We start from the raw sequence: 56,277 nt of genomic DNA, 5'->3' as shown, positions 1-56,277 counted from the left end.
CAGGCCCGTGAGCAGGTTGCGCACGATGTCCCAGAAGGTGAAATCGCTCATTGGCTGCTCCTTGCGATGTAGCGGCGACCGATCCAGTTCAGCAATTGGCGGATCAGCAGCGCCATGCACAGGTAGATCAGCGTGGTCAGGGCGTAGGTTTCAAAGGCGCGGAAGTTGCGCGATTGAATGAAGTTGGCGGCGAAGCTCAGCTCTTCGGTGGCGATTTGCGAACAGACCGCCGAACCGAGCATGACGATGATGATCTGGCTGCTCAGCGCTGGCCAGACTTTGCCCAGAGCGGGCAGCAGGATCACATGGCGGAAGGCTTCGAAGCGCGTCATCGCCAGGGCGGCTGCGGCTTCCAGCTGTCCTCGGGGAATCGCTTGAATGCCGGCGCGGATGATCTCGGTCGAATAGGCGCCGAGGTTGATCACCATTGCCAGCACGGCGGCCTGCCATTCGGAAATCTGCAGACCCAGCGACGGCAAACCGAAGAAGATGAAAAACAACTGCACCAGAAACGGCGTGTTGCGGATCAACTCGACGTAGACCCCGAAAATCGCCGAGAACGGGCGAATGTTCCACGCCCGTACCAGCGCCCCGACAATGCCCAGGCCCACGCCGAGCACTGCGCCGATGGCCGTCAACTCAAGGGTGAACAGCGCGCCGCGCAGCAGCAGGTCGGTGTTTTGCACCACTGGCATAAAGTCGAATTGATAGGCCATCCCAGTCTCCCTCGCGGCGATCAGAGATCGGCCGGCAGCGGCTCTTTCAGCCAGGTCTGGGCGTTCTTCTCCAGCGCGCCGTCAGTCTTGGCGGTGGCGAGGATCTGGTTGACCTTGTCCAGCAACGCCGGCTCGTTCTTGTTCACGCCGACGTAGACCGGCGAATCCTTGAGCTTCACTTTCAGCGCCGGGATGCGTTTCGGGTTGCGTTCGCTGATCGTCACCATCACCACGTTGCCGCTGGCGATCAGGTCGACCTGACCGGCGAGGTAGGCGGCGATGGTCGAGTTGTTGTCTTCGAAGCGCTTGATGGTCACGCCTTCGGGGGCGACTTTGGTCAGTTCGATGTCTTCGATGGCGCCACGGGTGACGCTGATGGTTTTGCCCTTGAGGTCGCCCAGGCCTTTGATGTCGGCGTCTGGCGGACCGAACACGGCGAGGTAGAACGGCGCGTAGGCATGGGAGAAGTCGATGACCTTCTCACGCTCCGGGTTCTTGCCCAGGCTGGAGATCACCAGGTCAACCTTGCCGGTGGTGAGGAACGGGATGCGGTTGGTGCTGTTGACCGGGGTCAGTTCGAGTTTGACCTTGAGCTGGTCGGCGAGCAGTTTGGCGGTGTCGATATCGAGGCCGCGGGGTTTCATGTCAGGACCGACCGAGCCGAATGGCGGGAAGTCCTGAGGCACGGCAACCTTGAGGACGCCGCGCTTGACCACATCCTCCAGACCGTCGGCGTGGGCGGGTGCCTGGCTCAGCATCAGGCTGGCAAACAGGGCGGCGAGGAGGGCGCTGTAACGCTGGGTCATGGCAAATCTCCGAATCGGCGAGGAATGATTTCTGCGGTTCGACAGAGCACGGGGCATGCCAATATCGAGATTTGTGGGCGCCAGACCACGGGTTTGCTGGGGTTGTTCGGTCTTACTGGTCTGAACAGTTGAAGGGTATTTCGCACCCCGATCGCGCATTGCCGGATTTCGCCGAACCCCCATGGGGCACGACTTGCCGGGCGCCGCGAATAGCTTTACAACTAGCCGCTCATTGGCCTGGTTCGTCTGAAAAACCATGAACTCGATCTCCCGCGCCGTGCCTGAAGTGGCGCTGCAAGCCATCCGTAAATTGATCACCGAGCAAGGGTTCGGGCCGGGGGATGCCTTGCCCTCACAACGGGACCTTGCCGTGCAATTGGGCGTCAGTCGGGCGTCGCTGCGCGAGGCGTTGTCATCGTTGAGTGCGCTGGGTGTGATCAGCATTCAGCCGGGCAGGGGCGTGTTCGTGCAGTCGCCGGTGGATTTGCCCAAGGGTGATGCGGCGCTGAATTGGCCGTTCGCGGCGCAGGCATCCCCGCTGGACATCTTTCAACTGCGTTATGCCCTGGAAGGCTTTGCCGCCGGTCTGGCGGCCGTCACCCTGGGCACACATGACCTTGATGCGCTGGAGGACAACGTCGCCGCCATGCGCAATGAATTGAAGGCTGGCGACTTTGAGGCGGCGGCGCGACTGGACTTCGAATTTCATCGGCGCATCCTGCTGGCCAGCGGCAATCGGGCGATGCTGAGCATCCTGACCGCCAGCGCAGACATCTTTCTTGAGAGCCAGAAGCTACCGTTCATCCGGGCCGAGCGGGCCATGGAAACCTGGCAGGAGCACCGCAAAATCCTCCGTGCGCTGTCCCGGCGGGCGTCCGGCGCGGCGCAGAAAGCGATGCACGAGCATGTGCGTAACGCCGCGTTGCGCACCGCAATTGCGTTCGTCGCTCCCGCCACGTCTTGACTTGAGCTATACCCAAACTCATGCACCACCATAGCGAGACTCAATCATCTGCACCTTCCTGAACGAGGGAAGGGCGGCTATGATGGGCCACGTTTTTTTGCTTACAACCTGGAGACTTCCATGAGCAGCGATCTTATCAAACACGTTAGCGACGCTAGCTTCGAGGCCGATGTACTCAAGGCCGAAGGCGCTGTACTGGTCGACTACTGGGCTGAGTGGTGCGGCCCTTGCAAAATGATCGCTCCTGTCCTGGACGAGATTGCCGAGACCTACAAAGGCAAGCTGACCATTGCCAAACTGAACATCGACGAAAACCAGGAAACCCCGGCCAAGCATGGCGTGCGTGGTATCCCTACGCTGATGCTGTTCAAGAACGGCAACGTTGAAGCAACCAAGGTCGGCGCACTGTCGAAGTCGCAACTGGCTGCCTTCCTCGACGCCAACATCTAAGCGTCGTTGTAAAGTGTCCGAAAAAAGGCCCCGCATATTGCGGGGCTTTTTCGTTATTCAGGGCTAGACGCTCCGAAACTCAGGTGGTACATTCGGCCCCGCACTGGTTTCTCCATTGCCCCCTGCTAGCCGTCGCCGACGCACTCCTTTTCGAATAAGTACGCGATCCTGTCGCCTTCTCTGCGGCGCGGCCTCATTAAGCCAAAAGCTTAATTTCCCCCCCTCCATAAATGATTACGTCATTCCTATATGAATCTGACTGAACTCAAGCAAAAGCCGATTACCGAACTGCTCGAATTGGCCGAACAGATGGGCATAGAAAATATGGCCCGTTCGCGCAAGCAGGACGTGATTTTCTCCCTGCTCAAAAAGCACGCGAAAAGCGGCGAGGAAATCTCCGGTGATGGCGTGCTGGAGATTCTCCAGGACGGCTTCGGCTTCCTGCGCTCCGCTGACGCTTCCTATCTCGCCGGCCCGGACGATATCTACGTCTCGCCGAGCCAGATCCGCCGTTTCAACTTGCGCACCGGTGACACCATCGTTGGCAAGATCCGCCCTCCGAAGGAAGGCGAGCGTTATTTCGCGCTGCTCAAGGTCGACACGATCAACTACGACCGTCCCGAGAACGCGAAAAACAAGATTCTCTTCGAGAACCTGACCCCGCTGTTCCCGACCGTGCGCATGAAGATGGAAGCCGGCAACGGTTCCACCGAAGACTTGACCGGTCGAGTCATCGACCTGTGCGCCCCGATCGGCAAAGGCCAGCGTGGTCTGATCGTTGCACCGCCGAAAGCCGGTAAAACCATCATGCTGCAGAACATCGCAGCGAACATCGCACGTAACAACCCTGAAGTTCACCTGATCGTATTGCTGATCGATGAACGTCCGGAAGAAGTCACCGAAATGCAGCGCACCGTGCGCGGCGAAGTGGTTGCCTCGACGTTCGACGAGCCGCCGACCCGCCACGTGCAGGTTGCCGAAATGGTGATCGAGAAGGCCAAGCGCCTGGTCGAACACAAGAAGGACGTGGTGATCCTGCTCGACTCCATCACCCGTCTGGCTCGTGCCTACAACACCGTGATCCCGAGCTCCGGCAAAGTGCTCACCGGTGGTGTCGATGCCCACGCCCTGGAGAAACCGAAGCGTTTCTTCGGTGCCGCGCGGAACATCGAAGAAGGCGGTTCGCTGACCATCATCGCCACCGCGCTGGTTGAAACCGGCTCGAAGATGGACGAAGTGATCTACGAAGAGTTCAAAGGCACGGGCAACATGGAACTGCCGCTGGATCGCCGTATCGCTGAAAAACGCGTGTTCCCGGCCATCAACATCAACCGCTCCGGTACCCGCCGCGAAGAGCTGCTGACGGCCGACGACGAGTTGCAGCGCATGTGGATCCTGCGCAAGCTGCTGCACCCGATGGACGAAATTGCTGCCATCGAGTTCCTGGTCGACAAGCTGAAAACGACCAAGACCAACGATGAGTTCTTCTTGTCGATGAAGCGTAAGTAAGTCGAAACACGCTTAAAAAGAGCGCCCCCCAGAAAGGGCGCTTTTTTTTGCGCGCTATATCGCAACATTTGTATCTGGATACATACACCGCGTCCTGTAAACTGGCGCCCGTTCCAAGGGCGTCACCGCCCGCTCACAGCTGATTCGCCGGTGTTCCCTGCGTTAATCCTGCTGGCGATTGATCGCGTGTTCTGACAGGTACGTCCTCGGTTGACCTCCTTCGAATAACCCCCATTCGCGCTATCGGTGAGCCTTTTTTTTAATCGGTTTGTATCTGAAGCGACAAGGGGCGTCATGCACACGTTTGGCAATCGCCGTGATATCGATGGTTTGCGGGCTCTGGCCGTTATACCGGTCGTGCTGTTCCATTTCGGGTTCAGCGCATTTAGCGGTGGCTTTGTTGGCGTTGATGTCTTCTTCGTCATTTCCGGCTACCTGATTACCACCATCCTGTTCCGCGAGATCAGCGCACAGCGTTTCAGCTTCGTCGATTTCTGGGCGCGGCGTGCCCGGCGTATTATTCCGGCCTTGAGCGTGGTCATGCTGGTGACGCTGGCGTTCGGCTGGCTGTTGCTGACACCCAAGGACTTTGCGGAGCTGGGACGGACGGTCCGTTATCAGGCGCTTTTTGCATCGAACATTCTGTTCATGCGAGAGGACGGCTACTTCCAGCCCGCGTCAGACTTGAAGCCGCTGCTTCATACGTGGTCTTTGGCCGTTGAAGAGCAGTACTACATTTTCTTCCCGCTGTTGATGGCGCTGTTGATGCGTCATGTTCGTCATTGGCGCTGGATGCTGTTTGCCGTGCTTGTGCTGTCGTTCGGGCTGAACGTCGCCTATATCGATCGCAAGCCTGATATGGCTTTCTTCTCGTTGCCGACTCGCGCCTGGGAACTGCTGTGCGGTGCCATGCTGGCGGTTTTGCCGGCGTCGAAGCAATCCGTGCGGCCCTGGCTTTATCAGTCTGTCGGGCTTGCCGGGCTGGTCGCGGTCCTTGCGGCTGTTTTCACGTTCAACAAATCCACCGCATTCCCTGGCTGGGCGGCGTTGCTGCCAGTGCTTGGGGCAACCGCGATGATCTGGTCGGGTGGCCAGGGCTCAACGTGGGTCGGCAAACTGTTGAGTGCCCGCGCGCTGATCTGGATCGGCCTGATTTCCTACTCCCTGTATTTGTGGCACTGGCCGGTATACGTCTTCGCAAATGCCGTATCGATTGACGGTATTCATCCCGTTGAGGCAACCGGCTGGATCGGGCTGGCGTTGGGTCTTGCGTGGGTGAGCTGGCGCTTCGTCGAGCTGCCGTTCCGCGAAAAACGCGTGCTTGCGGGGCGCAGACCCGTATTGGTGGGCGGTTTGGTGGCCATGGCGGCTCTGGCGATCATTGGTTCGGCCGTGCGGTCAGCGGATGGCCTTCCGCAGCGCCTTACCGGCAAAGCCCGGGAATACGCAGAGTCTCGGGAATGGAAGTCCGGGCAGATGAAGTGCATGTTGGTGACCTCGGACAAAAACCTGGACAAGGCGTGCCTGCTCGGTGGCAGCACGGATGTTCCGGCCACGATGATGTTCTGGGGCGACAGTCATGCCGCGGCGCTGTTACCGGCCATCGAACACAGCGCACAACTTGAAGGTCATCCGGTGTGGTTGTACAGCATGAGTGCCTGTTCGCCGGTTCTCAGCAACGATCAACGCCAACGCTGCAATGACTTCAACGAGCGCACCATGGAGCGCGTTCGCAGCCTGAAGATCAAGGATGTGGTGCTGGCCTCCAACTGGAGCCTTAACGTATACGGCCGTGAAGACGGCGATAAAAAAGTGCTGCTCAACGAGCACGACAATACGGCTCAAGCCGAGCAGCGCATGGCCGCGGCACTCAAGGCGCGGGTGACGGCGTTAAGGGAGGCGGGTGTGCAGGTCTGGCTGTTCAAGGAAGTGCCGCTGCAGCGTAAGGGCAGTGTTTCTCGCCTGACGAGCCTGGCCCGTATTGGCGGTTCGGTCGAAGGGCTGGGGCGCCCGCTTGAGGAACACCTGGCAAGGCAGCATTTTCTCAGTGCCTTGTTCGACTCGATGGCCGCCGCGGACCCGGGCGTGCATGTCATCGACCCGACGCCGTTGATGTGCGCGCAAGGCATCTGCAATATCGAAGTCAACGGCCATTCGCAGTACAGGGATGAAGATCATCTGTCAGACAGTGGCAGCGCCAGATTGAGCCCTTTATTCACCCCTGTGCTGTCGGGCGCCAATCAAATTTGATCGGCGCAGAGCACTGACAGGCTGCTGTTTGAGCGCCAGAGCAGGTAGGATGTACGCCTATTTTACGGGTGCCATCATCAATGAAATTCAAGGATCTTCGGGATTTCGTGCAGCAGCTTGAGCAGCGCGGAGAGTTGAAACGCATCCAGATCCCCGTTTCTCCAGTGCTGGAGATGACCGAAGTCTGTGATCGCACGCTGCGGGCAAAAGGCCCGGCGCTGTTGTTCGAAAACCCTACCGGGTACGACATCCCGGTACTCGGCAACCTGTTCGGCACCCCCGAGCGGGTCGCCATGGGCATGGGCGCCGAGGCGGTCAGCGAGCTGCGTGAGATCGGCAAGTTGCTGGCGTTCCTCAAGGAGCCCGAGCCACCGAAGGGCTTGAAAGATGCCTGGTCGAAGTTGCCGATCTTCCGCAAGATCATCGCCATGGCGCCGAAAGTCGTCAAAGACGCGGTCTGCCAGGAAGTGGTCATCGAAGGCGACGACGTCGACCTCGCGATGCTGCCGGTGCAGACCTGCTGGCCTGGCGACGTCGGCCCGCTGATCACCTGGGGCCTGACCGTCACCAAAGGTCCGAACAAAGACCGGCAGAACCTCGGCATCTACCGCCAGCAAGTGATTGGCCGCAACAAGGTCATCATGCGTTGGCTAAGCCACCGGGGCGGTGCGCTGGATTACCGTGAGTGGTGCGAGAAGCATCCGGGGCAGCCGTTCCCGGTGTCCGTGGCGCTGGGTGCGGACCCGGCGACGATTCTTGGTGCCGTGACGCCCGTGCCGGACAGCCTCTCCGAATACGCATTCGCCGGACTGCTGCGTGGTAACCGTACGGAGTTGGTGAAGTGCCGTGGCAATGACCTGCAAGTGCCGGCTACTGCCGAGATCATCCTCGAAGGCGTCATTCACCCGGGCGAGATGGCCGATGAAGGCCCGTATGGCGACCACACCGGGTATTACAACGAAGTCGACAGCTTTCCGGTGTTCACCGTCGAGCGCATCACCCATCGGATCAAGCCGATCTACCACAGCACCTATACCGGCCGTCCGCCGGATGAGCCGGCGATTCTCGGCGTGGCGCTGAACGAAGTGTTCGTGCCGATCCTGCAGAAGCAATTTCCGGAGATCACCGACTTCTACCTGCCGCCCGAAGGTTGCTCGTACCGCATGGCCATCGTGACCATGAAGAAGTCGTATCCCGGCCATGCCAAGCGGGTAATGCTTGGTGTGTGGTCGTTTTTGCGACAGTTCATGTACACCAAGTTCGTTATCGTCACCGACGACGATATCAACGCACGCGACTGGAACGACGTGATCTGGGCCATCACCACGCGCATGGACCCCAAGCGCGACACGGTGATGATCGACAACACGCCGATCGACTACCTGGACTTCGCCTCGCCGGTTTCCGGCCTGGGGTCGAAAATGGGGCTCGATGCCACGCATAAATGGCCGGGCGAAACCACGCGCGAGTGGGGCCGGGTCATCGTCAAGGACGAAGCCGTTACCCAGCGGATCGATGCCATCTGGAATCAGTTAGGAATAGATTGATGCGTGTAACTTTGCAGCCCTCCGGAGCCGTGCTGGATATTCTGCCCGGCGAGCGGATTCTCGATGGAGCGCGGCGTCTGGGCTATGAATGCCCGCAAAGCTGCCGCAACGGCAATTGCCATGTGTGCGCCGCGCTGCTGGTGGAAGGGCGCGTCGAGCAGGAAGGCGGTGTGCGCGACCATGGCGAGTTCTACACTTGCATAGCAGAGCCGCTGGAAGACTGCATCGTGCTGTGGGATGGCGTGCTCGCACTGGGAGAGTTGCCGTTGCGCAGCCTGTCGTGTCAGGTCATTGAATGCAGGGACGTCGGCGGGGATACCTGGCGCGTGCGTCTGCGAGCGCCGGCCGGCAAACCGCCGCGTTATCACGCCGGTCAGTATTTGATGATCGAGCGTGAGAACGGCGAGAAATCCGCTTTCTCCCTGGCCTCGGCCCCGCATGGCGGACGTGACCTGGAAATACACGTGCTGGCGCGCGAAAGCAGTGCGCAAAGCCTGATCGAACAACTGCAGCGCAATACCCTGGTGCGCATTGAGCTGCCGTTTGGCGACACCCATCTGGCGGAACTGCCGGAAGGCCCGCTGGTGCTGATCGCCGCAGGCACTGGCATGGGGCAGATTCACAGTTTGATCGAACATTGCCGTGCCTCAGGCTTCAAACACCCGGTGCATCTGTATTGGGGCGTACGTCGTCCTGAAGACTTTTATGAAATCGAGCATTGGGCTGAATGGCTGAAACTGCCCAATCTGTTCCTGCATAAGGTCGTCAGTGATCAATGCGGCTGGCAGGGGCGCTGCGGCATGTTGCATGAGGCGGTGTGTGAAGATTTTCCGGACCTGAAAACGCTGCATGTCTACGCCAGTGGCTCGCCGGCGATGGTCTACGGCACGCTGGACGCGCTGGTGGAAGCGGGGATGGATGCTCATCAAATGCGTGCCGACGTATTCGCTTACGCACCTAGATCCTGATGCTACCTCCCCTGTAGGAGCGAGCTTGCTCGCGACGGAGGTCAACGATGACGCTTGCAGTCTGGATGAGCGCGTTGACCCTGCCTCCATCGCGAGCAAGCTCGCTCCTACAGGTATATAACTTCCCATATAGCTGATCGGTATTTATAGATTTATATAAATGCCGGTAGGTTATATCTAAACAAGGCGATAATTTAAGAACTGTGCCATGGCACTTAAATTGCCTTAAAACTTATGTGCCTTATTGTTACAGCGGTGCGTTCTATTACGTAATTCTTTATCCGCGGGGAGCTGAACGCTATTCGCCATGAGCGCCATTGAATCTGCTTTTCTGAATCTGCCTTACCCGCCGCGACTCGATCTGGGGCCGCAGCTTACGCACGAACAATTGCTCAGCTCGATGCAGTCGACCATGGCGCGCCACAAGGGTGGGCCGGTCTGGCTGTTCGCGTACGGCTCGCTGATCTGGCGTCCTGAATGCGCGGCGGTGGAGCGGATGCGCGGTCGTGTGCACGGCTACCATCGCGGTTTGTACCTGTGGTCCCACGAGCATCGCGGCACGCCGGAAGTACCGGGGCTGGTGTTTGGCCTGGATCGCGGCGGCTCTTGCAGCGGTTTCGCTTATCGTTTGCCCGAAGAACAACTCGACGCTTCCCTCTATGCCTTGTGGCAGCGTGAAATGCCATTCCCTTCCTATCGCCCGCACTGGCTCAACTGCCGTCTTGAGGATGGTAGCCAGGTTCAGGCGTTGGGGTTTGTATTGGAGCGGCACCTGCCCAGCTATGCCGGCAACTTGCCGGATCATGTGCTGAGCCACGTGTTCGAAAACGCTTGCGGGCGTTACGGCACTACTCGCGACTACGTCGAGCAGACCGCCAACGCCCTGCGCAGCCACGCCATGCCAGACCGGAATCTGGAGGCGCGACTCAAGCGTTGCAAATCAAAGCCTGATCAGGCGAGCGCTTCGCGGGTCTGACTGGCGACTTGCTTGTGCAACAGGGTCGGTGCCAGGCAAACCATCGCCAGGATGCACGCGCCGATCAGCAGCACAAAACCGCCGTCCCAGCCGAAATGGTCCACGGTGTAGCCCATGGCTGCACTGGCCGCGACCGAACCGCCCAGGTAACCGAACAGGCCCGTAAAGCCCGCCGCCGTACCGGCCGCTTTCTTCGGTGCCAGTTCCAGCGCTTGCAGGCCGATCAGCATCACCGGGCCATAGATCAAGAAGCCGATGGAGAACAGCGCGATCATGTCCACTGTCGGGTTGCCGGCCGGGTTGAGCCAGTACACCAGCGTCGCGACGGTCACCAGCGCCATGAACACCATGCCGGTCAGGCCACGGTTGCCACGGAAAATCTTGTCTGACATCCAGCCGCACAGCAGCGTGCCCGGGATACCCGCCCATTCATAGAAGAAGTAAGCCCACGACGTCGTATCGACGGTGAAGTGCTTGGCTTCCTTGAGGTAGGTCGGCGCCCAGTCCAGCACGCCATAGCGCAGCAGATAGACGAAGACGTTGGCCATGGCGATGTACCACAGCATTTTGTTGCGCAGCACGTACTTGACGAAGATTTCCTTGGCGCTGAATTCGTCTTCGTGGCTCGCGTCATAACCTTCCGGGTAATCGTTCTTGTACTGTTCGATGGGCGGCAGGCCCACCGATTGCGGGGTGTCACGCATGACGATGAACGCAAATGCCGCCACCAGCAGCGCGACCGCCGCCGGTACGTAGAATGCCGCGTGCCAGTCATTGAACAGGCCCATGCCCAACAGGAACAGCGGGCCGATCAAGCCGCCGCCGACGTTGTGCGCCACGTTCCACACAGACACCACGCCACCGCGCTCCTTCTGCGACCACCAGTGCACCATCGTCCGGCCACTTGGCGGCCAACCCATGCCCTGAGCCCAGCCGTTGATGAAGAGCAAGATGAACATCATGGTCACGCTGGACGTCGCCCAAGGTGCGAAACCGAAAATGAACATCACCCCCGCCGACACCAACAGCCCGAATGGCAGGAAGTAGCGCGGGTTGGAGCGGTCGGATACCAGGCCCATCAAGAACTTCGACAGACCGTAGGCAATCGCGATTGCCGACATCGCCAAGCCCAGCTGGCCACGGGTGTAACCCTCGTCGATCAGGTAAGGCATGGCCAGGGAGAAGTTTTTACGCAGCAGGTAATAACCCGCGTAGCCAAAGAAGATCCCGGCGAAAATCTGCCAGCGCAGGCGGCGATACGTACTGTCTATTTTTTCTTCAGGCAGGGCAGCCTGATGTGCGGCAGGGCGAAAGAAAGCAAACATTCAAGAGCTCCAGATTTCTTGTTTTGACTGCGGATGCGAATGTTACAGTTTCGTTACCGAAAATAGCACCGGTTCGCATTGGCAAAACAGCGGAAATGTTGGAGGGCGCATGTTCTTTTACGAACATGTCGCTCAGGTGTAAGTGAAGGACGGTGTGGGAAACTTTACCTTCGTGCCTCCAGGAAGTTTTTTTGTCCGCAGTAGGACGAAGCTTTGGGAAATGTCCTGCGTTTGAATGGGAAGTCATGACGTTATGTTTCAGGTCGCTGGGCTTTAACCTTTGTGCAGGTGCCAGGTTTGGCATATCGGCAATGAAAGGGAGAGGTTATGCGGTGGTTTGCATTTGCGCTGTTGTTGGTTGGGTCTGTCAGTGCTCGGTCCGGGGAAGTTTTTCTGATACCCGAGCTAAACCCCAAGCCGATTTATCCACCTGCGCTATCGAGGGCCGGGATAGTGGGTAATGTACGTGTAAGGTTCGCTGTTAATGCCGATGGTTCGGTCAGCAAAGTGAGCATCCTGCAAAGCGATCACCCTGATCTGGCCCAAGCGACCAGGGTCGCGATCGAGCAGTGGCGGTTCAAGCCGTGGAAGGTGGAGGGCGACAAGCCCGCTGAACAGGAAGTTGTCGCGCCGATGGTTTTTGGCCTTGATGCTCCTGACGGTGTCAACCAGTGGCTCAAAGAACTGAAGTGCCGCGAGGTCAACGAGGGCCTTGTTAAAACAACGAATGCCCACTGGGTCGATTTGCCGGCGTTTCATTACACACGTGCTTATCTTTCGAGTGGATTCTTCCAAAAACAGATGTCGCCTCAGCAACGGCTGGCGATGATTGCCAAATTGAACAGGCGTGTGCCGACCATTGCCCGGCACTGCCTGAACAGCCCTGTTTCCAGGTACATGAGCTTCCTGCCGGAAGATATTCGGAAGTTGCTTTAACTCCCGGCCAAAAAAAAGCGATCTGAACAGCGTCCAGACCGCTTCCTTCGGCTCAGCGAACCTGAACCACCACCTTGCCAACAGCCTTGCGCTGCCCAAGATCATTGATCGCCTGCGCTGCATTACCCAGCGGATACACCTGCGACACCAACGGTTTCAACTTGCCCTCGGCGAACCAGCCAAACAGTTGCTGGAAGTTCGCCGCATTGTCCTGTGGCTGGCGCTGGGCAAACGAGCCCCAGAACACGCCGACCACTGCCGCACCTTTGAGCAGTGCGAGGTTCACCGGCAGTTCCGCGATGCGTCCGCTGGCAAAACCGACTACCAGCAGTCGACCGTTCCAGGCAATGGCGCGGATGGCCTGGTCGAACAGGTCGCCGCCGACCGGGTCGTAGATCACGTCGGCGCCCTGGCCATCGGTCAGGCGTTTGATTTCGTCCTTAAGGCTGGTTTCGCTGTAGTTGATCAGCTCGTCGGCGCCGGCAGCCTTGGCCACCGCGAGTTTTTCGGCGCTGCTGGCGGCGGCGATCACGCGGGCGCCCATCGCTTTGCCGATTTCCACGGCGGCCAGGCCGACACCGCCGGAAGCGCCGAGGACCAGCAGCGTTTCACCCGGTTGCAGATTGCCCCGTTGCTTGAGCGCGTGCATCGAGGTGCCGTAGGTCATGCTGAATGCAGCGGCGGTGTTGAAGTCCATGGACGGCGGAATCGGCAGCACGTTGTAGCCCGGCACCGCGACCTGTTCGGCGAAGCTGCCCCAGCCGGTCAGGGCCATGACCCGGTCACCGACTTTCAGGTGGCCGACCTTTTCGCCCACCGCGCTGACCACGCCCGCCGCTTCGCCTCCCGGGGAAAACGGGAAGGGTGGTTTGAACTGGTACTTGCCCTCGATGATCAGCGTGTCCGGGAAATTCACCCCGGCAGCGTGCACGTCCAGCAGGATTTCATTCTTCTTCGCGACAGGACTGGCGACGTCTTCCAGCACCAGCGATTCGGCAGGGCCGAAGGCTTTGCACAGCACGGCTTTCATCAGGGCTATTCCTTTGGGAGTGATGGCCGATAAGTGTAGGTGTGTGAGTCGATGGGTCAACGAGCATGCCCGGCCCTGATAGTCAGCCATAAGCTTGTGCTTGAGCGGCGGGTCGTTATGCTAGGCCGCAAACCGGATAAGGAGCGAATTGTGAAAGCGTGGATCATGTTGTTGCTGGCCCTGTCTCTGCCTGTGGCAGCGATGGCCGAAGAAGCCAAAGAAGGTGCAGCCCCGAAGGTTAACTACATCACCCTGAGCCCGCCGTTCGTGGGCAACTATGGGCTGGACGGCACGCCGAAGCTCAAGGTCTACAAGGCTGATGTGGCGCTGCGGGTGACTGGCGATGAGGCGACCCTGCTGGTCAAGGCCAACGAACCGTTGATTCGTAATCAGCTGGTGGCGTTATTTGCCCAGCAGACTACCGAGACGATGAACAATGTCGAGGCCAAGGAAAAGCTGCGTCAGGAAGCGTTGAAGCAAACCCAGCAAATCATGAACGACGAAACCGGCAAGCCGGTGGTTGAGGATCTGTTGTTCAACAACCTGATCATTCAGTGAGTTTTGTGTTGTCTGCCTGATTGCCAAGATCGCAGCCTTCGGCAGCTCCTACATGGGATCGCAAACACCTGTAGGAGCTGCCGAAGGCTACGATCTTTAGCGATGTTCAGTGCAAGGCAATCACTGCCGCCCACTGCTCCGGCGTCACCGGCATCACTGATAGTCGCGAACCTTTCTGCACCAGCGGCATCTCCGCCAGCGCCGTTTGCTGCTTCAAATATTCCAGCTTCAACACCTTGGAAAACGTATCGACGTGAGCGACATCAATCGCGCTCCAGGCATTTTTCTCGGTCGTGGCCTTTGGATCGAAGTAATGACTCTCCGGTTCCAGCGCCGTCGGGTCGGGGTACGCCGCTTCGATAATTTTCCCAATCCCGGCAATGCCCGGTTCAGGGCAGCTGGAGTGATAGAAGAAAAACTCGTCGCCCACCGCCATGGCCCGCAAAAAATTACGCGCCTGATAGTTGCGAACCCCGTCCCAGCGCGCTTTGCCAAGCTTCTCCAGGCCTTTGATCGAGAGTTCGTCGGGCTCGGATTTCATCAGCCAATAGGCCATGGTTTTTGCTCCTTGCGAGGTGAGTGGGCAAGTTGTCCGGCAATTTTATGACAAACCGACAGTCGGTTGACGCCATCGTTTGCGTGTCGGTTCACGTTGTCGCAAAATGCCGGCCTTCTAAGCTTGACGCTGCTGCACGGCCTACAACGGAAACCGCTGCTGTCATCGTGTTGATGTGCCTTTGGGGGGCAATCGATGAAACGCAAACCGGATTTACTATGGATTTTGGTTATTTTGTTCGGCCTCGGCGTCGTGACCACTGGCTATGCCCAAAGCCTGTGGAACAACAAGACTGACGCGCCAATCGAAATCGCTCAGCAACAACAGCCGTCGGCCTTCAAGCGCTGAACCTGTCTTTTCGACGCCGCTGATTGCAGTGGCGTCTAGCCCGCGAAATACCACGCCTTGTCTGTCACCGTTCCTTGCAATGGCACATCCCAGCTCGCTTGAGCCAATCGTTCGACCTTCTGACATTCATGGGCCAGCCCCAGCAGCGTTGGCTTGCGCCAGTTTTTGCGTCGGGCCAGGTACGCCAGGCTTCTGTCATAAAAACCGCCGCCCATCCCCAGTCGTCCGCCGACATCGTCAAACCCCACCAATGGCAACAACACCAGATCCAGCGTCCAGACAGGACGCTGTCGGGCGATATTGGCCAGTGGTTCGAGAATGCGGAAACGGTTGAGTTTCAGTTTTTCGCCGGGGCGAATCCGCTGGAACACCATTTTGGTGCGGGGCCAGGCACTGAGCACCGGCAGATAGGTGGCTTTGCCCCGGCGTTGCGCGGCACGCAGCAGTAGGCGCGGATCGATTTCACCGTCTGTGGGTAAATAGAGCGAGATATGTTTTGCGCGGCGAAACAGCGGTTGCTGGGCCAATTGCTTGTACAGCCCACGAGCAGCCTGGCGCTGCTGACTGGGTGTCAGTGTGCGGCGGGCCTTGCGCAGCATGCGTCGAAGTTGCGGGCGGGGTAGCAGCGCAGGTTCGGTCATGAATTCGGGCTTCGGCAGCGTGGGTACATAAAGCGTACCCGTAAAAAAGCCGATGCCGGTATTTAAACCGGCATCGGACTGGAATCAGGCTCCCCGGATGTACCGCTGTCGACTTAGCCCTTGAACCCGAAAGTTCAAGGTGGAAGATGCAGTAGGCTTTAAGGCTTTCCGTCTAGCGGACATGCACACCAGCCCAACGTGCAACCTCCAGGGTATAGCAAATCGGCTCAGGGACATCGCCAACTGGCAAGCACCCCAGGGAGTGATGCGAGTATACCCCAAGCGGTTTCGCGTTTCAGCCCTTGGTGACGTCCGGATCGGTGGCGAGCACCAGATCGACGCGGTCCAGCAGGTCGCGAACCTGCTCGCGAGTCGAGCCGCTGGCCTGTACATCCGGGCGTTCTTCCTTGTGCAGAAGGTCGTGCGTGATGTTCAACGCAGCCATCACGGCGATACGGTCGGCGCCGATGACTTTGCCGCTGCTGCGGATTTCGCGCATCTTGCCGTCCAGGTAACGGGCGGCGCTCACAAGATTGCTGCGCTCTTCCTGGGGGCAGATGATCGAATACTCTTTGTCGAGGATCTGCACGGTAACGCTATTGCTTGAACTCATGAGTCTTGCTCCAGGGCCTTGAGGCGCGAAATCATCGATTCGACCTTACGCCGGGCGATTTCGTTCTTTTCAATGAGGTGCGCGCGTTCCTCGCGCCAGGTCTTTTCCTGAGCTAGTAGGAGTCCATTTTGACTCTTAAGTTGCTCGACTCGGCTAATTAGCAGCTCGAGTCTGGCCATCAGCGCTTGCAGGTCGGTGTCTTCCATTGTCTTCACTGTCTGATGGGTGTTGGACTGTAGGAGCGAGCTTGCTCGCGATGGACGTCAACGATAACACTGGGAGCCTGTTACCCCGTTGCGTTCTCGGGTCCATCGCGAGCAAGCTCGCTCCTACAGAGGAGTCGATGTAGGATACAAGGCCTTCATTCTAGACATAGCGCCGTCTGGCGCCTAGCTGCCCATGCCCATTCAGAATTCCCCGTACCAAGCTTTCGCCACCCTGCTGACTTCCAGCGGTCATAACGTCTCGCCTGCCGAACTGCATGGCCTGCTGCTCGGTCGCAGTTGCGCCGGTGCCGGCTTCGATGCCGAAGGCTGGCTGATCGATGCCGCCGAGCTGCTCGAAGGCGAGCCTCAAGACAACGTTCGCAATGCCTTGATCGGCCTGCAAGAGATGGTCAAGGGCGAGCTTACCGGCGACGACGTGACCGTCGTTCTGCTGCTGCCGACCGATGACGAGCCGCTGGCTGACCGTGCCGCTGCACTGGGCCAATGGTGCCAGGGCTTCCTCAGCGGTTTTGGCCTGAACTGCCGTGACAGCAGCATGCTCAGCACCGAAGCCACCGAGGTGCTGCAGGATCTGGCGGCCATCGCCCAGGTGCAGGACGCGCTGGAGGAGTCCGACGACGGCGAAAGCGACTACATGGAGGTGATGGAGTACCTGCGCGTCGCGCCGCTGCTGTTGTTCAGCGAAACCAAGAAGCCGGACGCGCCGGCTGCCGCCAAACCGTCGTTGCATTAATCGCAAGCCAGGGAAAACCATCTGCCCATGATTCATATCCCGAAATCGGAATACAGCCGTCGCCGCAAGGCCCTGATGGCGCAGATGGAACCCAACAGCATCGCCATTCTTCCCGCCGCCGCGGTTGCCATTCGCAACCGTGACGTCGAGCACGTCTACCGCCAGGACAGCGACTTCCAGTACCTCAGCGGATTCCCTGAGCCCCAGGCGGTTCTGGTGTTGATGCCCGGGCGTTTGCATGGCGAATACCTACTGTTCTGTCGTGAACGCAACGCCGAGCGCGAATTGTGGGACGGCCTGCGGGCTGGCCAGGAAGGCGCGATCCGCGATTTTGGCGCCGACGATGCCTTCCCGATCACCGATATCGACGACATCCTGCCGGGCCTGATCGAAGGGCGCGACCGGGTCTATTCGGCCATGGGCAGCAACCCGGAATTCGACCGCCACCTGATGGAGTGGATCAACGTGATCCGCTCCAAAGCGCACCTCGGCGCCCAGCCACCGAACGAATACGTTGCCCTGGATCATCTGCTCCACGACATGCGCCTGTATAAATCGTCGGCGGAAGTGAAGGTGATGCGCGAGGCCGCGCGGATCTCCGCCCAGGCTCATATCCGGGCGATGCAGGCCAGCCGGGCTGGACTGTATGAGTTCAGTCTGGAAGCGGAGCTCGATTACGAGTTCCGCAAGGGCGGCGCGAAAATGCCGGCTTACGGTTCGATTGTCGCGGCCGGGCGCAATAGCTGCATCCTGCACTATCAGCAGAATGACGCGGTGCTCAAGGATGGCGATCTGGTGTTGATCGACGCGGGTTGCGAGATCGACTGCTACGCCAGCGACATCACGCGCACGTGGCCGGTCAATGGCAAGTATTCGCCGGAACAGAAGGCGATCTACGAGTTAGTGCTGGCTTCCCAAGAAGCAGCATTTGCCGAAATTGCCCCGAACAAACACTGGAATCAGGCGCACGAAGCCACGGTCCGGGTGATTACCACTGGTCTGGTGAAGTTGGGGCTGTTGCAGGGCGACGTCGACGAGTTGATCGCCAGCGAAGCCTATAAAGCGTTTTACATGCACCGCGCCGGCCACTGGCTGGGCATGGATGTGCATGACGTCGGCGAGTACAAGGTCGGCGGCGAATGGCGCGTGCTGGAGGTCGGCATGGCGCTGACGGTCGAACCGGGCATCTACATCGCCCCGGACAACCAGAACGTAGCAAAGAAATGGCGCGGCATTGGCGTGCGCATCGAGGATGACGTGGTAGTGACCAAGACCGGTTGTGAAATCCTGACCCAAGGCGTGCCGAAAACGGTCGCCGAGATCGAGGCCTTGATGGCGCAAGCACGGACACACGCGGCATGAGTCGAGTCAATCTGGCAATCATCGGTGGTGGCCTGGTCGGCGCCAGCCTGGCGTTGGCATTGCAGGCCGGGGCGAAGGCCCGTGGCTGGAAAATCGTGCTGATCGAGCCGTTCGCTCCCGGCGACACCTATCAACCGAGCTACGACGCGCGTTCTTCGGCACTGTCCTACGGCGCCAAGCAGATTTATCAACGGCTGGGTGTGTGGCAGGAAATCTCCCGCCGCGCCGAGCCGATCAAGCAGATTCACGTTTCCGACCGTGGCCGTTTTTCCACCGCGCGCTTGTCGGCGATGGAAGAGGGCGTTCCGGCGCTGGGTTATGTGGTGGAAAACGCCTGGCTAGGCCAATGCCTGTGGCAAGGTCTGGACAAAGACGTGGTGGCTTGGCGTTGCCCGGCGGAAGTCACGCGCATGGAGCCGCTGACGGATGGCTATCGCCTGACCCTCAACGATGAAACCACCCTGGAATGCGACCTTGCGGTGCTCGCCGATGGCGGCCGTTCCGGTTTGCGCGAGCAGTTGGGCATCGGCATCAAAAAGCGCCCGTATAACCAGAGCGCGCTAATCGCCAACATCACCCCGAGTGAAGCGCACAACGGCATGGCCTTCGAGCGTTTCACCGACGACGGCCCGATGGCGTTGTTGCCGCTGCCGGAAAACCGCTGCGCCCTGGTCTGGACCCGTTTGGGCATGGACGCGCAACGGCTGGCGGCGCTCGATGAGCGCAGCTTTCTCAGCGAATTGCAGGGTGTATTCGGTTACCGCCTTGGCACCCTGAAACAGGTGGGCGCGCGGCATCTGTATCCGCTGACATTGATCGAAGCCGAAGAACAAGTGCGGGCGCACCTGGCGATTCTCGGCAACGCCGCGCACAGCTTGCATCCGATTGCGGGGCAAGGTTTCAACTTGTCCTTGCGTGATGCCCAGGCCTTGGCCGATGCGTTGCTGACGAGCGAGGCATCGCCCGGCGATTTCTCGACGTTACAGGCTTACCGCGAACGCCAGCGGCTGGATCAGAACCTGACGGTGGGCTTCTCCGACCAGGTCACCCGCCTGTTCGGCAGCACGCAGCCACTGGTTTCACTGGGGCGTAACCTCGGCCTGCTCGGCCTGGATCTATTGCCGCCGGCCAAACGCTGGTTCGCTCGGCAGGCCATGGGCCTGGGTACTCGCCCCGATGCTTAAGTGGCTGACGAATACCTTCGGTAAAGCGCGGCTTATGCGTGGGTTCATGTCCTTTTACCCGCCCTACCTCGGCGCCGGCGTTCGGGTGCAGCACATCAGCGATGACTTTCGGGACATCAAGGTGTCCATGGGACTGAGCTGGTACAACCGCAATTACGTCGGCACCCAGTTCGGTGGCAGCCTCTATTCGATGGTCGACCCGTTCTACATGCTGATGCTGATGGAAAACCTCGGGCGCCAGTACATCGTCTGGGACAAAGCGGCAGACATCGACTTCATCGCGCCGGGCAAAGGCCCGGTGTTCGCCCGCTTCACCATTGACGACACCTTGCTCGACGAGATCCGTCGGCAGACGGCAAACGGCGAAAAATACCTGCCGCAGCTGCAGGTCGATATTCATGACGGCGCCGGCCATCTGGTGGCGCGGGTCGGGAAAACCCTTTACGTGCGGCTCAAGCCGCAAGCGAGACAGGCTTAAAGCATGGAAATGCGTGCAGATCTGCTGATTGTCGGGGCCGGAATGGTCGGCAGCGCCCTGGCGCTGGCGTTGCAGGACAGCGGGCTGGAAGTCCTGCTGCTGGACGGCAGCCCCATGAGCGTCAAGCCCTTCGATACTCAGGCGACCTTCGAACCGCGGGTGAGTGCCTTGTCGGCTGCCAGCCAACGGATTCTCGAGCGCCTGGGCGTCTGGGATGGCATCGCCAGTCGGCGCAGCAGCCCGTACACCGACATGCACGTCTGGGACGGCAGCGGCACTGGGCAGATCCACTTCTCGGCGGGCAGTGTGCATGCCGAGGTGCTCGGGCATATTGTCGAGAACCGCGTGGTTCAGGACGCCTTGCTCGACCGCTTGCACGACTGCGATCTGGGGATGCTGGCCAATGCGCGACTGGAGCAGATGCGTCGCTCCGGCGATGACTGGCTGCTGACCCTGGCCGATGGCCGAACCTTGCGTGCGCCGCTGGTGATTGCGGCGGATGGTGCCAATTCGGCCGTGCGGCGCCTGACGGGCGTGGCGACTCGGGAGTGGGATTATCTGCACCATGCAATCGTCACCAGTGTGCGCAGTTCAAAACCTCATCAAATGACCGCGTGGCAGCGCTTCACCGATAACGGTCCGCTGGCGTTTCTGCCGCTTACGCGCGACGGTCAGCAGGATTGGTGTTCGATCGTCTGGTCGACCACGCCGAGCGAAGCCGAACGGCTGATGGCGCTGGACGACGCGAATTTTTGTGTTGAATTGGAGCGCGCCTTTGAAGGCCGGCTCGGTGCGGTGCTCAGCGCCGACCCGCGCGTGTGCGTGCCGCTGCGTCAGCGCCACGCGAAACGTTATGTGGCAGAAGGACTGGCGTTGATCGGCGATGCGGCCCACACCATCCACCCGCTGGCCGGGCAGGGTGTGAACCTGGGCTTCCTCGATGCCGCCGTGCTCGCCGAAGTGCTGCTGCAAGCGGTTGAACGGGGCGAGCGTCTGGCGGATGTGAAAGTCCTCAGTCGTTACGAGCGTCGGCGCATGCCACATAACCTTGCGTTGATGGCGGCAATGGAGGGCTTCGAGCGCTTGTTCCAGGCGGATCCGCTGCCGGTGCGCTGGCTGCGTAATGCCGGGTTGAAGATGGTCGAGCAGATGCCTGAGGCCAAGGCGTTGTTCGTGCGTGAAGCGCTGGGGTTGACCGGCGATTTGCCGACACTGGCCAAAGCCTAAGCTAATACCGAGCTGTAGGAGCTGCCGAAGGCTGCGATCTTTTGATCTTGATTTTAGAGCAACATCAAAAGATCGCAGCCTGCGGCAGCTCCTACAGGGCGCGGCAATTTAACCCGTTGTGCAACATCCGGTAACTCCTCCGCGAACTGTTCGATTGAGAAGCTAAATGTGAGTCCTTATCATTTGCCCTCACTTTTTCAAATCGAGAGATCGCTCCCATGTCGGCACCGAAGCGTCTATTGACCGCACTCGCCCTGACCTTGACAGGCATTACCGCCGCCCAGGCCGCCGACGAGGTGGTGGTTTACTCTTCGCGTATCGACGAACTGATCAAACCGGTCTTCGATGCCTACACCGCGAAAACCGGCGTCCAGATCAAGTTCATCACCGACAAGGAAGCGCCGCTGATGCAGCGCATCAAGGCCGAGGGCGAGAACGCCACCGCCGACCTGCTGCTGACGGTCGATGCCGGCAACCTGTGGCAGGCCGAGCAAATGGGCATCCTGCAACCGTTCACCTCGAAAACCATCGACGCCAATATCCCGCTGCAGTACCGCTCGTCCGCCCATGCCTGGACCGGCCTCAGCTTGCGGGCGCGAACGATTGCTTACTCCACCGCTCGGGTGAAGCCGGGCGAGCTGACCACCTATGAAGGTCTGGCCGACAAGAACTGGGAAGGTCGCTTGTGCCTGCGGACGGCGAAGAAGGTCTACAACCAGTCTCTGACCGCCACCATGATCGAAGTGCATGGCGCCGACAAAACCGAGCAGATCCTCAAGGGCTGGGTGAGTAACCTGTCAACCGACGTGTTCTCCGACGATATCGCGGTGTTGGAAGCGATCAACGCCGGGCAATGCGACGTCGGCATCGTCAATACCTACTACTACGGCCGGCTGCACAAGCAGAAGCCTGATCTGGGGGTGAAGCTGTTCTGGCCGAACCAGGGTGACCGTGGCGTGCACGTCAACCTGTCGGGCATCGGCCTGACCAAACATGCGCCGCACCCGGAAGCAGCCAAGGCGCTGGTCGAGTGGATGACCACGCCTGAGGCGCAGAAGATCTTCGCTGATGTGAACCAGGAATTCCCGGCCAACCCGGCGGTTCAACCTTCTGCTGAAGTGGCGAGCTGGGGCAAGTTTGTCGCCGATACCTTGCCAGTGGAAATTGCCGGCAAGCGTCAGGCCGAAGCGATCCGCATGATGGATCGGGCTGGCTGGAACTGATTCTTCTCGTTTAAAGATCAAAAGATCGCAGCCTGCGGCAGCTCCTACAGGGGGATTGTGAACACTCTGTAGGAGCTGCCGCAGGCTGCGATCTTTTTGCGTTTTCCCTACACTTCAAGATTTCGCGAGAGCTTTGCCTTGGCCCACCCCGCCCAACGTCGCTGGTATCCCCTGGTCTTCGCCATCGCTGCGCTGGTCCTGCTGCCCCTCAGCGTCCTGCTGCTCTCGTGGCAAACCATCGATCATCAAATCTGGTCCCACCTCTGGGACACCCAGATGCCGCGTCTGCTGGGCAACACCCTGACCCTGGTGCTGGGCGTCGGTGTCGGCGTCACACTGTTGGGGGTCAGCCTCGCCTGGCTCACCAGCCTCTGCGAATTCCCGGGTCGGCGTTGGCTGGACTGGGCGTTGATGCTGCCGTTCGCCATTCCGGCCTACGTGTTGGCCTTTGTTTTCGTCGGCCTGCTGGATTTCGCAGGTCCCGTGCAAACACTGCTGCGTGACTGGTTCGGCACGGGCCTGCGATTTCCGCGAGTGCGTTCCACCGGCGGGGTCATCCTGGTCCTGGTGCTGGTCTTTTATCCCTACGTTTACCTGTTGGCGCGCACCGCGTTCCTGGCTCAGGGCAAAGGCCTGATGGAAGCGGCGCGAGTCCTGGGGCAATCCCCATGGCAGGCGTTTTGGCGCGTCGCCTTGCCCATGGCTCGACCAGCCATCGGCGCGGGCGTGGCGTTGGCACTGATGGAAACCCTGGCGGACTTCGGTGCGGTGTCGGTGTTCAACTTCGACACGTTCACCACGGCCATCTATAAAACCTGGTACGGGTTCTTCAGCCTCTCCACCGCCGCGCAACTGGCCAGCCTGTTGCTGCTGGTGGTGATGCTGGTGTTGTACGGCGAGCGCCGCGCTCGCGGGGCCAACAGAGCGGGCAACGAACGCCCGCGGGTCAAGGCGCTGTATCACCTGCGTGGCTTCAAGGCGCTGGCGGCGATGAGTTGGTGCGGTCTGGTGTTCGCCTGCGCCTTCGTCATTCCGATGCTGCAACTGATGGTGTGGTTCTGGCAGCGCGGGCGTTTCGATCTGGATGAGCGTTACGCCGGGCTGATCGTCCATACCTTGTACCTGGGCGGCATGGCTGCGCTGATCACCGTCGGCGTCGCGCTGGTATTGGCGTTTGCCCGACGCCTGGCGCCGACCCGGGCCATCCGTGCCGGGGTCAGTCTGGCCAATTTGGGCTACGCATTGCCCGGCTCGGTGCTGGCGGTGTCGATCATGCTGGCGTTCAGTTACCTGGATCGCGAATGGGTGGTTCCGCTGTCGGGCTGGCTCGGGGGCGCCGGCAAGCCGTTACTGCTGGGTAGCCTGTCGGCATTGTTGCTGGCCTATCTGGTGCGTTTCATTGCGGTCGCTTATGGGCCGCTGGAAAGCAGCCTGGCGCGAATACGGCCATCTTTGCCCGAAGCGGCACGTAGCCTTGGGGTCAGTGGGCCACGACTGTTTTTCAAAGTGTATCTGCCGTTATTGCTGCCCGGCACGCTGAGCGCTGCGTTGCTGGTGTTCGTCGACGTGCTCAAGGAAATGCCTGCGACCCTGCTGATGCGCCCGTTTGGCTGGGACACGCTGGCGGTGCGCATCTTTGAAATGACCAGTGAAGGTGAATGGGCGAGGGCTTCGCTGCCGGCCCTGACCCTGGTTTTGGTCGGGCTGTTACCGGTCATCGGATTGATTCGACGTTCGGCGCATCGAAACGCCTAGGTGTCAGTCCTACACCTTGAGGCTACAATGCGCGGCATTCGGTGCGGTCCGTCCTACAGACCCGGTAGCTGAAATCGGCTGAAAGCCTTCTATTACAGGGCTTTCACCCCGTGCAGCACCTGCCCGCACCTTCGCCACGCCCGGAAGGAGAAACCCATGGGACAGCGTACGCCTCTGTATGACCTTCATCTCGCACTCGGCGCGAAGATGGTCGATTTTGGCGGTTGGGATATGCCTCTGCATTACGGCTCGCAGGTCGAGGAACACCATCAGGTGCGCCGCGATTGCGGGGTTTTCGATGTATCCCACATGACCGTGATCGATGTCGGTGGCCCTCAGGCCAAAGCCTGGCTTCAGCATTTGCTGGCCAATGACGTCGAACGCCTGCATAGCTCCGGCCGTGCCTTGTACAGCACCATGCTCAACGAGCACGGCGGCATCGTCGACGACATGATCGTCTACCGTCTTGACGACGGCTATCGCCTGGTGGTCAATGCCTCCACCCGTAATCAGGACTTGGCATGGATGCAGGCGCACCTGGGCGGCTTCGATGTGCAACTCAACGAGCGTTCAGAGTTGGCGATGCTGGCCATTCAGGGCCCACATGCCCGGCATAAAATCTCCGAACTGGTGACCCAGTCCCGTGGCAATCTGATCCAGCTGCTCAAGCCATTCGAAGGCCAGCCCGACGGTGACTGGTTCATCGCGCGCACCGGCTATACCGGCGAAGACGGCCTGGAAATCATCCTCCCCGCCGATCAGGCACCAGGTTTCTTCAACGATCTGGTGGGGGCGGGGATCTCGCCGATTGGCCTTGGTGCGCGAGATACCCTGCGTGTCGAAGCCGGCATGAACCTCTACGGTCAGGACATCCATCAAGACGTTTCACCGCTGGCGTCCAATATGGCCTGGAGCATTGCCTGGGAACCGGCCACTCGTCAGTTCATTGGCCGCACCGCGCTGGAGTCCGAGCGGGACGGTGGCATACAACACAAATTGGTGGGTCTGGTCCTTGAGGAGCGAGGGGTTTTGCGCGCTCATCAAGTGGTCCGCATCGCCAATGTTGGCGAAGGGGAGATCACCAGTGGTAGTTTCTCTCCTACGCTTAGCAAGTCGATTGCACTGGCGCGCGTGCCGATGGCGACTGCCGACCGCGCAGAAGTGGAAATCCGTGGCAAGTGGTACCCGGTCCGAGTGGTCAAACCGACCTTCGTACGCCATGGCAAAACCTTGATCTAACCTTTTCTGGCGGGCAACGACCGCTGACAATTTTCTTGAGGACACAGAACATGAGCGATATCCCTGCCGACCTGCGTTTTGCCGAAAGTCACGAATGGGCCCGTCTGGAAGCCGATGGCACCGTCACCGTGGGCATCAGCGACCACGCGCAGGAAGCGCTGGGTGATGTGGTGTTCGTCGAGCTGACCGAAGTCGGAAAAGTCTTCGCTGCCGGTGATCAATCCGGTGTAGTGGAGTCGGTCAAGGCGGCATCCGACATTTATTCCCCGGTATCCGGTGAAGTGATTGCGATCAATGAAGACCTGGGCGGTTCGCCTGAAGCGCTCAACACCGATCCGTACGGCGCCTGGATCTTCAAGCTCAAGCCAAGCAACACCGCTGAGCTGGACAAGCTGCTCGATGCGGCGGGTTATAAGGCTGCTATCGGCGAGTAAGCGTTTAGCGTTTCCCCAAAGCCCCGACTTGTCGGGGCTTTTTTCTTGGGTGAAACAAAGTCAAAAGATCGCAGCCTGCGGCAGCTCCTACAGGGACTATGTGTAGGAGCTGCCGAAGGCTGCGATCTTTTGATCTTCAAGGACTCCCCAATATCGGCTGCTATGCTGGTTTGACCGTGTTGCATCGACGCAGAGCGCCAGTCAAGAGAGAGCCCGTCATGTCCCAGTTGCCGTCCCTGAGCCAGTTACGCGACCCCAATGCCTTTCTTCGCCGCCACCTCGGGCCCGATGCCGCCGAGCAGCAGGCAATGCTCGACAGCCTTGGCCTCGGCAGCCGGGTCGAGCTGATCGAGCAGACGGTGCCGCCGGGAATCCGCCTGAACAGGGCGCTTGATCTGCCGCCCGCCCTCGACGAAGTCGCCGCGCTGGCCAAACTCAGGGGCTACGCCGAGCAGAATCAGGTCTGGACCAGCCTGATCGGCATGGGTTATCACGGCACCCTCACGCCGACCGTCATTCTGCGCAATGTGCTGGAAAATCCCGGTTGGTACACGGCGTACACGCCGTATCAGCCCGAAATAGCTCAAGGCCGATTGGAAGCGCTGCTGAATTTCCAGCAATTGACCATCGACCTGACCGGTCTGGAGCTGGCCAACGCCTCGCTGCTGGATGAAGCCACGGCGGCAGCGGAAGCCATGGCCTTGGCCAAGCGCGTCGCGAAGTCGAAGAGCAATCTGTTTTTTGTTGATAAGAACTGCCATCCCCAGACCATTTCCGTGGTGCAGACCCGGGCTGAAGGATTCGGTTTCGAACTGATCGTCGACGCTGTGGATAACTTGAAACAGCACCAGGTGTTTGGCGCGCTGCTGCAATACCCCGACACCCACGGCGAAGTTCACGATCTGCGGCCGTTGATCGATCACCTGCACGCCCAGCAGGCGCTGGCGTGTGTGGCAACCGATCTACTGAGTTTGCTGTTGCTGACCCCGCCGGGAGAGTTGGGTGCCGACGTGGTGTTCGGCTCGTCCCAGCGCTTTGGCGTACCGATGGGCTACGGCGGCCCTCATGCGGCATTTTTTGCCAGTCGTGATGAATACAAACGGGCGATTCCCGGACGGATCATCGGCGTCTCCAAAGACGCTCGCAGCAACACCGCGTTGCGCATGGCTCTACAAACCCGCGAGCAGCACATCCGTCGGGAGAAGGCCAACTCGAACATCTGCACCGCCCAAGTGCTGCTGGCCAACATCGCCAGTTTCTACGCGGTCTATCACGGCCCGGAAGGGCTCAAACAGATTGCACAGCGCGTGCATCGACTGACCTGCATCCTCGCAGCGGGCCTGGAACGCCACGGCATCACCCGCGTGAACAAACACTTTTTCGACACGCTGACGCTCGAGGTCGGTGGCACCCAGACGGCGATCATAGAAAGCGCCAAGTCCGCCCAGATCAATTTGCGCATACTCGGGCGCGGTCAGCTGGGCCTGAGCCTGGATGAAACCTGCGATGAAACCACCGTGGCGAAGTTGTTCGATGTGTTTCTCGGCAGCGATCACGGGCTCAACGTCGACCAGCTGGACGCTGAAAACCTGGCCTCCGGGATTCCTGACGGACTGCTGCGAACCACGCCTTATCTGCGTCATCCGGTATTCAGCGCCCATCACAGCGAAACCGAGATGCTGCGTTACCTCAAGCAACTGGAAAACAAGGATCTGGCGCTTAACCAGTCAATGATTCCGCTGGGCTCCTGCACCATGAAGCTCAACGCCACCAGCGAAATGATCCCGATCACCTGGCCTCAGTTCGCCAACCTGCACCCGTTTGTGCCGAAAGAGCAGGCCGTCGGGTATTCACTGATGATTGAGGAGCTGGAGCGCTGGCTCTGCGCGATTACCGGTTTCGATGCGATCTGCATGCAACCCAACTCTGGCGCCCAAGGCGAGTACGCCGGGTTGCTGGCGATCCGTAAATATCACGAAAGCCGCCATCAGGGTGCCCGGGATATCTGCCTGATTCCGTCCTCGGCCCACGGTACCAACCCGGCTTCGGCGCAAATGGCCGGCATGCGCGTAGTCATCGTCGAGTGCGACGAGGCGGGCAACGTCGATCTGGATGACCTGAAAGGCAAAGCCGCCGAGGCCGCAGACAAACTCGCCTGCCTGATGGCGACGTATCCATCGACCCACGGCGTCTATGAGGAAGGCATCAGTGAAATCTGTGAAGTTATTCACAGCCACGGTGGCCAGGTGTACATGGATGGCGCCAACCTCAATGCGCAAGTCGGGCTGGCGCGGCCGGCAGACATTGGTGCCGACGTCTCGCACATGAATTTGCACAAGACCTTCTGCATTCCCCATGGCGGCGGCGGGCCGGGCATGGGGCCGATTGGTGTGCGGGCGCATCTGGCGCCGTTCGTGGCCAATCACCCGGTGGTTCCGATCGACGGGCCCCTGGCGGAAAATGGCGCCGTCAGCGCGGCACCCTGGGGCAGCGCGAGTATTCTGCCGATCAGCTGGATGTACATCGCCATGATGGGGCCGCAACTGGCGGACGCCAGCGAAGTGGCGATCCTCGCCGCGAATTACCTGGCGCAACATTTGTCCGGCGCGTTCCCGGTGCTCTACACCGGGCGCAACGAACGGGTGGCTCATGAATGTATCCTTGACCTGCGACCGCTGAAGGCGCTGACCGGGATCAGCGAAGAAGACGTCGCCAAGCGCTTGATGGATTACGGTTTCCATGCGCCGACCATGTCGTTTCCCGTGCCGGGCACCTTGATGGTCGAGCCGACCGAGAGTGAATCGAAAGCGGAGCTGGACCGTTTTATCGGGGCGATGCTGAGCATCCGCGCGGAAATCACCGAAGTGCAGAACGGCACCTGGCCGGCCGAAGACAATCCGTTGAAACGCTCGCCGCACACCTTGGCCGACATTACCGGGGTTTGGGAGCGGCCTTACAGTATCGAGCAGGCGGTAACACCGGATGCTCATACCAAGGCGCATAAGTATTGGCCGGCGGTGAATCGCGTCGATAACGTCTACGGCGACCGGAATCTGTTTTGCGCGTGTGTGCCGGTGGATGATTACCGCTGAAGATCAAAAGATCGCAGCCTGCGGCAGCTCCTACAGGTGGACGCCAATCATTGTAGGCGCTGCCGAAGGCTGCGATCTTTGCTTTTCAACGGACAAAAAAAGCCGCTCATGTGAGCGGCATTTCTATAACGACAACGCTTACTCGGAGGCAACGGCATTCTTCGCCAAAATGGCATTCGCCAGTTCCATGTCCGTGGCCTGCAGGCCCGGGTTGTCGGCGCGGACCTTCTGCATGGCGGCTTCCAGGTACGGGCCGCGGATGCCGCCGTCACTGGCAACAAAACTGCCTGCATCGTCCTGGGCGGCAAGGATCAGCTTGTGATCCTTGAAGGTCAGGTAGGTCGAGCCGGTGGTGGCACCGGACGAGATGACGTTACGCCAAAAGCTATCGGCCATCGCCGAACCGACTGGAAGGGACAACAGGGCGATGGTAGCGACAGCAAGTTTGAAACGCATGATGGGTGACTCCACAGGGTTAACTACGGCCTTTGATTGCCAATCCCCCAGTCGAGTTCCATCACGGCTCATTGCGCCGGTTCGACCAGCAAAATAGCGCCTTGCTGCCCGATCACCCGCACACGGCTGCCGGTTGCAGTGTCCGGCCCTCGTGCCATCCACACGCCATCGGCCACCTTTATCTTGCCGCGACCGTCGACAATCGCTTCATGAACCACGAACGTTTTACCGATCAGTTCCTGGCCGCGCAGATTGAGGTTTGGCTGGTCACTTTCCCGCACCGCACTGCGCTGGCGTCTCCACCAATACAAGGCAGTGGCGATCGAGAGCAGGCCGAACAGCAGGAACTGCACTTCCCAGGACATGCCCGGTATGAGGAAGGTCAGCACGCCAACGGCAGCGGCGGCCATGCCGATCCAAAGCAGATAGCCACCGGCGCCGAACACTTCGAGAATCAGCAGCACAGTGCCCAGCGCCAGCCAGTCCCAGAACGATAGATGCTGCAGGAATGCCCACATAACGTGCCTCAGGCTTTCTTGTTGTCGAAGGTGGCCTTGACGATTTCGCCAATGCCGCCGACGGCGCCGATCATCGAGCTGGCCTCGAGCGGCATCAAGATCACTTTGCTGTTGTTGGCCGACGCCAGCTTGCCCAAGGCATCGATGTATTTTTGTGCAACGAAGTAGTTCACGGCTTGCACGTTGCCACCGGCGATGGCTTCGGACACCACTTTGGTCGCCTGGGCTTCAGCTTCGGCCTGCCGTTCGCGGGCTTCGGCTTCGAGGAACGCGGCCTGACGCCCGCCTTCGGCCTCCAGAATCTGCGCCTGCTTCTTGCCTTCGGCGGTCAGGATCGCCGCCGCTCGCAGGCCTTCGGCTTCAAGGATTTGCGCGCGCTTGATCCGCTCGGCTTTCATCTGCCCCGACATCGCGGCCATCAAGTCAGCCGGAGGGCTGATGTCCTTGATCTCGATCCGGGTGATCTTGATGCCCCAAGGCGCCGTGGCTTCGTCGACGGTGCGCAGCAGTTTTTCGTTGATCCCGTCACGCTGGCTGAGCATCGCGTCCAGTTCCATCGATCCGAGCACGGTACGGATGTTGGTTTGCAGCAGGTTGCGGATAGCGTGCTCGAGGTTGTTCACCTCGTAGGCCGCTTGCGCAGTGTTGACCACCTGGAAGAAACACACGGCGTCGATCTGCACCGTGGCGTTGTCAGCGGTGATGACTTCCTGCGGCGGAATGTCCAGCACGCTTTCCATTACGTTGATCTTGCGACCGATGCGGTCCATGACCGGAATGATGATGTTCAAGCCAGGCTTGAGTGTGTTGGTGTAGCGGCCGAAACGCTCGACCGTCCACTGGTAGCCCTGAGGTACAACCTTGAAGCCCATGAACAGAATGGCGACCACGAGGCCGACAAAAAGTAAAAGCACGCTACCGATCTGCATAACGATTCCCTGTTGATCAATGAAGTTGCGATCGCGGGAGTGTAGCGGCGTGGGTCAGGGATAAGAACTGTTCAGTCAGCTCCTGCATCATCAGGAGACACAAAAGGATTCATTTCTGCTCGCTCTGCGGCGTGACCCGCAACACCTCCTCGATGGTTGTCACGCCTGCCGCGACTTTCTGCGCGCCCGACAGTCGCAAACTGCGCATGCCTTCCTTGAACGCCTGGCGTCGGATCGCCAGCAAATCGGTATCGGGATTGATCAGCGCCTTGAGGCCGTCAGTCAGCTGCATGATTTCGTACACCCCGGCGCGCCCGCGGTAGCCGGTGTCGCGGCATTCCGGGCAACCAATGGCGCGCTGGGCGTTGGTCGGCAGTGGCGCCTGCCAGGGTTTGGTCAGGGTTTGCCAGTCTTCTTCTCCCAGGGTCAGCGGCGCCTTGCAATGCGGGCACAAGGTGCGGACCAGGCGTTGCGCCATGACGCCGAGGACCGTGGCTTTGATCAGGTAATGCGGCACCCCGAGTTCCAGCAGACGACTGATCGCGCTCGGCGCATCGTTGGTGTGCAGCGTCGAGAGCACCAAGTGGCCGGTGAGTGCCGCCTGAATGGCCATTTCTGCGGTTTCGAGGTCGCGGATCTCGCCGATCATGATGATGTCCGGATCCTGCCGCATCAGCGCGCGTACACCAGCGGCGAACGTCAGGTCGATATTGTGCTGGACCTGCATCTGGTTGAACGCCGGCTCGACCATCTCGATGGGGTCTTCGATGGTGCAGAGATTGACCTCCGGTGTCGCCAGTTTCTTGAGCGTGGTGTAGAGCGTGGTGGTCTTGCCCGACCCCGTGGGACCAGTGACCAGGATGATGCCGTTTGGCTGGCGCGTCATGTCTTGCCAGCGGCGCAGGTCATCGGTGGAGAAGCCCAACTGATCGAAATCCTTGAGCAGCACTTCCGGATCGAAGATCCGCATGACCATTTTTTCGCCGAAGGCTGTCGGCAATGTCGATAGCCGTAATTCGACTTCGCCGCCGTCCGGGGTCTTGGTCTTCACCCGGCCGTCCTGGGGTTTGCGTTTCTCCGCGACATTCATCCGTCCCAGGCTTTTCAGGCGGCTGACAATGGCCATGGTCACTTGCGGCGGAAATTGATAGACGTTGTGCAACACGCCATCGATGCGAAAGCGCACGGTGCCTTGCTCGCGTCGGGGTTCGATGTGGATGTCGCTGGCGCGTTGCTGGAACGCATACTGGAACAGCCAGTCGACAATGTTGACGATGTGCGCGTCGTTGGCGTCGGGCTCCTGGTCGCTGGCGCCGAGGTTGAGCAGCTGTTCGAAGTTGCCCAGGGTGTTCATCTGTTGATCGGCGTTGTTCGCGCCGGTGACCGATTTGGCCAGGCGGAAGAACTCCACGCTGAAGCGCTGGATGTCGACCGGGTTGGCCACCACGCGCTTGATCGGCAATTTCAACACGTGGGTCAGGTCGGCTTCCCAGCCAATGACGTAAGGCTGGGCACTGGCCACGGTGACCGCATCGCGGTCGATGGAGACCGCGAGAATCTTGTGGCGTTGGGCGAAGGCGTAGGACATCAACGGGGTAATGGCCGCGACGTTGATTTTCAGCGGATCGATGCGCAAGTACGGCTGGCCGGCCTGCTGCGACAGCCACAGGGTCAGGCTTTCCAGGTCGAGGTGTTTGCCGGGACGGCTGAGGTCGTCCAGGTGTTGGCTGGCGATGAACTCCAGCGGGTGCATCTGGCCATTGGCGGCGTGTCGGCGTCGGGCATTGAGCGCGTGTTCGGCCGAGTCCTGGCTGATAAAGCCTTGGGCGACCAACTCACGCAGCAAATCATTGAGATCCAGCCAGCGGTCCTGAATGGCAAGTTGAACGGACATGCGGGCTCCTCATGAACAACAGTTCGCAAAGGATAGTCGCGGACCCGCAGACCGTTGGGCCACTACCCGACGAAGCCGTGTCGAGTTTTTTCAGCCCGCCGCTTGTGCCGGTTCAACCCACGCCGAATCAGCGGCTTGCAGCTCGACCGAGCAGACGCTGATCAGGTTACGTAATTTTTCCGCAATGAGGTGGGCGCGGTGCCAACTGAGGCCATCGATGACGACGTCGACCGACAGCAGATCGTCCATGCGCTGCACGTTGACCTGTTGCGGCGTCAGGCACTGCAGCGCGAACAGGTTAAGTGCCCGGCACAGCAGATCCGGTTCGGCCTCGGCGAGCAATTGATAGTGGACGCAGCAGTGAGCGTTGCTGGCGTTCCAGACATCGGCGCGGGTGGGTGGGGTGTGGACGGCTTCTAAATGCGGCATGGTTCGGTCTCCAAAATCACTGGAGGAATTTTTACATTCGACGTGGGGCATTTCTTATCTAAGATGGGGCGTATTAACGGTTTATCGAATAGTTTAATTCACTAAAGCATCAATTAAGGGTAGTTCTATGCACAGCGAGCTGGATGGTTACGACCGCAAGATTCTCGCGTTGCTGCAAGAGGACGCTTCGCTTTCCAGCGCGCAAATCGCCGAGCAGGTGGGGTTGTCGCAGTCGCCGTGCTGGCGGCGCATTCAGCGGATGAAGGAGGAGGGGATCATTCGCGGTCAGGTCACGCTGCTTGACCGGAAGAAAATCGGGCTGAATACGCAGATTTTTGCCGAGGTTAAACTTAACGCCCACGGGCGTTCGAACTTCACCGAGTTCACCGAGGCCATTCGCGGTTTTCCCGAAGTGCTGGAGTGTTATGTGCTGATGGGGTCGGTGGATTTCTTGCTGCGGATCGTCACGGCGGACATCGAAGCGTATGAGCGTTTTTTCTTCGAGAAGCTGTCGATGGTGCCGGGGATTCAGGAGGTGAACTCGATTGTGGCGTTGTCCGAAATCAAGTCCACGACCAGTTTGCCGGTGTTGCTTTGAAGCAAAAGATCGCAGCCTGCGGCAGCTCCTACAGAGGTATGCGTTCCCCTGTAGGAGCTGCCGAAGGCTGCGATCTTTTTTGCGGTTTTACATACGCAGCAGCATTTTCCAGGCGCGATTCTGATACACCGCAATCGCCTGCTGCTTACGCGCATCCAGCGATTCATCGGTGATCGGCTCGTTAGCCAGTTGTGCCAATTGCTTCAGCTCGCCGTACAGGCGATCCATCTCCGGGATATCCAGCACGTTGCGGGCGTGGTGCAGCCAGGCCTGGATGCGCTCGATACGTGGCAGTTGCTCGGCCAGGTCTTCCGGCTGTTGCTGGTAACGCTGCAATTGCAACGAGTTGGCTTCTTCGCCCAGCAGGCGCGGTAACCAGCTGCCCAACTGCGCCGCGCCCTGGCGATTGCCGCGGACATTGCGCTCGGCAGCCCAGGTGCGGGCCAGCAACCAGCGCGAAGTGGTCAACGAGAACAGGCCCCAGCGCGGGTCTTCGAGTTCTTCGAGGAACTGCTCCGGCGCGGCTTTACGCACGTCTTCGTCCTCGACACCGGCTTGTACCAGTGGACGCCAGTCTTCAAGCAAGGCATCCAGTGCGAGGCGCAAATCGTGCGTCGACTGGCGCGGTGCGGCTTGGCCGAGGCTGCTCAGCAGTGCGCGCAGTTCAGCCAGGTTTTCGACCCAGTCCAGCAACAGGCGCCAGTGACCGTTGAAGCGATACTGCTCGGCCAGACGCTGACTGCTGCCCAGCAAGTGCCAGCTCAGGGCGGCGAACGCGTCGTCCAGCGGAGTCTCGGCGGTGATCTGCGGCGCCGGCAGGCTCAGCGAGTAGCTATTGGCGTCGTACAAACGATAGCCGCGCTCGGCCTTGCTGATGTCACAGGGCATCAGGGGCAGGGTCGCGGCCAGCTCGGCGGCCAGTTCCAACAGTGCGGCCGGATCGCCTTCGCGCAGCTCCAGCTCCAGCTCGCAGATTTCTTCTTTCTGTTTGCCAACGATCACGTGACCGAGGTCCAGTGCGGCTTCAATCACCACTTTGGTCTTGCCACGACCCCAGGCGATTTCGGCGTATTCACGCACAAAATCGGTGGTGAAAATCCCTTTCAGGGTTTTCTTGTCCAGATCGGCCAGTTGCTCCGGCCAGCATTCGCCATCCAGTTTTTTCACGTCGAGCTTGGCTTTGGGCAGGTCCCAGTTGAACTCGTTACGTTCGGACAGGCCGGCAATGCTCTGGCCGCGGGTCTTGAGGGTTTGAATCACGTGTTCGCCATCGCGGCGCAGGCGCAGGGCAACCTTGGCGCGGGCCAGGTCGCGCTCAGGCGTGTCGAAGTATTGATTCATCAACTCACGGCGTTCCCAGCCACTTTTGTTGCGTTTTTTCAGGAGCGGGTGCTCGCGCAGGGCAGCGAGGGTTTCGCGGCTGACGCGGAGTTTGATTTCGGTTTCTTTCTGCATGGCCGGAAAATCCAGGATCGGGAGCGCAGCCGGGGGGAATGTGTGGCTGCCAAGGTCGTGCAGTGTACAGGACTCATTGATCCTACGCGCCGCGACGGTTTATTCCTGTAACTGGATGGTTCTATGATGGACTTCAATTCGGGAGTTGGAGTCAGCGATGCCTTTGCCGTCCATGAAAGATCAGTTCGCTGCGCTGATCGCTACGCCGTCCGTCAGTTGCACCCAAGCCAGCCTCGATCAAACCAATCGCCCGGTGATCGACTTGCTGGCGACGTGGCTCGGTGACCTGGGTTTTGCCTGCGATATTCAGCAGGTCAGCCCCGGCAAATTCAACTTGCTGGCCAGTTTCGGTTCCGGCCCTGGTGGCCTGGTGCTGGCTGGTCATAGCGACACCGTGCCGTTCGATGGTGCGCTGTGGCAGACCGATCCGTTGAAACTTACCGAAGTCGACGGCCGCTGGGTTGGCTTGGGCAGTTGCGACATGAAGGGCTTTTTCGCCTTGGCCATCGAGGCGGTCAAACCCTTGCTCGACCAACCGTTCAAGCAACCGCTGCTGATTCTTGCCACCTGCGATGAAGAGAGCTCCATGTCCGGCGCTCGTGCCTTGGCCGCGGCCGGCCGTCCGCTTGGGCGTGCGGCGGTGATTGGCGAGCCGACCGGGCTCAAGCCGATCCGCATGCACAAAGGCATCATGATGGAGCGCATCGACATCCTCGGGCAGAGCGGCCACTCTTCGGATCCGCGCCTTGGCCACAGCGCCCTCGAAGCGATGCACGATGCCATCGGCGAACTGCGCGGCCTGCGCCTGCTGTGGCAGCGTGAATTCCGTAATCCGCAGTTCGGCGTGCCGACGCCAACCATGAACTTCGGCTGCATACATGGCGGCGACAACCCCAACCGCATCTGCGGCCAGTGTTCGCTGGAGTTCGATTTGCGGCCATTGCCGGGCATGGACCCGAAGGCCCTGCGCGCCGCGATTTTGCAGAAGCTCAATCCAATCGCCGAACGGCACCAGGTGAAAATCGACTACGCGCCGCTGTTCCCCGAAGTGCCGCCGTTCGAGCAGGCCGAAGACTCGGAATTGGTCCGAATCGCCGAAAAGCTGACCGGCCATCAGGCCGAAGCAGTGGCGTTCGGCACCGAAGCGCCTTATCTTCAGCGCCTTGGCTGCGAAACGCTGGTGCTTGGCCCGGGCGATATTGCCTGCGCCCATCAACCGGGGGAATACCTCGAAATGTCACGTTTGCAGCCTACGGTGCATCTATTACGTCAACTGATCGAACATTACTGCCTGACACCGGCCGGTTGAACGCCAACCTTGTAGGAGCTGCCGAAGGCTGCGATCTTTTGATCTTGCTTTTTATAAGATCAAGATCAAAAGATCGCAGCCTGCGGCAGCTCCTACACGGGGTGCGTAAATTGGAAGTGTCCCAACCCGTATTCATGAGGAGAGCGCGCGTGTCGCCAAGCCTGTTCCGACGATAACCATCAGCCCGCTGTGCGTTTTCAGTTTCGCCCATTTTTTGGCTGCTATTTATTACAGGCCCAGGTTCATGCCCGAATACGTTAATTGGCTTCGTCACGCTTCGCCCTACATCAACGCCCACCGCGATTGCACTTTTGTCGTCATGTTGCCCGGCGACGGCGTGGAACATCCGAACTTCGGCAATATCGTCCACGACCTGGTGCTGCTGCATAGCCTGGGTGTGCGACTGGTGCTGGTTCATGGTTCGCGTCCGCAAATCGAAACCCGCCTCGCCGCGCGCGGCCTGACCCCGCATTATCACCACGGCATGCGCATCACGGATGCCGCGACCCTTGAGTGTGTGATCGATGCGGTCGGCCAATTGCGCATCGCCATTGAGGCACGGCTGTCGATGGACATGGCCTCGTCGCCGATGCAGGGCTCGCGTCTGCGGGTGGCCGGCGGCAATCTGGTGACTGCACGGCCCATCGGCGTGCTCGAAGGCGTCGACTATCACCACACCGGCGAAGTGCGCCGGGTCGACCGCAAGGGCATCAACCGCCTGCTGGACGAGCGCTCCATCGTGCTGCTGTCACCCTTGGGCTATTCGCCGACTGGCGAAATTTTCAACCTGGCGTGCGAAGACGTCGCCACGCGCGCAGCGATTGATCTGGGTGCGGACAAACTGCTGCTGTTCGGTGCCGACCTAGGCTTGATCGACGAAAATGGTCGTCTGGTTCGCGAACTGCGCCCGCAACAAGTGCCGGCGCATCTGCAACGTCTTGGCAGTAACTATCAGGCTGAACTGCTGGATGCCGCCGCTGAAGCCTGCCGTGGCGGTGTGGCGCGCAGCCATATTGTCAGTTATGTCGAAGACGGTGCGCTGCTGACCGAACTCTTCACCCGCGATGGCGGCGGTACGCTGGTGGCGCAGGAACAATTCGAGGTCGTGCGCGAAGCGGCCATCGAAGACGTCGGCGGGTTGCTGGACCTGATCAGCCCGTTGGAAGAGCAGGGGATTCTGGTGCGTCGTTCCCGCGAGGTACTGGAGCGTGAGATCGAGCAGTTCAGCGTGGTTGAACGCGAAGGCATGATCATCGCTTGCGCGGCGCTGTATCAGATTGCCGATTCGGATGCCGGGGAGTTGGCGTGTCTGGCGGTGAACCCCGAGTATCGCCATGGCGGTCGTGGCGATGAACTGCTGGAACGGATCGAAACCCGTGCGCGTGCTCAAGGGTTGAAAACCTTGTTCGTCCTCACCACCCGGACCGCTCACTGGTTCCGTGAGCGCGGGTTTGTACCGAGCAGCGTGGACCGGCTGCCGTCGGCGCGGGCGTCGCTTTACAACTATCAGCGTAATTCGAAAATCTTCGAAAAAACCCTCTGATCTGTTGATCGTTCCCACGCTCGTGGGAATGATCATCAACCCCTCTGACCCTGTTGCCCCTGTAGGAGCTGCCGCAGGCTGCGATCTTTTGACTTGGCTTTTTTGAGATCAAAAGATCGCAGCCTGCGGCAGCTCCTACAGGGCGACTGTGTTAATCCTGCACGTATTTCGCTGTCTCCCCAATCGCCTTGGCCGTACCGCCGTCCAGTAGTGCGGTGGTCTGTTGCGCCTTTGAGTCCGGAAAGGCGGAACCGCAATCGGCCAATCCCGGTTTGATAACCCCACAGTGAGGTTCGCTGCGTGGGCGAATTAAGAAAATACGAGCGATACACAAACTGTAACAAATGGGCTGGATAGTGCGCGTTTGGTCGTCCTGGCTGCGCCGTTCGGTAAAGGAAATGTTGCCGAATTGCGTCAACGCTAATGACTCTAAAAAAAAGCTAATAAATACTGTTTAGGAATTAGCTTATGCGTTGGCCGCTCTATTCCGGGCTAATGATTGGGGTGAGCTTTATTCCTAAAAGGTATGAAAAAAGAATCTAGGCATTCTTTTTTAGGTTTATGACGAACTCATGAACCCGCAAGGACCAAAAAACCGGGGATTAGACTATGGTCGTAGACACACATAGTTACGATTGACTTGTGGGTCACGGTCTGGCGCTAATCGCGCATCTTAGGATTCGAGGCATTTGACCTCGAACCAGGAACACAAGAATTAGAAACGAGAGGAGCGAAACAATGAACAAGTCCACCTTGGCTTTGGCCGTGGCTGTAGGGGTATTGGCGCAGCAGGCAGGCGCCGCCGGTTTCATCGAAGACAGCAAGGCTTCCGTTAGTTCGCGTACCTATTATTTCGACGCAGATAACCGTGAAAATGCTGCCGGCACCACTAACAGTACTCCTTCAAACAGACAGCGCGAGACCGCTGAAGGTCTGAAGTTCGATTATCAGTCGGGCTTCACCCAAGGTACCGTTGGTTTTGGTATCGACGCCCAGGCATTGGTCGGTATCCATCTGGACGGCGGCAAAGGCCATCACCCGGACAACAACTCCTTCAACCCTAGCGATAGCGATGGTTCGGCAGAGAGTTCGTGGAGCCGTGCAGCAGGCAACGTCAAGGCACGCTTCTCGAAGACAGAGGCCCACCTGGGCGGCGCTCTGATGCCGAACATGCCGATCCTGATTGCGAACGACAGTCGCGTGCTGCCACAAACCTTTGAAGGTGGCACCATCACCTCGAAGGAAATCGACAACGTCACCTTCAACGTCGGTCAACTCGAGCACGCGACGGGTCGCGCCTCCTCCAACAGCACTGGCCTGGCGGTGAATGGCGGTACTCAGGACAGCAACCAGTTCCGTTACGCCGGCGCTGACTGGAAGGTCACCAAAGACCTGATGCTGCAGTACTACTACGCGAACCTGGAAGACTACTACAAGCAGAACTTCCTCGGTCTGGTGCATGTTTTCCCGATCGCCCCGAACCAGTCGTTCAAGACTGATCTGCGTTATTTCGACAGCAGTTCCGACGGTAAGAACGGCGATGTCGGCTACCGCTTCAACAACAACGGTGGCTACGCCAAGCACCTGGGCGAGGTTGATAACAAAACCTGGAGCTCTACCTTCACCTATACCCTGGGTGGTAGCGCATTCCTGCTCGGGCACCAGCGTGTCAGCGATGACGGCGGCTTTGTTTTCTTGAACCAGGGTAGCGTTGTCGATGGCAACGGTCGCAACGAAGGCGCCGGCGGCGCCAGCTTCTACTCGTTTACCGATGCCACAGTTGGCAGCTTCATCCGTGCCGGTGAAAACACCACGTACGGCCAGTACTCCTATGACTTCGCCTCGCTGGGCGTACCCGGTCTGAAAGCTTCGATTGCTTACCTGAGTGGTCAAGACATCAAAGCTACCAACGGTACTGGTAAAGACCTGAGCGAGCATGAGACCGACGCACGTATCGATTACGTGATTCAAACGGGTGTGCTGAAAGGGTTTGGTACAACTCTGCGTCACGGTACTTATCGTGGCGACGGCACCAGCCTTGTTGATCAGGACCAGACCCGTCTGATCTTCAACTACACCTACAGCTTCATGTAATAGCTTCAAGATTAAGCCTCGCCGACTGGCGAGGCTTTTTTTCGTCTTTTTTTTAATATTCCTAAAAAAGCTAACCTAGTTATTTTTTATTCTTTTTAGCTTTTTCGTTAACCGCCTAAAGTGAGCCCGTCCGGCACTCACCGAGCGCCTTGGACTTGGCATTTTCGCCTCTCGACATTCAATCAGGTTAAGGAATCGGGTTGTCAGCCGATACCCCGGATCTGCGCTGAGCAGGTATATTCCTGAATGGCATGAAAAACAAATCAGTAATTCTATTTGGGTTTATAGCCAGGTATCCTGCGACCGCCAAAAGGCCGGTTTAAACAGTCTGGCGTGAAAATGTGCGATTTAGGATCCCAGGGCATTCGATCCGGGACCAAGAATTAGAAACGATAGGAGCGAAACAAATGAACAAGTCCACCTTGGCCCTGGCTGTGGCCGTAGGGGTTTTGGCGCAGCAAGCAAGCGCCGCCGGTTTCATTGAAGACAGCAAGGCCACCCTCGGGCTGCGGAACTTCTACATCAACACTGACAACCGTGACGGCGCTACCAAAGCTGCTGGTGCCCAGAACAAGAACGAAGAATGGGGCCAAGGCTTCGACCTGCGCTTCATCTCCGGCTACACCCAAGGTACTGTCGGCTTCGGTATCGACGCTATCGGCCTGTTGGGCGTGCGTCTGGACACTGGCGGCGGCACCAACGGCGCGACCGCCACTTCTTACGGCGGCACTGTCTTCCCAAGCAAATCCAACGGCGAAGCGGTTGATAACTTCTCTAGCCTGGGTCTGACTGCCAAAGCCAAGATCTCCCAGACCGAACTGAAGCTGGGTACCCTGCAGCCAAAGAACCCGGTCATCGTAACCAACGACGGGCGTCTGCTGCCGCAAACTTGGCAAGGTGGCCAGATCACTTCCGGCGAGATCAAGGACCTGACTCTGGTCGGTGGTCAGATCGAAGCGGTTAAAGGTCGTAATTCCAGCAACAATGAGCAACTGTCGATCGCTGGCGCTAACGCGCACACCGCTGCCGGTCGCGACAGCAACAAGTTCATCTATGCCGGTGGTGACTACAAAATCACTAAAGACCTGACTGCCCAGTACTACTACGGCAACCTGGAAGACTTCTACAAGCAACACTTCCTGGGTCTGGTACACAACTGGTCCATCGGTCCAGGCGTGTTGAAATCTGACTTCCGTTACTTCAACAGCCGCGATGATGGCGCCAACGGCCACAATTCCTCTTACTTCACCACCGGTGATTACGGTACTAACAATGCCGGTGCAATCATCACCAAAGGTAAAGTCGACAACAACCTGTACAGCGGACTGTTCCTGTACACCGTTGCCGGTCACACCTTTGGTGGCGGTTATCAGGTCAGCAATGGTGACAGCGATTTCCCTTGGTTGAACCAGGGTGACGGTTCGTCGAACTACACCATCACCGACATGCAAATCCAGAAGTTCGGCCGCGCTGGCGAGCGTACCTGGCAAGCTCGCTACTCGTATGACTTCGCCAAGGTTGGCCTGCCAGGCGCAACCGCTGGCATCGTTTACCTGCGCGGCGACGATATCGACACTGCGGGCAAAGTGGGTGATACCACCCCACAGAAAACCGTCAATGGAACCGGCCGCTCCGAGTGGGAACGCGACCTGACCGTGGCTTACGTAGTGCAATCAGGCCCGCTGAAGAACTTCGGCGTGATGTGGAAAAACGCTATGTGGCGCAACGACATCCCGGGTCAACGCGACCAGGATGAAAACCGCCTGATCCTCAGCTACTCGATCCCGCTGTTGTAATAGCGCTCGCGTCACTGAAGCAAAAAAAGCCCCGCCCGGCATCACGCCGGACGGGGCTTTTGCGTTTCAAGTCAGGCTCACCCCCGTAAACCCTCCTTGAAATTCCCCTTTTTTGCAGCAACTCAAGGCCTTCTCGAACCTTGTGGGCGATGTTCGTCTCGATGCTTGTCGAGGTCCAGTGAACAGATCTTTAATATTCGCTTATGATCTAAATAAATCGATATTTATTCTTTTTAATTCATAAAAAACACAGGCACTGTTGAGCTCAACAAGCACTCACAAGGAGCAGCACCATGAGCCTCAGACTCGGCGACATCGCCCCCGATTTCGAACAGGATTCCAGCGTTGGTATCCTTCGTTTCCATGAATGGCTGGGCGACAGCTGGGGCGTGTTGTTCTCTCATCCGGCGGACTTCACGCCGGTGTGCACCACCGAACTCGGCTTCACCGCAAAGCTCAAGGATGACTTCGCCAAACGCGGCGTAAAGGCCATCGCCCTGTCGGTAGACCCGGTGGACTCGCACCACAAATGGATCGAGGACATCAACGAAACCCAAGCGACCACCGTCAACTTCCCGATCCTCGCCGATGCTGACCGCAAGGTGTCGGACCTCTACGACCTGATCCATCCAAACGCCAACGACACCCTGACCGTGCGCTCGCTGTTCGTGATCGACCCGAACAAAAAGGTTCGGTTGACCATCACTTACCCGGCGAGTACGGGCCGTAACTTCAATGAAATTCTGCGTGTTATCGACTCGCTGCAGCTCACCGACAACTACAAAGTGGCCACTCCGGCCAACTGGCAGGACGGTGATGAAGTGGTGATCGTGCCGTCGCTCAAGGACGAAGACGAAATCAACAAACGCTTTCCCAAGGGTTATCGCGCGGTGAAGCCGTACCTGCGCCTGACGCCACAACCGAATCGTTAAAGATCAAAAGATCGCAGCCTGCGGCAGCTCCTACAGGTCGAACACATGTAGGAGCTGCCGCAGGCTGCGATCTTTTGATCCTCCTAAAGGCATCCACAAAGCAGGGGATTTCAGGCCGTTTTTACGGCCTGTTTTTTTGCTTGGGGAAAGCTGATTTGTATAGCTCTACAAGGAATAACCAAATGAATAAATATGATTTATGGATATAACAATCACCTGTTAAGGTCACTGCATCGAAGCGAGATCGCAAGCCGCGAATCGCTCACACCCTTCAAGGAATCGTCTGAATGCTGGTCGTCTCACTCGGTGGCAGTCCCAGCCAGCGTTCCCGTTCAGGGGTGCTGTTGGACCGCTCCCAACGCTGGTTACAAGAGCAAGGTGTGGAAGTGGTGAGTTACCAGGTACGGGACTTCCCGGCCGAAGACTTGCTGCACGCACGCTTCGACAGCCCCAAGGTGATCGACTTGCTGCAACAAATTGAAAACGCCGACGGTTTGGTGATCGCGACCCCGGTTTACAAAGCGTCGTTCTCCGGCGCGCTGAAAACCGTACTGGACCTGCTGCCCGAGCGCGCCCTGGCGCACAAGGTGGTTTTGCCAATGGCCACCGGCGGCAGCATCGCCCACATGCTGGCGGTGGATTACGCGCTCAAACCGGTGCTGTCGGCGTTGAAAGCCCAGGAAATGCTCCACGGGATTTTCGCCGTGGACAGCCAGATCGCCTACGGCGAAGGCAGCGCCCAGGCGCAGTTGGCACCGGAGCTGGAGCAACGACTGAATGAATCGCTGGAGCTGTTTTTCAGCGCCATGGCCCGACGGCCCAAGCCGCTTGATCCGAACCTGTTGAACGAACGTTTGTTGAGTGCTCGCTGGAGCATTTAAGCCCCACCCAAAAATTGAAGTACTGGCCTTACTCGCCCGCTAACGGGCAAGCAGGTGCAGCCAAAACCCAACTGCAAATAGGAGAGCGCCATGCGCCCTGTCATTTTGCGTCGTGGTCTGGTCGCTCTGTTTGTTGCGGCTGTCACCTTCGGCGCCATTACTCAAGCTCAAGCCGAGACGCTTCGGATCGGTTATCAAAAATACGGCACCCTGGTGCTGCTCAAAGCCAAAGGCACGCTGGAAAAACGCCTCGCCGCCCAAGGCGTGGACGTGCAATGGACTGAATTCCCCGGTGGCCCGCAACTGCTCGAAGGCCTGAACGTCGGCTCCATCGACTTCGGCGTGACCGGCGAAACCCCACCCGTATTTGCTCAAGCAGCCGGCGCCGATCTGCTCTACGTCGCCTATGAACCGCCAGCGCCTCACAGCGAAGCGATCCTGGTGCCGAAGGACTCGGCGATCAAATCGGTGCAGGACCTCAAGGGCAAGAAAGTCGTCCTGAACAAAGGCTCCAACGTTCACTACCTGTTGGTCCGTGCGCTAGAAGACGCCGGCCTCAAATACACCGACATCCAGACTGTATTCCTGCCGCCTGCCGATGCCCGCGCCGCGTTCGAACGTGGCAGCGTCGACGCTTGGGTGATCTGGGACCCGTACCAGGCCGCCGCCGAACAGCAACTGCAAGCGCGCACCCTTCGTGATGGCCAAGGCATCGTCGACAATCATCAGTTCTACCTGGCGACCAAGCCGTACGCAGAGAAAAATCCTGAGGTCATCAAGACCCTCGTGGAAGAAGTGCGCGCGGTCGGCGAGTGGTCCAAGGCCAACCCAGAGGACGTGACCAAACAGGTGTCGCCACTGCTCGGCTTGCCGACGGACATCACCCTGACCTCGGTGAAACGCCAGGGCTATGGCGCGTTGTTCCTGACCCCGGAAGTGGTCGCCGCGCAACAGAAAATCGCCGACAGCTTCTATCAGCTCAAGCTGATTCCCAAGCCCTTGAGCATTAAAGACGTGATCTGGACGCCACCGGCCGCCGTTGCCAAAGCACAGTAATTCGATTCCCTAAGGAGACCACTCCATGAGCCTCAATATCTTCTGGTTCCTGCCTACCCACGGCGACGGCCATTACCTTGGCACCGCCGAAGGCGCTCGCGCCGTCGACCACGGTTACCTGCAACAAGTCGCGCAAGCGGCGGATCGCCTGGGCTTCGGTGGGGTGCTGATTCCCACCGGCCGCTCCTGCGAAGATTCGTGGCTGGTGGCGGCGTCGCTGATCCCGGTGACCCAGCGTTTGAAATTCCTCGTCGCCCTGCGCCCCGGGATCATTTCCCCGACGGTGGCTGCGCGTCAGGCGGCGACGCTGGATCGTTTGTCCGGCGGCCGTGCGCTGTTCAACCTGGTGACGGGCGGTGATCCGGAAGAATTGGCCGGCGACGGTTTGTTCCTGACCCACGAAGAGCGCTATCAGGCTTCGGTGGAATTCACCCGCATCTGGCGCCGCGTGCTGGAAGGCGAAACCGTCGATTACGACGGTCAGCACATCAGCGTCAAAGGCGCGAAATTGCTCTATCCGCCGATCCAGCAACCGCGTCCGCCGCTGTACTTCGGCGGTTCTTCGGAAGCGGCTCAGGACCTGGCGGCAGAGCAGGTGGAAATGGTTCTGACCTGGGGCGAGCCGCCGGCAGCCGTTGCCGAAAAAATCGAACAGGTGCGGGCCAAAGCCGCGAAGCTCGGTCGTACCGTGCGCTTCGGCATTCGCCTGCATGTGATCGTTCGCGAAACCAATGATGAAGCCTGGCAAGCGGCGGAACGGCTGATCTCGCATCTGGATGACGAAACCATTGCCCGTGCCCAGGCGTCCCTGGCGCGTTTCGACTCCGTCGGTCAGCAACGGATGGCCGCGCTGCATGGTGGCAGCCGTGACAACCTGGAAGTCAGCCCCAACCTGTGGGCCGGCGTCGGCCTGGTGCGTGGCGGTGCCGGCACAGCGCTGGTCGGCGACGGTCCGACCGTGGCCGCACGAGTGAAGGAATACGCGGACCTGGGGATCGACACGTTCATCTTCTCCGGTTATCCACACTTGGAAGAGTCCTATCGAGTGGCTGAATTGCTGTTTCCGCACCTCGATATCGAGCGACCCGAGCTGCCGAAAAGCGCCGGTTTCGTCAGCCCGTTCGGTGAGATGGTCGCCAACGACATCCTTCCGAAAGCCGCGTCCCAAAGCTGAGGCGCAGCCATGAAGAAAATAATCCACAACCTCGCGCCCTGGGCGTTGCCGGTTTTGCTGCTGGCGGTGTGGCAGTTGTCGGTGTCGGCGGGTTGGTTGTCGACGCGGATTCTGCCGGCACCGATTGCGGTGATCGAAGCCGGCGTGAGCCTGGTGCGCAGCGGCGAAATCTGGACGCACCTGGCGATCAGTGGCTGGCGCGCGGCATTGGGCTTCACCATTGGCGGCAGCATCGGTCTGGCATTGGGTTTCATCACCGGCCTGTCGAAATGGGGCGAACGCCTGCTCGACAGTTCGGTGCAGATGATTCGTAACGTGCCGCACCTGGCGCTGATTCCACTGGTCATTCTGTGGTTCGGCATCGATGAGTCGGCGAAGATTTTCCTGGTGGCGCTGGGCACGTTGTTCCCGATCTACCTCAACACCTATCACGGCATCCGCAACGTCGATCCGGCGCTGGTGGAGATGTCCCGCAGTTATGGCTTGTCCGGTTTCAGCCTGTTCCGGCAGGTGATCCTGCCAGGTGCGCTGCCTTCGATTCTGGTCGGCGTGCGCTTCGCCCTGGGCTTCATGTGGCTGACCCTGATCGTGGCTGAAACCATTTCCGCCAGCTCCGGCATCGGCTACCTGGCGATGAATGCCCGGGAGTTCTTGCAGACTGACGTGGTGGTGCTGGCGATTCTGTTGTACGCGGTGCTCGGCAAACTGGCCGACCTCGCGGCGCGTGGACTTGAGCGTGTTTGGTTGCGTTGGCATCCGGCTTACCAGGTCACCAAGGGAGGTGCGGCATGACGGCTCAACAACCTCCACGCCTGCTGCGAGGTATTCCGCTGGCGGTGCGCAAGCTGCAAAAAACCTTTGGTTCGCGGCAGGTACTGCGCGAGATCGACCTGCACATTCCGGCCGGTCAGTTTGTCGCGGTAGTGGGGCGCAGTGGGTGCGGCAAAAGTACCTTGTTGCGCTTGCTCGCCGGTCTCGACAAGCCCACCGGCGGCGAATTGCTGGCGGGCTCCGCACCACTTAGTGATGCACGGGAAGACACCCGACTGATGTTCCAGGAAGCGCGGTTGCTGCCATGGAAAAAGGTCATCGACAACGTCGGCCTCGGGCTCAAGGGCAACTGGCGGCCGCAGGCCCTGGAAGCGCTGGAGTCGGTCGGCCTGGCGGACCGCGCCAACGAATGGCCAGCGGCGTTGTCCGGTGGGCAGAAGCAACGCGTGGCCCTGGCCCGTGCGCTGATCCATCAACCGCGCCTGCTGCTGCTCGACGAACCTCTGGGCGCGCTGGATGCCCTGACCCGAATTGAAATGCAGCAACTGATCGAACGGCTCTGGCAGAAACACGGCTTCACCGTGTTGCTGGTGACCCACGACGTCAGTGAAGCGGTGGCGATTGCTGATCGGGTGATCCTGATCGAAGAGGGCGAAGTCGGCCTCGACCTGCAGGTGGAACTGCCGCGCCCTCGGGTCCGCGGCTCTCATCGGCTGGCGGCGTTGGAGACCGAGGTCCTCAATCGCGTACTGGCGCTGCCGGGGCAGCCACCGGAACCGGAACCCGTTTCACCATTGCCTACGCAATTGCGTTGGGCTCAATAACTCAAGCCTTATCTCAACGACAGGAATCAACATCATGACGATCAAAGCCATCAACGTTCGTAACCAGTTCAAAGGCTCGATCAAGGAAATCGTACTTGGCGACGTGCTCTCGGAAATCGACGTGCAGACCGCTTCCGGCATCGTGACGTCGGTGATCACCACGCGCTCGGTGAAAGAGCTGGAACTGGTGGTCGGCAGCGAAGTGATCGCGTTTGTGAAATCCACCGAGGTGTCGATCGCCAAGTTGTAAGATCAAAAGATCGCAGCCTTCGGCAGCTCCTACAGTAGTTCGCATTGCCCCTGTAGGAGCTGCCGAAGGCTGCGATGTTTTACAGGGCGGCGCGCTTGTGCAGGTACGGCGGCAGATAAAGCCCCAAATACGCATCAAACACCCGCATGCCTTCCTCGGCCATGCGCGGTGTGATCTGCCCATGCTGCTGCACTGAACGGGCGTAGACGCGGTCGCCGAGCTCCATGGCCAGGGCAAACACATCAACATCGGTCGGCAGCTTCGGCAATTCAAAGTGATGATCGAACAGCTTGTGCATCAAGTCGCCCAGTTCAATATCGTGCTGGCGGTCGGCCTGGGTGACTTCGGTCAGGCCATGCTGCGCGAGGATCAGCTGCCGGGCGGCGGCGTCTTCGCTGTAGATCGCGAGCATGCGTTGTTCCACCACTCGCGAGAGGTCGCGCCAGCCGTTGAGGGCGTCGTGGTCGATGGGCGCTTGCAGGCAGGCGCGAAACGCGGCGTGGACGTCGGCGGTCAGGGCTTCGAGCAGGGCCGGGACGCTGGCGAAGAAGTGGTAGACGGAAGAGGGTGGAATCTCCGCGCGTTCGGCCACGCTGTAGATCGACAGACTGGCCACGCCCTCGGCGGCCAGCAGCGTGCGGGCGGCATCGAGTATCGAATCGATCCGGGCCTGGCTGCGGGCGCGGGGTTTGCGAACGGTGGCGGTGCGCGTCATTGGAGTCTCCTGCGGGGCAGCGGGCATTGTACGCAGAGCGGGCAGATGTTCCATATCCCCTGTGGCGAGGGGATTTATCCCCGTTCGGCTGCGAAGCAGTCGCAAAACCTCTGTACGCGATACTCCTGAAACACCGCAGTTGCAGGCTTTGGGGCCGCTTCGCGACCCAGCGGGGCGGTGCGACGTTCGCTAAATCCCCTCGCCACAAAGTCAGTGTTCAGCCATAAAAAAACGCCGTAGGCCTTATCAGCCGACGGCGTTTCTTCTACTGCAACCACTTAAACGGTATGCAGGTACCAGTTGTACTCAAGGTCAGAGATGGAGTGTTCGAACTCCTCCAGCTCACTCTCTTTACACGCGACAAAGATATCGATGTATTTCGGATCGATGTACTTGGCCATGACCTCGCTGTCGTCCAGTTCACGCAATGCATCGCGCAGGTTGTTCGGCAGGCTCTGCTCGTTCTGCTCGTAGGAGTTGCCTTCCACGGGGGCGCCCGGCTCGATCTTGTTGGTCAGGCCGTGATGCACGCCCGCCAGGACCGAAGCCATCAGCAGGTACGGGTTGGCATCGGCGCCAGCGACACGATGCTCGATGCGCACCGCATCGGACGAGCCGGTCGGAACGCGGATCGCCACGGTGCGGTTGTCCAGGCCCCAGCACGGCGAGTTCGGCACGTAGAACTGTGCGCCGAAACGACGGTAGGAGTTGACGTTCGGGCAGAGGAAAGCCATCTGCGCCGGTAGGGTCTCGAGCACACCGCCGATCGCGTGACGCAGTGCGGCGTTCTGCTCGGGATCCTCGCTGGCAAAAATGTTTTTGCCATCTTTATCAAGAATCGAAATGTGTACGTGCAAACCATTGCCCGCCTGGCCTGGATAAGGCTTGGCCATGAAGGTGGTGTCCATTTCATGGTCGTAGGCGATGTTTTTGATCAGACGCTTGAGCAGGACCGCGTAGTCGCACGCCTTGATCGGGTCGGCCACGTGGTGCAGGTTCACTTCGAACTGCGCCGGGGCACTTTCCTTGACGATGGCGTCGGCCGGGATGCCTTGCTCTTTCGCACCTTCCAGAATGTCCTGGAGGCAGTCGACGTATTCGTCGAGGTCGTCGATCAGATAGACCTGAGTCGAGTGCGGGCGTTTGCCAGACACCGGCGAACGTGGCGGTTGTGGACGACCGTTCACGTTCTCCTGGTCGATCAGGTAGAACTCCAGTTCGAACGCGGCGCAGATGGTCAGGCCCATTTCGTCGAACTTGCGCACGACATTAGCCAGTACTTCACGCGGGTCGGCGAAGAACGGCTGTCCTTCGAGTTCGTGCATGGTCATCAACAGTTGCGCGGTCGGGCGCTTCTGCCATGGCTCATTGCACAGGGTGTCAGGGATTGGATAACAGATTCGGTCAGCATCGCCGATGTCCAGGCCCAGGCCGGTGCTTTCCACCGTCGAACCATTGATATCCAGAGCAAATAGAGAGGCCGGCAGGTTGATGCCTTTCTCGTAAACCTTGTGGAGACTGGTGCGTTCAATGCGCTTGCCGCGCACCACACCATTCATATCCGCAATCAGAAGGTCAACGTACAGAACCTCAGGATGTTCCTTAAGGAACGCGTTCGCTTCGTTAAGCTGAACGGCACGCGGGGGTACCGACATGATGCAACACCTTTGTTGTTAAAAATATCAATCATTGATCTCTTCGGATTCCAGTCAACCCGAACGGCATGCCGAAGTCAAGCGAGGCCTTTTTTGCCCTAAAAAAGCGCTCGTGGGGCATTTTTGAGGCACTTTGGGGCGTTTTTATACCTTTGAATGCTTTGGCGGCCGCGGACTTGAGCGGGCCGTGTTGTATTTTTTACGGGGGTGTTGTGTAAAAAAATGAACAAGGCTAAGCTCGATTCAAACCCATAACAGCAATAATACCGGGGTGCTTCATGTCTCGCCTGCCGTTAATCGGCGTCGCCATCTGCTCCAGGCAGATCGGTCTGCATGCTTATCACATCAGTGGTGACAGCTACGTCCGCGCCATGGCTCCAGCGGCTCCGGGCCTGCCGGTGATTCTCCCGCTCCTGGCGAACCGACTGATCCTGTCCGATATTCTGGACGGTCGAAGCGGCACCCCCATTACGGTTACTCCATTCAATATAGAACCGATTCACAATAGCGGCTCGGCGATCACGCTGGGCACCGCTCGTGATTCTGCACGCCCGGCATTTACCGCGCGTTACGGAAAAAACACGATAGCCTGTGCCAGACACGCATTTCAACGCGACGCCGATGCGTCAAACGACGCCTGACTTATAAGAGTCAGGAAACTCAGCCTAAGAGGCATTTATGAGTCACAACCTCGACCAGCTCACCGATTGGTTGAAAGACCACAAGATCACAGAAGTCGAATGCATGATCGCCGACTTGACCGGGATCACCCGGGGCAAGATTTCGCCGACCAACAAGTTCATTGCCGAAAAAGGCATGCGCCTGCCCGAGAGCGTGCTGTTGCAGACCGTGACCGGCGACTATGTCGAAGACGACATCTATTACGAACTGCTCGACCCGGCCGACATCGACATGATCTGCCGTCCGGACGCGAACGCAGTCTTCCTGGTGCCCTGGTCCATCGAGCCCACCGCCCAGGTGATCCACGATACCTACGACAAGCAAGGCAACCCGATCGAGCTGTCGCCGCGCAACGTGCTCAAAAAGGTCCTGAAACTCTATTCCGACAAGGGCTGGCAGCCCATCGTGGCGCCGGAAATGGAGTTCTACCTGACCAAGCGCAGCGACGATCCGGACTACCCGCTGCAACCGCCGATCGGCCGCTCCGGTCGCCCGGAAATCGGCCGTCAGTCGTTCTCCATTGAAGCAGCGAACGAATTCGATCCGCTGTTCGAAGACGTGTATGACTGGTGCGAATTGCAGGAGCTGGACCTCGATACGCTGATCCACGAAGACGGCACGGCGCAGATGGAAATCAACTTCCGTCACGGCGATGCCCTGTCGCTGGCCGATCAGATCCTGGTGTTCAAACGCACGATGCGCGAAGCCGCGCTCAAGCATGACGTGGCAGCCACGTTCATGGCCAAGCCCATGACCGGCGAGCCAGGCAGCGCGATGCACTTGCACCAGAGCATCATCGACATCGAAACCGGTAAGAACGTCTTCTCCAATGAAGACGGGACCATGAGCGAACTGTTCCTGCACCACATCGGTGGTTTGCAGAAACTGATCCCCGAGCTGTTGCCGCTGTTCGCGCCGAACGTCAACTCGTTCCGCCGCTTCCTGCCGGATACCTCGGCGCCGGTCAACGTGGAGTGGGGCGAAGAGAACCGCACCGTGGGCCTGCGAGTCCCGGATGCCGGGCCGCAAAACCGTCGGGTGGAAAACCGCTTGCCGGGCGCCGATGCCAACCCTTACCTGGCGATTGCCGCGAGCCTGCTCTGCGGTTACATCGGCATGGTCGAGGGCCTTAACCCGAGTGCGCCGGTGGTGGGTCGCGGCTATGAACGCCGCAACCTGCGCCTGCCACTGACCATCGAAGACGCGCTGGAACGCATGGAAAACAGCGCGACTGTCGAGAAATACCTGGGCAAGAAGTTCATCACTGGCTACGTCGCGGTCAAGCGGGCCGAGCATGAAAACTTCAAGCGCGTGATCAGTTCGTGGGAGCGGGAATTCCTGCTCTTTGCCGTCTGATGCGCCGGGCGCGGAGGGAAATTTCCGCGCCTTTCACTGCAACCTTAGGAGAATTCGCATGACCAGCAACAACCCGCAAACCCGTGAATGGCAAACCCTGAGCAATGATCATCACCTGGCGCCGTTCAGCGACTTCAAGCAGCTGAAAGAGAAAGGCCCGCGGATCATCACCAACGCCAAGGGCGTTTACCTCTGGGACAGCGAAGGCAACAAGATCCTCGACGGCATGGCGGGCCTGTGGTGCGTAGCGATCGGCTACGGTCGCGATGAGCTGGCCGATGCCGCCAGCAAACAAATGCGCGAGCTGCCTTACTACAACCTGTTCTTCCAGACCGCTCACCCGCCGGTGCTGGAACTGGCCAAGGCCATCTCCGACATCGCGCCGCAAGGCATGAACCACGTGTTTTTCACGGGCTCGGGCTCGGAAGGCAACGACACCATGCTGCGTATGGTTCGTCACTATTGGGCGATCAAGGGCCAGCCGAAAAAGAAAGTCATCATCAGCCGCAAAAACGGCTATCACGGTTCCACCGTCGCCGGCGCGAGCCTGGGTGGCATGACGTACATGCATGAACAAGGCGACTTGCCGATCCCGGGCATCGTCCACATCGCCCAGCCTTACTGGTTCGGTGAAGGCGGCGAGATGACACCGGAAGAATTCGGTGTGTGGGCGGCCAATCAACTGGAAGAGAAGATTCTGGAAGTCGGCGTGGACAACGTCGGTGCCTTTATTGCCGAGCCGATCCAGGGCGCCGGCGGCGTGATCATTCCGCCAGACACCTACTGGCCGCGCATCAAGGAAATCCTCGCCAAGTACGACATCTTGTTCGTGGCGGACGAAGTGATCTGTGGTTTCGGCCGCACCGGCGAGTGGTTCGGTTCCGATCTCTACGACCTCAAGCCCGACATGATGACCATCGCCAAAGGCCTGACCTCCGGCTACATCCCGATGGGTGGCCTGATCGTGCGTGACGAAGTGGTCGCGGTGCTCAACGAAGGCGGCGACTTCAACCACGGCTTCACCTATTCCGGGCACCCGGTCGCGGCGGCGGTGGCACTGGAAAACATCCGTATCCTGCGCGAAGAAAAAATTATCGAGCGCGTTCACGCAGAAACGGCACCCTATTTGCAGAAACGTCTGCGGGAACTGAACGATCACCCGTTGGTGGGGGAAGTGCGTGGGGTCGGTCTGTTGGGGGCCATCGAGCTGGTGCAGGACAAGGCCACGCGCAAGCGTTACGAAGGCAAGGGCGTCGGCATGATCTGCCGCACATTCTGCTTCGAAAACGGCCTGATCATGCGCGCCGTGGGCGACACCATGATCATCTCGCCGCCACTGGTGATTACCAAGGCTGAAATCGATGAGCTGGTGACCAAGGCACGCAAGTGCCTGGACCTGACCCTGAGTGCGTTGCAGGGCTAAGTGCTAGGCTCTGGGCGGGACTCATGAAACTTTCGCTCAGAGCAGTCTTGAAGGGCGGCCTTTCCTTGAAAGACCGCCTCGGATCTTGCCAGACTAGCCGCGGTTCCAGTTGTCCGGGTTCGGCCGCTGAACAAAGTGGTTCAAAAAAAGAAAAATTTGGAGCATTACGCATGAAGGCATTAGGAAAAAAGCTTGCTGGCAAGACTCTCCTCGCCATGTCCCTTATGGGCATGATGGCGGGTGCGGTACAGGCGGACGACAAGGTGTTGCACGTCTATAACTGGTCCGACTACATCGCTCCGGACACCATCGCGAACTTCGAGAAAGAGTCCGGGATCAAGGTGGTGTACGACGTTTTCGACAGCAACGAAACCCTGGAAGCCAAGTTACTGGCAGGCAAGTCTGGCTACGACATCGTCGTACCGTCGAACAACTTCCTGGCCAAGCAGATCAAGGCCGGTGTTTACCAGAAGCTGGACAAGTCCAAGCTGCCTAACTGGAAGAACCTGAACCCCGACCTGCTCAAAGCGGTATCGGTGAGCGACCCGGGCAACGAACACGCCTTCCCTTACATGTGGGGTTCGATCGGTATCGGCTTCAACGCCGACAAGGTCAAGGCTGCACTGGGTGCCGATGCACCAACCAATTCCTGGGACCTGATCTTCAAGCCTGAAAACGCCGCGAAGTTGAAATCGTGCGGGATTAGCGTTCTGGACTCGCCAACCGAGATGATTCCGGTGGCGCTGCACTACCTGGGCTATCCGACCGACAGCCAGGACAAAAAACAACTGGCCGAAGCTGAAGCACTGTTCCTGAAAGTCCGTCCTTCGATCGCCTACTTCCACTCGTCCAAGTACATCTCCGACCTGGCCAACGGCAACATCTGCGTAGCCGTCGGTTACTCGGGTGACATCTATCAGGCCAAGTCCCGCGCCGCTGAAGCCGGCGACAAAGTGAAGGTCAGCTACAACATTCCGAAAGAAGGTGCAGGCAGCTTCTACGACATGGTCGCCATCCCTAAAGATGCCGAAAACGTCGAAGGTGCCTACAAGTTCATGACCTACCTGCAGAAGCCGGAAGTCATGGCTGCAATCACCAACGCCGTGCGTTTCCCGAACGGTAACGCCGCTGCCACGCCTTTGGTGGATAAAGACATCACCAGCGATCCAGGCATCTACCCGCCGGCCGACGTGCTGGCCAAGCTGTACGCGATTGCCGACTTGCCGGCCGCGACCCAGCGGATCCTGACTCGCAGCTGGACCAAGATCAAATCCGGTAAGTAAGTAAAACCGTGTAGGAGCGAGCTTGCTCGCGAAGAAAGCTGCAACGCCGCGGGGTGTCAGGCACAACGCGTTAACGTTGACGACCATCGCGAGCAAGCTCGCTCCTACAAGGTCGTAATTTGTATAAAAGTTTTGCTGGAACGGTTTTTCGAGGGTAAGTTGCGCGCCGGTTTTGTTGCCGGGCAACCACGGTTGTCATGTAACACGGGGCAACTTGGGCCCAACTAATTTTTGAGGACCTCCAATTGCCTATTTTTTCTTTGTTGCGCAATGCCCTGCTGGTTGGCGCCGGGCTGACGCTGGCCGTCAGTGTCCAGGCCGCCGGTACCGTGCATATTTATAACTGGTCGGACTACATCGGTCAGACCACCCTGGCAGACTTCCAGAAAGAGACCGGCATCAAGCCGGTATATGACGTCTTCGACTCCAATGAAACGCTGGAAGGCAAGTTGTTGGCCGGGCATACCGGGTATGACGTGGTCGTGCCGTCCAACCACTTCCTTGGCAAGCAGATCAAGGCCGGTGCTTTCCAGAAGCTCGACAAGTCGCAGTTGCCGAACTATTCGAACCTCGACCCAGCGCTGCTCAAGCGCCTGGAGCAGAACGATCCGGGCAACCTGTACGCCGTACCGTACCTGTGGGGCACCAACGGCATCGGTTACAACGTCGACAAGATCAAGGCTGTGCTGGGCGTCGACAAGATCGATTCCTGGGACGTGGTGTTCGAGCCGGAAAACATCAAGAAGCTGCAGAAATGCGGCGTGGCTTTCCTCGACTCCGCTGATGAAATGATGCCCACGGTGCTCAACTACATGGGCCTGAATGCCAACAGCACCAACGAGGAAGACTATAAAAAGGCAACCGCCAAGTTGCTGGCCGTGCGGCCTTACGTCACCTACTTCAGCTCGTCCAAATACATCACGGACTTGGCCAATGGTGATATCTGCATCGCGGTCGGGTTCTCTGGCGATATCTTCCAGGCCCGCGCCCGTGCCGAAGAAGCCAAGAAAGGCATCAACATCGCCTACTCCATTCCGAAAGAAGGCGGCGCGCTCTGGTTCGACATGCTGGCGATTCCGAAGGATTCGGCCAACGTCAAAGAGGCCCA

54 protein-coding genes, 1 other RNA gene and 1 pseudogene (2 of these 56 running past the window's edge) are annotated in these 56,277 nt (G+C 59.2%); 37 read left to right on the top strand and 19 right to left on the bottom strand.

Annotation, left to right across the window (positions count from 1 at the left end):
- The 3 genes in view from ACA052_RS27945 to ACA052_RS27935 are tightly spaced (at most 20 nt apart) and all read right to left on the bottom strand, a layout consistent with a single transcriptional unit that may run on beyond the window.
- Positions 1-51, bottom strand: partial view of an amino acid ABC transporter permease gene (locus ACA052_RS27945; protein ID WP_497647688.1) — the 5' portion only. The gene continues 600 nt to the left of window position 1, outside the view; the window shows 51 of its 651 coding nt (coding positions 1-51); it begins with the start codon at positions 49-51; its stop codon lies beyond the left edge, outside the window.
- Complete coding sequence (locus tag ACA052_RS27940) at positions 48-716, bottom strand: amino acid ABC transporter permease (protein WP_497647687.1); 669 nt, start codon at positions 714-716, stop codon at positions 48-50. Before ACA052_RS27940 ends, ACA052_RS27945 begins: the two co-directional genes overlap by 4 nt.
- A gap of 20 nt (positions 717-736) precedes the next feature.
- A complete protein-coding gene (locus ACA052_RS27935; protein WP_497647686.1) occupies positions 737-1,522 on the bottom strand; it encodes a transporter substrate-binding domain-containing protein in 786 nt (261 codons plus the stop codon).
- Between the two features lie 256 nt (positions 1,523-1,778).
- Between ACA052_RS27935 and ACA052_RS27930 the strand changes: the two genes are divergently transcribed.
- From ACA052_RS27930 to ACA052_RS27900, 7 genes are all read left to right on the top strand, one after another.
- Positions 1,779-2,486 carry a FadR/GntR family transcriptional regulator gene (locus tag ACA052_RS27930; protein WP_497647685.1) on the top strand — a complete coding sequence of 236 codons (708 nt, stop codon included), beginning with the start codon at positions 1,779-1,781 and terminating at the stop codon, positions 2,484-2,486.
- Between the two features lie 120 nt (positions 2,487-2,606).
- Complete coding sequence (trxA, locus tag ACA052_RS27925) at positions 2,607-2,936, top strand: thioredoxin TrxA (protein WP_003177349.1); 330 nt, start codon at positions 2,607-2,609, stop codon at positions 2,934-2,936.
- 249 nt (positions 2,937-3,185) lie between these two features.
- Complete coding sequence (gene rho / locus ACA052_RS27920; RefSeq protein WP_007942421.1) at positions 3,186-4,445, top strand: transcription termination factor Rho; 1,260 nt, start codon at positions 3,186-3,188, stop codon at positions 4,443-4,445.
- A gap of 294 nt (positions 4,446-4,739) precedes the next feature.
- Positions 4,740-6,695, top strand: a complete 1,956-nt coding sequence (locus ACA052_RS27915; RefSeq protein ID WP_497647684.1) for an acyltransferase family protein — start codon at positions 4,740-4,742, stop codon at positions 6,693-6,695.
- 80 nt (positions 6,696-6,775) lie between these two features.
- On the top strand, positions 6,776-8,242 hold the full coding sequence (gene ubiD, locus ACA052_RS27910) for a 4-hydroxy-3-polyprenylbenzoate decarboxylase (RefSeq protein WP_150712980.1): 1,467 nt from the start codon (positions 6,776-6,778) through the stop codon (positions 8,240-8,242).
- Positions 8,242-9,210: a CDP-6-deoxy-delta-3,4-glucoseen reductase gene (locus ACA052_RS27905; RefSeq protein ID WP_497647683.1), complete on the top strand. Its 969-nt coding sequence runs from the start codon at positions 8,242-8,244 to the stop codon at positions 9,208-9,210. The genes ubiD and ACA052_RS27905 overlap by 1 nt, the downstream gene beginning before the upstream one ends.
- Before the next feature lie 307 nt (positions 9,211-9,517).
- On the top strand, positions 9,518-10,186 hold the full coding sequence (locus ACA052_RS27900) for a gamma-glutamylcyclotransferase (protein ID WP_497647682.1): 669 nt from the start codon (positions 9,518-9,520) through the stop codon (positions 10,184-10,186).
- Here the strand turns inward: ACA052_RS27900 and glpT are convergent.
- Positions 10,162-11,511, bottom strand: a complete 1,350-nt coding sequence (gene glpT / locus ACA052_RS27895) for a glycerol-3-phosphate transporter (RefSeq protein WP_497647681.1) — start codon at positions 11,509-11,511, stop codon at positions 10,162-10,164. The genes ACA052_RS27900 and glpT overlap by 25 nt on opposite strands.
- A 327-nt stretch (positions 11,512-11,838) precedes the next feature.
- Between glpT and ACA052_RS27890 the strand changes: the two genes are divergently transcribed.
- Positions 11,839-12,447, top strand: a complete 609-nt coding sequence (locus ACA052_RS27890) for an energy transducer TonB (protein WP_497647680.1) — start codon at positions 11,839-11,841, stop codon at positions 12,445-12,447.
- Positions 12,448-12,499: 52 nt separating this feature from the next.
- On the opposite strand, the gene ACA052_RS27885 is transcribed toward ACA052_RS27890, so the two are convergent.
- On the bottom strand, positions 12,500-13,477 hold the full coding sequence (locus ACA052_RS27885; protein WP_497647679.1) for an NADPH:quinone oxidoreductase family protein: 978 nt from the start codon (positions 13,475-13,477) through the stop codon (positions 12,500-12,502).
- Positions 13,478-13,627: 150 nt separating this feature from the next.
- On the opposite strand from ACA052_RS27885, the gene ACA052_RS27880 reads away from it, so the two are divergent.
- Positions 13,628-14,035: a flagellar basal body-associated protein FliL gene (locus tag ACA052_RS27880; RefSeq protein ID WP_497647678.1), complete on the top strand. Its 408-nt coding sequence runs from the start codon at positions 13,628-13,630 to the stop codon at positions 14,033-14,035.
- A 106-nt stretch (positions 14,036-14,141) separates the two neighbouring features.
- On the opposite strand, the gene ACA052_RS27875 is transcribed toward ACA052_RS27880, so the two are convergent.
- Complete coding sequence (locus ACA052_RS27875) at positions 14,142-14,591, bottom strand: EVE domain-containing protein (RefSeq protein ID WP_497647677.1); 450 nt, start codon at positions 14,589-14,591, stop codon at positions 14,142-14,144.
- Positions 14,592-14,786: 195 nt separating this feature from the next.
- On the opposite strand from ACA052_RS27875, the gene ACA052_RS27870 reads away from it, so the two are divergent.
- A complete protein-coding gene (locus tag ACA052_RS27870; RefSeq protein ID WP_007942433.1) occupies positions 14,787-14,939 on the top strand; it encodes a hypothetical protein in 153 nt (50 codons plus the stop codon).
- A gap of 35 nt (positions 14,940-14,974) precedes the next feature.
- Here the strand turns inward: ACA052_RS27870 and ACA052_RS27865 are convergent, their stop codons facing one another.
- The 4 genes from ACA052_RS27865 to ACA052_RS27850 form a co-directional block, all read right to left on the bottom strand.
- Entirely contained in the window at positions 14,975-15,580 is a 606-nt protein-coding gene (locus ACA052_RS27865) for a 5-formyltetrahydrofolate cyclo-ligase (protein ID WP_497647676.1), read from the bottom strand.
- A gap of 86 nt (positions 15,581-15,666) precedes the next feature.
- Positions 15,667-15,845: non-coding RNA, 6S RNA (gene ssrS / locus ACA052_RS27860), on the bottom strand.
- Between the two features lie 30 nt (positions 15,846-15,875).
- Positions 15,876-16,193 (bottom strand): cell division protein ZapA, encoded by a 318-nt coding sequence (locus ACA052_RS27855; RefSeq protein ID WP_007942435.1) that lies wholly within the window; start codon positions 16,191-16,193, stop codon positions 15,876-15,878.
- On the bottom strand, positions 16,190-16,399 hold the full coding sequence (locus ACA052_RS27850; RefSeq protein ID WP_007942437.1) for a TIGR02449 family protein: 210 nt from the start codon (positions 16,397-16,399) through the stop codon (positions 16,190-16,192). The genes ACA052_RS27855 and ACA052_RS27850 overlap by 4 nt, the downstream gene beginning before the upstream one ends.
- A gap of 193 nt (positions 16,400-16,592) precedes the next feature.
- On the opposite strand from ACA052_RS27850, the gene ACA052_RS27845 reads away from it, so the two are divergent.
- The 10 genes from ACA052_RS27845 (at position 16,593) to gcvP (ending at position 29,147) form a co-directional block, all read left to right on the top strand.
- Positions 16,593-17,153: a YecA/YgfB family protein gene (locus ACA052_RS27845; protein ID WP_497647675.1), complete on the top strand. Its 561-nt coding sequence runs from the start codon at positions 16,593-16,595 to the stop codon at positions 17,151-17,153.
- Positions 17,154-17,180: 27 nt separating this feature from the next.
- A complete protein-coding gene (pepP, locus tag ACA052_RS27840) occupies positions 17,181-18,515 on the top strand; it encodes a Xaa-Pro aminopeptidase (protein ID WP_497647674.1) in 1,335 nt (444 codons plus the stop codon).
- Positions 18,512-19,699: a 2-octaprenyl-6-methoxyphenyl hydroxylase gene (ubiH, locus tag ACA052_RS27835; RefSeq protein ID WP_497647673.1), complete on the top strand. Its 1,188-nt coding sequence runs from the start codon at positions 18,512-18,514 to the stop codon at positions 19,697-19,699. Before pepP ends, ubiH begins: the two co-directional genes overlap by 4 nt.
- Positions 19,692-20,177, top strand: coding sequence for a DUF4442 domain-containing protein (locus tag ACA052_RS27830; protein WP_497647672.1), 486 nt, complete (start codon positions 19,692-19,694; stop codon positions 20,175-20,177). Before ubiH ends, ACA052_RS27830 begins: the two co-directional genes overlap by 8 nt.
- A gap of 9 nt (positions 20,178-20,186) precedes the next feature.
- Positions 20,187-21,404 carry a 2-octaprenyl-3-methyl-6-methoxy-1,4-benzoquinol hydroxylase gene (locus tag ACA052_RS27825; protein WP_497650410.1) on the top strand — a complete coding sequence of 406 codons (1,218 nt, stop codon included), beginning with the start codon at positions 20,187-20,189 and terminating at the stop codon, positions 21,402-21,404.
- Positions 21,405-21,622: 218 nt separating this feature from the next.
- A complete protein-coding gene (locus ACA052_RS27820; protein ID WP_497647671.1) occupies positions 21,623-22,627 on the top strand; it encodes an extracellular solute-binding protein in 1,005 nt (334 codons plus the stop codon).
- 138 nt (positions 22,628-22,765) lie between these two features.
- Entirely contained in the window at positions 22,766-24,382 is a 1,617-nt protein-coding gene (locus ACA052_RS27815; protein WP_497647670.1) for an ABC transporter permease, read from the top strand.
- A gap of 156 nt (positions 24,383-24,538) precedes the next feature.
- Complete coding sequence (gene gcvT, locus ACA052_RS27810) at positions 24,539-25,621, top strand: glycine cleavage system aminomethyltransferase GcvT (RefSeq protein WP_497647669.1); 1,083 nt, start codon at positions 24,539-24,541, stop codon at positions 25,619-25,621.
- Between the two features lie 50 nt (positions 25,622-25,671).
- Entirely contained in the window at positions 25,672-26,055 is a 384-nt protein-coding gene (gcvH, locus tag ACA052_RS27805; RefSeq protein ID WP_497647668.1) for a glycine cleavage system protein GcvH, read from the top strand.
- 218 nt (positions 26,056-26,273) lie between these two features.
- Positions 26,274-29,147, top strand: a complete 2,874-nt coding sequence (gcvP, locus tag ACA052_RS27800) for an aminomethyl-transferring glycine dehydrogenase (protein ID WP_497647667.1) — start codon at positions 26,274-26,276, stop codon at positions 29,145-29,147.
- Between the two features lie 138 nt (positions 29,148-29,285).
- On the opposite strand, the gene ACA052_RS27795 is transcribed toward gcvP, so the two are convergent.
- From ACA052_RS27795 to ACA052_RS27775, 5 genes are all read right to left on the bottom strand, one after another.
- Positions 29,286-29,603, bottom strand: coding sequence for a DUF2388 domain-containing protein (locus ACA052_RS27795; protein WP_497647666.1), 318 nt, complete (start codon positions 29,601-29,603; stop codon positions 29,286-29,288).
- Between the two features lie 68 nt (positions 29,604-29,671).
- Positions 29,672-30,121 (bottom strand): NfeD family protein, encoded by a 450-nt coding sequence (locus ACA052_RS27790; RefSeq protein WP_497647665.1) that lies wholly within the window; start codon positions 30,119-30,121, stop codon positions 29,672-29,674.
- Between the two features lie 8 nt (positions 30,122-30,129).
- Positions 30,130-31,050: an SPFH domain-containing protein gene (locus ACA052_RS27785; RefSeq protein WP_008150402.1), complete on the bottom strand. Its 921-nt coding sequence runs from the start codon at positions 31,048-31,050 to the stop codon at positions 30,130-30,132.
- 109 nt (positions 31,051-31,159) lie between these two features.
- Positions 31,160-32,944, bottom strand: coding sequence for a type IV pilus assembly ATPase TfpB (gene tfpB, locus ACA052_RS27780; protein ID WP_497647664.1), 1,785 nt, complete (start codon positions 32,942-32,944; stop codon positions 31,160-31,162).
- 90 nt (positions 32,945-33,034) lie between these two features.
- Positions 33,035-33,373, bottom strand: a complete 339-nt coding sequence (locus ACA052_RS27775; RefSeq protein WP_497647663.1) for an ACT-like domain-containing protein — start codon at positions 33,371-33,373, stop codon at positions 33,035-33,037.
- A gap of 127 nt (positions 33,374-33,500) precedes the next feature.
- Between ACA052_RS27775 and ACA052_RS27770 the strand changes: the two genes are divergently transcribed.
- Positions 33,501-33,971, top strand: a complete 471-nt coding sequence (locus ACA052_RS27770; protein ID WP_497647662.1) for an Lrp/AsnC family transcriptional regulator — start codon at positions 33,501-33,503, stop codon at positions 33,969-33,971.
- Between the two features lie 87 nt (positions 33,972-34,058).
- On the opposite strand, the gene ACA052_RS27765 is transcribed toward ACA052_RS27770, so the two are convergent.
- Complete coding sequence (locus tag ACA052_RS27765; protein ID WP_497647661.1) at positions 34,059-35,426, bottom strand: CYTH domain-containing protein; 1,368 nt, start codon at positions 35,424-35,426, stop codon at positions 34,059-34,061.
- Positions 35,427-35,583: 157 nt separating this feature from the next.
- Between ACA052_RS27765 and argE the strand changes: the two genes are divergently transcribed.
- Positions 35,584-36,735, top strand: a complete 1,152-nt coding sequence (argE, locus tag ACA052_RS27760) for an acetylornithine deacetylase (protein WP_497647660.1) — start codon at positions 35,584-35,586, stop codon at positions 36,733-36,735.
- 244 nt (positions 36,736-36,979) lie between these two features.
- Positions 36,980-38,278 (top strand): amino-acid N-acetyltransferase, encoded by a 1,299-nt coding sequence (argA, locus tag ACA052_RS27755; protein WP_497647659.1) that lies wholly within the window; start codon positions 36,980-36,982, stop codon positions 38,276-38,278.
- Between the two features lie 154 nt (positions 38,279-38,432).
- On the opposite strand, the pseudogene tauA reads toward argA, so the two are convergent.
- Positions 38,433-38,531 (bottom strand): annotated as a pseudogene (tauA, locus tag ACA052_RS27750) (taurine ABC transporter substrate-binding protein); the annotation flags it as partial.
- A gap of 485 nt (positions 38,532-39,016) precedes the next feature.
- On the opposite strand from tauA, the gene ACA052_RS27745 reads away from it, so the two are divergent.
- From ACA052_RS27745 to ACA052_RS27705, 9 genes are all read left to right on the top strand, one after another.
- Positions 39,017-40,372 (top strand): OprD family outer membrane porin, encoded by a 1,356-nt coding sequence (locus ACA052_RS27745; RefSeq protein ID WP_497647658.1) that lies wholly within the window; start codon positions 39,017-39,019, stop codon positions 40,370-40,372.
- 407 nt (positions 40,373-40,779) lie between these two features.
- A complete protein-coding gene (locus ACA052_RS27740) occupies positions 40,780-42,168 on the top strand; it encodes an OprD family porin (protein ID WP_497647657.1) in 1,389 nt (462 codons plus the stop codon).
- Between the two features lie 293 nt (positions 42,169-42,461).
- Positions 42,462-43,100 (top strand): peroxiredoxin, encoded by a 639-nt coding sequence (locus ACA052_RS27735; RefSeq protein WP_497647656.1) that lies wholly within the window; start codon positions 42,462-42,464, stop codon positions 43,098-43,100.
- A gap of 287 nt (positions 43,101-43,387) precedes the next feature.
- Positions 43,388-43,981 (top strand): NADPH-dependent FMN reductase, encoded by a 594-nt coding sequence (ssuE, locus tag ACA052_RS27730; RefSeq protein WP_497647655.1) that lies wholly within the window; start codon positions 43,388-43,390, stop codon positions 43,979-43,981.
- A 90-nt stretch (positions 43,982-44,071) separates the two neighbouring features.
- Positions 44,072-45,037, top strand: a complete 966-nt coding sequence (locus ACA052_RS27725) for a sulfonate ABC transporter substrate-binding protein (protein ID WP_497647654.1) — start codon at positions 44,072-44,074, stop codon at positions 45,035-45,037.
- A gap of 25 nt (positions 45,038-45,062) precedes the next feature.
- Complete coding sequence (gene ssuD / locus ACA052_RS27720; protein ID WP_497647653.1) at positions 45,063-46,211, top strand: FMNH2-dependent alkanesulfonate monooxygenase; 1,149 nt, start codon at positions 45,063-45,065, stop codon at positions 46,209-46,211.
- A 9-nt stretch (positions 46,212-46,220) separates the two neighbouring features.
- Complete coding sequence (ssuC, locus tag ACA052_RS27715) at positions 46,221-47,003, top strand: aliphatic sulfonate ABC transporter permease SsuC (RefSeq protein WP_497647652.1); 783 nt, start codon at positions 46,221-46,223, stop codon at positions 47,001-47,003.
- Positions 47,000-47,806: an aliphatic sulfonates ABC transporter ATP-binding protein gene (gene ssuB, locus ACA052_RS27710; RefSeq protein ID WP_497647651.1), complete on the top strand. Its 807-nt coding sequence runs from the start codon at positions 47,000-47,002 to the stop codon at positions 47,804-47,806. Before ssuC ends, ssuB begins: the two co-directional genes overlap by 4 nt.
- 34 nt (positions 47,807-47,840) lie before the next feature.
- Entirely contained in the window at positions 47,841-48,056 is a 216-nt protein-coding gene (locus ACA052_RS27705; protein ID WP_003229256.1) for a TOBE domain-containing protein, read from the top strand.
- A 79-nt stretch (positions 48,057-48,135) separates the two neighbouring features.
- Here ACA052_RS27705 and ACA052_RS27700 read toward each other — a convergent pair whose 3' ends face one another.
- Both ACA052_RS27700 and ACA052_RS27695 read right to left on the bottom strand, forming a co-directional pair.
- Positions 48,136-48,771, bottom strand: a complete 636-nt coding sequence (locus ACA052_RS27700; RefSeq protein WP_497647650.1) for a TetR/AcrR family transcriptional regulator — start codon at positions 48,769-48,771, stop codon at positions 48,136-48,138.
- Between the two features lie 278 nt (positions 48,772-49,049).
- Positions 49,050-50,426: a glutamine synthetase family protein gene (locus tag ACA052_RS27695; protein ID WP_038980872.1), complete on the bottom strand. Its 1,377-nt coding sequence runs from the start codon at positions 50,424-50,426 to the stop codon at positions 49,050-49,052.
- Positions 50,427-50,704: 278 nt separating this feature from the next.
- Here ACA052_RS27695 and ACA052_RS27690 point away from each other — a divergent pair, with 278 nt between their 5' ends.
- The 5 genes from ACA052_RS27690 to ACA052_RS27670 form a co-directional block, all read left to right on the top strand.
- A complete protein-coding gene (locus ACA052_RS27690; RefSeq protein ID WP_497647649.1) occupies positions 50,705-51,067 on the top strand; it encodes a gamma-glutamyl-gamma-aminobutyrate hydrolase family protein in 363 nt (120 codons plus the stop codon).
- Positions 51,068-51,104: 37 nt separating this feature from the next.
- On the top strand, positions 51,105-52,463 hold the full coding sequence (locus ACA052_RS27685) for a glutamine synthetase family protein (RefSeq protein ID WP_497647648.1): 1,359 nt from the start codon (positions 51,105-51,107) through the stop codon (positions 52,461-52,463).
- A 58-nt stretch (positions 52,464-52,521) separates the two neighbouring features.
- On the top strand, positions 52,522-53,886 hold the full coding sequence (locus ACA052_RS27680; protein WP_497647647.1) for an aspartate aminotransferase family protein: 1,365 nt from the start codon (positions 52,522-52,524) through the stop codon (positions 53,884-53,886).
- A gap of 170 nt (positions 53,887-54,056) precedes the next feature.
- Entirely contained in the window at positions 54,057-55,169 is a 1,113-nt protein-coding gene (locus tag ACA052_RS27675) for a polyamine ABC transporter substrate-binding protein (protein ID WP_497647646.1), read from the top strand.
- A 245-nt stretch (positions 55,170-55,414) separates the two neighbouring features.
- Positions 55,415-56,277 carry the 5' portion of a polyamine ABC transporter substrate-binding protein gene (locus ACA052_RS27670; RefSeq protein WP_497647645.1) on the top strand. The gene runs 235 nt beyond the window's last position, so the window shows 863 of its 1,098 coding nt (coding positions 1-863); the start codon lies at positions 55,415-55,417; its stop codon lies beyond the right edge, outside the window.

Source organism: Pseudomonas sp. LBUM1644, from assembly GCF_059716195.1.
This window is presented reverse-complemented; position numbering and strand designations above follow the sequence as displayed.

Excerpts from the sequence above, each read along its gene's own strand:
- tfpB (WP_497647664.1), bottom strand. The coding sequence starts at position 32,944 with ATGTCCGTTCAACTTGCCATTCAGGACCGCTGGCTGGATCTCAATGAT.
- ACA052_RS27770 (WP_497647662.1), top strand. The coding sequence starts at position 33,501 with ATGCACAGCGAGCTGGATGGTTACGACCGCAAGATTCTCGCGTTGCTG.
- gcvP (WP_497647667.1), top strand. The coding sequence starts at position 26,274 with ATGTCCCAGTTGCCGTCCCTGAGCCAGTTACGCGACCCCAATGCCTTT.
- ACA052_RS27735 (WP_497647656.1), top strand. The coding sequence starts at position 42,462 with ATGAGCCTCAGACTCGGCGACATCGCCCCCGATTTCGAACAGGATTCC.
- ubiH (WP_497647673.1), top strand. The coding sequence starts at position 18,512 with ATGAGTCGAGTCAATCTGGCAATCATCGGTGGTGGCCTGGTCGGCGCC.
- ACA052_RS27900 (WP_497647682.1), top strand. The coding sequence starts at position 9,518 with ATGAGCGCCATTGAATCTGCTTTTCTGAATCTGCCTTACCCGCCGCGA.
- ACA052_RS27820 (WP_497647671.1), top strand. The coding sequence starts at position 21,623 with ATGTCGGCACCGAAGCGTCTATTGACCGCACTCGCCCTGACCTTGACA.
- glpT (WP_497647681.1), bottom strand. The coding sequence starts at position 11,511 with ATGTTTGCTTTCTTTCGCCCTGCCGCACATCAGGCTGCCCTGCCTGAA.
- ACA052_RS27865 (WP_497647676.1), bottom strand. The coding sequence starts at position 15,580 with ATGACCGAACCTGCGCTGCTACCCCGCCCGCAACTTCGACGCATGCTG.
- ACA052_RS27785 (WP_008150402.1), bottom strand. The coding sequence starts at position 31,050 with ATGCAGATCGGTAGCGTGCTTTTACTTTTTGTCGGCCTCGTGGTCGCC.
- ACA052_RS27935 (WP_497647686.1), bottom strand. The coding sequence starts at position 1,522 with ATGACCCAGCGTTACAGCGCCCTCCTCGCCGCCCTGTTTGCCAGCCTG.
- ACA052_RS27845 (WP_497647675.1), top strand. The coding sequence starts at position 16,593 with ATGCCCATTCAGAATTCCCCGTACCAAGCTTTCGCCACCCTGCTGACT.
- pepP (WP_497647674.1), top strand. The coding sequence starts at position 17,181 with ATGATTCATATCCCGAAATCGGAATACAGCCGTCGCCGCAAGGCCCTG.
- ACA052_RS27690 (WP_497647649.1), top strand. The coding sequence starts at position 50,705 with ATGTCTCGCCTGCCGTTAATCGGCGTCGCCATCTGCTCCAGGCAGATC.
- ssuD (WP_497647653.1), top strand. The coding sequence starts at position 45,063 with ATGAGCCTCAATATCTTCTGGTTCCTGCCTACCCACGGCGACGGCCAT.
- ssuC (WP_497647652.1), top strand. The coding sequence starts at position 46,221 with ATGAAGAAAATAATCCACAACCTCGCGCCCTGGGCGTTGCCGGTTTTG.
- ACA052_RS27740 (WP_497647657.1), top strand. The coding sequence starts at position 40,780 with ATGAACAAGTCCACCTTGGCCCTGGCTGTGGCCGTAGGGGTTTTGGCG.
- ACA052_RS27915 (WP_497647684.1), top strand. The coding sequence starts at position 4,740 with ATGCACACGTTTGGCAATCGCCGTGATATCGATGGTTTGCGGGCTCTG.
- ssuE (WP_497647655.1), top strand. The coding sequence starts at position 43,388 with ATGCTGGTCGTCTCACTCGGTGGCAGTCCCAGCCAGCGTTCCCGTTCA.
- gcvT (WP_497647669.1), top strand. The coding sequence starts at position 24,539 with ATGGGACAGCGTACGCCTCTGTATGACCTTCATCTCGCACTCGGCGCG.
- ACA052_RS27765 (WP_497647661.1), bottom strand. The coding sequence starts at position 35,426 with ATGCAGAAAGAAACCGAAATCAAACTCCGCGTCAGCCGCGAAACCCTC.
- ACA052_RS27680 (WP_497647647.1), top strand. The coding sequence starts at position 52,522 with ATGACCAGCAACAACCCGCAAACCCGTGAATGGCAAACCCTGAGCAAT.
- trxA (WP_003177349.1), top strand. The coding sequence starts at position 2,607 with ATGAGCAGCGATCTTATCAAACACGTTAGCGACGCTAGCTTCGAGGCC.
- ACA052_RS27850 (WP_007942437.1), bottom strand. The coding sequence starts at position 16,399 with ATGGAAGACACCGACCTGCAAGCGCTGATGGCCAGACTCGAGCTGCTA.
- ACA052_RS27685 (WP_497647648.1), top strand. The coding sequence starts at position 51,105 with ATGAGTCACAACCTCGACCAGCTCACCGATTGGTTGAAAGACCACAAG.
- ACA052_RS27675 (WP_497647646.1), top strand. The coding sequence starts at position 54,057 with ATGAAGGCATTAGGAAAAAAGCTTGCTGGCAAGACTCTCCTCGCCATG.
- rho (WP_007942421.1), top strand. The coding sequence starts at position 3,186 with ATGAATCTGACTGAACTCAAGCAAAAGCCGATTACCGAACTGCTCGAA.
- ACA052_RS27695 (WP_038980872.1), bottom strand. The coding sequence starts at position 50,426 with ATGTCGGTACCCCCGCGTGCCGTTCAGCTTAACGAAGCGAACGCGTTC.
- ACA052_RS27725 (WP_497647654.1), top strand. The coding sequence starts at position 44,072 with ATGCGCCCTGTCATTTTGCGTCGTGGTCTGGTCGCTCTGTTTGTTGCG.
- ACA052_RS27870 (WP_007942433.1), top strand. The coding sequence starts at position 14,787 with ATGAAACGCAAACCGGATTTACTATGGATTTTGGTTATTTTGTTCGGC.
- ACA052_RS27745 (WP_497647658.1), top strand. The coding sequence starts at position 39,017 with ATGAACAAGTCCACCTTGGCTTTGGCCGTGGCTGTAGGGGTATTGGCG.
- ACA052_RS27830 (WP_497647672.1), top strand. The coding sequence starts at position 19,692 with ATGCTTAAGTGGCTGACGAATACCTTCGGTAAAGCGCGGCTTATGCGT.
- ACA052_RS27790 (WP_497647665.1), bottom strand. The coding sequence starts at position 30,121 with ATGTGGGCATTCCTGCAGCATCTATCGTTCTGGGACTGGCTGGCGCTG.
- ACA052_RS27890 (WP_497647680.1), top strand. The coding sequence starts at position 11,839 with ATGCGGTGGTTTGCATTTGCGCTGTTGTTGGTTGGGTCTGTCAGTGCT.
- ACA052_RS27905 (WP_497647683.1), top strand. The coding sequence starts at position 8,242 with ATGCGTGTAACTTTGCAGCCCTCCGGAGCCGTGCTGGATATTCTGCCC.
- ACA052_RS27940 (WP_497647687.1), bottom strand. The coding sequence starts at position 716 with ATGGCCTATCAATTCGACTTTATGCCAGTGGTGCAAAACACCGACCTG.
- ACA052_RS27825 (WP_497650410.1), top strand. The coding sequence starts at position 20,187 with ATGCGTGCAGATCTGCTGATTGTCGGGGCCGGAATGGTCGGCAGCGCC.
- ubiD (WP_150712980.1), top strand. The coding sequence starts at position 6,776 with ATGAAATTCAAGGATCTTCGGGATTTCGTGCAGCAGCTTGAGCAGCGC.
- ACA052_RS27795 (WP_497647666.1), bottom strand. The coding sequence starts at position 29,603 with ATGCGTTTCAAACTTGCTGTCGCTACCATCGCCCTGTTGTCCCTTCCA.
- argA (WP_497647659.1), top strand. The coding sequence starts at position 36,980 with ATGCCCGAATACGTTAATTGGCTTCGTCACGCTTCGCCCTACATCAAC.
- ACA052_RS27885 (WP_497647679.1), bottom strand. The coding sequence starts at position 13,477 with ATGAAAGCCGTGCTGTGCAAAGCCTTCGGCCCTGCCGAATCGCTGGTG.
- ssuB (WP_497647651.1), top strand. The coding sequence starts at position 47,000 with ATGACGGCTCAACAACCTCCACGCCTGCTGCGAGGTATTCCGCTGGCG.
- ACA052_RS27930 (WP_497647685.1), top strand. The coding sequence starts at position 1,779 with ATGAACTCGATCTCCCGCGCCGTGCCTGAAGTGGCGCTGCAAGCCATC.
- ACA052_RS27705 (WP_003229256.1), top strand. The coding sequence starts at position 47,841 with ATGACGATCAAAGCCATCAACGTTCGTAACCAGTTCAAAGGCTCGATC.
- ACA052_RS27700 (WP_497647650.1), bottom strand. The coding sequence starts at position 48,771 with ATGACGCGCACCGCCACCGTTCGCAAACCCCGCGCCCGCAGCCAGGCC.
- ACA052_RS27775 (WP_497647663.1), bottom strand. The coding sequence starts at position 33,373 with ATGCCGCATTTAGAAGCCGTCCACACCCCACCCACCCGCGCCGATGTC.
- argE (WP_497647660.1), top strand. The coding sequence starts at position 35,584 with ATGCCTTTGCCGTCCATGAAAGATCAGTTCGCTGCGCTGATCGCTACG.
- ACA052_RS27855 (WP_007942435.1), bottom strand. The coding sequence starts at position 16,193 with ATGAGTTCAAGCAATAGCGTTACCGTGCAGATCCTCGACAAAGAGTAT.
- ACA052_RS27875 (WP_497647677.1), bottom strand. The coding sequence starts at position 14,591 with ATGGCCTATTGGCTGATGAAATCCGAGCCCGACGAACTCTCGATCAAA.
- gcvH (WP_497647668.1), top strand. The coding sequence starts at position 25,672 with ATGAGCGATATCCCTGCCGACCTGCGTTTTGCCGAAAGTCACGAATGG.